This window comes from Polynucleobacter necessarius, assembly GCF_900096755.1.
Lineage (GTDB): Bacteria > Pseudomonadota > Gammaproteobacteria > Burkholderiales > Burkholderiaceae > Polynucleobacter > Polynucleobacter necessarius_K.
In genome coordinates this window covers 1-55,321 of sequence record NZ_LT615227.1, presented here as the reverse complement: position 1 = coordinate 55,321, position 55,321 = coordinate 1, and the positions used below count along the sequence as shown (strand labels likewise).

Below are 55,321 nucleotides of genomic sequence, written 5' to 3'. Positions count from 1 at the left end.
TGCCTAGTGATGGCAATTGCTGGTCTTTCCTATGCAGGTCGTGCTAGCCCATTCTCAAACCAATGAAGTAAGCCAAGAAAAGATCAAAACACTTATTTCTAAGTCCTTTGATCAGCCTAACTTAAAAGTTAAAACCAGTCCTATTGTGATTGAGGGCAAGGTTGCCATTGCGGATTGGACTCAATGCCAGAAGGGCGGTCGTGCACTGCTGCGTAGAAAGCATGGCGAGTGGGAAATCATTGCCTGTGGCGGTTCTGGCCTTAAAGATCCGGAGGGGATTGCCGCAATTGGTATCTCTAAGGAGATCGCGACCAATATCATCGCAAAACTCAAAGATGCTGAAGCCAAGCTTAGCCCCCAGCAAATAAAACAGTTTGATTCTTTTGATGGCGTTGTGAATATGGTTCACGATGCCAAACACTCGCCCAATACAAAACATTAATTCGGAATACGTATGAAACTCAAAAAAACTAAATTAGCTTTTGCCGCATCACTCTTGCTGGCAAGCCAAGCATATGCGCAAACGGTGCCTCACTTGGTTGTTACTGCCAAACCCGATATTGCTGAGATTGAAATTGATAAATTCTCAAGCACCTCAGCAGTCATTACCGACGAAACAATTCGCGATTTGCATGCAGCAGACTTAGCCTCAGCATTGCGTAATACCCCGGGAACTCAAATATCACGTTACAACCCAGTTGGCTCTTTTGGTGGAGCGGAAGGCGGGTCAGTATTTATTCGAGGTATGGGTCTGAGTCGTCCTGGTAGCGAGATAAAGACCTATATCGATAACGTTCCAGTGTATATGCCGATTTGGAATCATGCATTGCTTGATTTGCTGCCAGTCAACGGCATGAAAGACATCACAATCTATAAGAGCGCGTAGCCACAAGTAACGGGTAATAACTTCGCATCTATCAATATGAATACGAAGACAGCTGGCCCTGGGAACGGCGCATCAGGTAATGCCCGCGTTTCTTATGGTTCATATAATACCGTGATTGAACAGGTAGATATGGCCGGTCGTTATAACGATGTTGATTTCAATGTTGCCCAAGGTTTTTCTAAATCCAATGGCCAAAGAGCAAATGCTAGCGGCCAATTAAGCAACATCATGGGCGGCTTAGGATTTAAGTTAGATCAAAATTGGTCTGTTGGCGTAAGTGGTATGGCAATTAACAATACTGCCTCTGATCCTGGTAACAATACGCTTCCTACCCCTGAAATTGCGCCAACCTATGATTCTGCTGCGCAAATGGTCACTGCTTACCTTAAGCATCGCTACGACTTAGTCGAAGGTGAATTCCGTTTCTATAGCAATACTGGTAAAGGAAATATTAATAATGAGAATGGTCAAGGTGGTTGGGGTACAGAAAATAACCCATTCACCATGCAAGGCTTTCGCTGGAAAGAAAACATCGCCCCATGGTCTGGCGGTAATTTGGTGGCTGGATTGGATTACGACACTACCTACGGAAGCGTGACCCAGACTAGTCCAGCTGCAGGGTTTCCATTTTTCCCTGGCGATCCCACGCCAGTAAACCCGCCCACAGTTAAAACAAATCTTCCAACATTCAAACTAACTTCCCCTTACGTTGGCTTGAGTCATGGTTTTAGGATGGGTGATGCCTGGACTTTACAGCCATCAGCAGGCGTAAGAACCTACCAAAATAATTACTATGCCGCTAAGACCGCTCCATATGGCGGTATCTCATTAATTTCTGATACGGTAACTCTGTTTGCTAATGCCTCTAAAGGTATTAACTATCCCGGTTTAGAGGGTCCAGCCATGAATGCTGCCAATGCGGTCCGGGCAAAACGATTTGGCGCTACCGCTAACAACTCTTGGGCCAATCTCTCGCCTGAAGAAATGAACCACTTAGAAGTGGGTGATAAGTTTTACCCGGACAAGAAATCGAGGGTTGATATGAGTTTGTTTCAGGACACGATTTCTAATCGCTATACCTTTACTGAAACCGCTCCGATAGTGAATTGGGTAACTGTGGGTCAATACACCACCAAAGGTATCGAGCTCTCCGGTCAGTGTGAAATCATTCCTGAAGTCACTGGCTTCTTGGGTTGGACCTATCTCAACAACAACAGCACGACAAGCCTTCCTTACATGCCACAAAACGCATTTAATGCGGCGATTACTGGCTATGCGTATAAGTTCCGTGTTTCTGTGGATGCGCAGTATCAAAGTTCTTTCTATGCGCAAAACCTTAGTCGAAATGCAGCTTTTACCAACACCACCAGAATTGATGGCTTTGGTGTTGCGAATGCGAGGATTGCATATCCCATCCCAGAGTTAGACAAGAAGGGCGAGGTATTTGTGATGGTGGAAAACATCTTCAATCAGCAATACGGCTACCGCCAAGGTTACCCAATGCCAGGAACCTGGGGGTCAGTTGGTTTATCAGCTAGCTTTTGATGTATATCAAGAGATAAAGATTTAAAGTCACGAAAATTATTAACGTATTTATTTTTTTGGAGAAGTATATGTTCTTGAAGTCACTTAGAGTCGTATTCGTTGCAGCTTTGGCAAGTCTATCTTTATCAGCGCTAGCCGGCCCAAATGATCCTTTATTCATCAATCTCTCGACTGATGAAATGCATCGTGCAAGCATGGCAATTAATTTTGGTAAACATCACACTCGACAAACGGTCATCCATTAACTATTTTCTTGAATGACAAGGCTGTGATGTTAGGTGTAAAGGCTGGGCCTTCAAAATTTTCCGATCAACAGCAAGCGCTGTCTGAAGTGATTTCTAGTGGCGCTTTAGTCATCATGTGTCCAATGTGCTTAAAGCAAGCCGGTTTCACTGAGGCTGATTTGATCTCTGGCGTAAAACTGGGAAGTCCTAAAGTAACTGGCGATGCCTTGTTCAAAGACGGCACTAAGACAATGAGCTGGTAATTAAAAATAGTTTGATTTCTGAAAATGCATTTCATTAGGCACCGCAAGTTCGTTCACTGGATAGCTGCTTTAGCTATCTTGCTGAGTGCACTTGCGCCAGCCGTTTCACAGGCTTTATCTTTGGCTAGCAATGGCCAAGGCTTTGTGATTGAGATATGTTCTAGCAACGGCATCAAAATGACCCAGGTCATTGGGGGTGAAGATTCTTCTTCATCGCTCGCAATGGGCAGCCACTGCCCATACTGCGTAGTCCAGCCAACCTATTTATTGCCCAGTATTGGCGCATTTGAGTTTGCAGCACCACAACGCTATGTCACTCAATCGCTATCCACTTATCAAGCCCCTCAGATACTTTCTGCATGGGTCAGAATTCCTTCTAGAGCACCACCTACCGAATCCTAAATCACTGAGTTGACATGGCTTGGCTATGTCATTTGGCAAGAATGATTGCCGTTGATTTATGAGGAAGGTATTTATGTACGCCATTATTGAGCGGCCTGAAAATGGGGCCACAGCAAAACAGATTATTTCTAAGGTTTCACAGGAAGTGTTGCTGCCAGCGGAGCAGATAGAAGGCCACTATTGCGACAATCAGTTTCCGTCGCGTAAGCCTATTGATCGTTACTCTTGCGTAGAGTTAATTCGCTATATCTGGATCAACCAATCCTCTAGAAGGGCATTTGTTGTTAAGCTTCCCAAAGATTTACCTACGGATAATGCCTTTATTCAGAGCTTTGATGATCGCTATCTTGGATATGTCCCCCAAAAGCTGGGCAGGGGGCATTTAAAGGATTTGGCTATTCTGCATAAAAAGATTAATGACATTGAAAAATACAAGCGCCTGCTAGGCACAGGCATCTTTGCTTTGATGGGTACTGCTGGCATGAGTGCTTTTTCTAAAAGAGAGCTCAGCAGCTTATTGTCAGAGCAAGCTAAATCTCTCAGGCCGGTCTATGCCATGATTGATGAGCGCTTGGAGGTTTTAAAGGGTGAGCTAGCTAGCAAGAGAGGCATCTTTCAGCGCGGTAACTCTCATAGTTATTACGATAGACTGGCGGCATAAGCAGGCTGTTTTTCTAGGATCGAGTTAAAGTAGGGTAATAAGGTTTGGTTGAAAATTGAATTTAAATAGGAGGGGTAAGAATGAAAAGTAATACTTTATTAAAAGCATTGTTGATCACAGCAATTGGCTTTGGTTTTGGTGGTTTGGTAAATGCGCAAAACGCTAAAGTAGGTGGCGTGCAAATTGAGAATGCTTATACGCGAGCTACGGTTCCGGGGCAGCAGGTAGCAGGCGGCTTTATGAAGATCGAAAACAAAGGCGCTGCTGATCAATTGGTATCCGCAAGCTCACCGGTTGCTGGTGAGGTGCAGCTCCATGAAATGGCAATGGATGGCAATGTCATGAAAATGCGTCAGGTAAAAGATATCGCTGTGCCTGCTGGGGGCGCTGTGGAGTTGAAGCCAGGCGGCTTGCACCTCATGTTTATGAACATTAAGGCGCCATTAACGGCTGGTGAAACTGTTCCAGTCAAACTCAAATTTGCTAAAGCTGGCGAAGTAGAAGTAAAAATGCCTGTGAATGCGATGGGTAACCCAGGCGCTGGCCATGGTGGAGCGATGAAGCATTAAGATTTGTTGGCAATGCTGAAGTAATAAAAAAGCCCCTAGTTTTTGCTAGGGGCTTTTTCTTGGGCGAAACAGTTTAGATTTTTAAATCTAAATCAGTTACCGCGCCTTTACTAGCACTACTTGCAAGGCTTGCATATTTTGCTAGCAGACCACGGGTATAGCGTGGCTTGGGTTGCTTCCAGGCTGCGCGACGTTTTGCAATTTCCGCTTCGTCTACGTTCAGCTGAATGAGTAGCTTATGCGCATCGATCGTGACTGAGTCGCCTTCATTAATGAGAGCGATTGTGCCGCCGACATAAGCTTCTGGAGCTACGTGACCAACAACCATGCCCCAGGTGCCACCAGAGAAGCGACCATCGGTAATGAGGCCTACAGACTCTCCTAAACCTTGGCCAACCAGGGCAGATGTAGGGGCAAGCATCTCACGCATACCAGGACCGCCTTTAGGGCCTTCATAGCGAATGACCACGATGTCACCATCTTTAATCTTTTGCGCCATGATTGCTGCCATTGCATCATCTTCAGAATCAAAGACGCGTGCTGGGCCAGTAATGGATGGGTTCTTGAGGCCAGTAATCTTGGCAACACAACCCTCAGGAGAGATGTTGCCTTTGAGAATGGCCAAGTGACCTTGCTTATACAAAGGATTGTCTAAAGTGCGAATGACTTTCTGGTCTGCGCGTGGCACAGATGGAACATCTTTCAATACTTCAGCAATGGTTTTGCCGGTGATAGTCATGCAATCGCCGTGGAGCAATCCGCCGTCAAGCAAAACCCTCATCACCTGTGGGATGCCGCCAGCTTGATGTAAATCGGTAGCCAGATATGTGCCAGATGGTTTCATATCCACGATGACAGGAACGCGCTTACGAATACGTTCAAAGTCATCAATCGTCCAATCGATTTCAGCGGCGCTAGTAATCGCCAAGAGGTGCAACACAGCGTTTGTAGAGCCACCAACCGCCATGATGACGCTCACTGCGTTCTCAATAGACTTTTTGGTGATGATGTCGCATGGACGTAGATTCTTTTTAATTGCCTCAACTAATACGATTGCAGAATCATGTGCGCTAGCTACTTTTTCTGCATCTTCATTAGCCATCGTAGAAGAATAGGGAAGGCTCATGCCTAGGGCTTCAAAGGCTGAACTCATGGTGTTGGCTGTGTACATGCCACCACAGGATCCGCTACCTGGACACGCATGCTGCTCAACGCCTTTAAGATCTTCTTCGCTCATGCGACCAGAAGTAAATTCGCCAACCGCTTCAAATGCAGAAACAATATTGAGAGCTTTTCCTTTGAAATGACCCGGCTTAATTGTGCCGCCGTATACATAGATGCCAGGTACGTTAGTGCGCGCCAAAGCCATCATGCCGCCTGGCATATTTTTATCGCAACCACCAATCACCACAACGCCGTCTTGCCACAAGCCATTCACACAAGTTTCAATACTGTCAGCAATCACTTCGCGTGACACGAGGGAATACTTCATGCCTTCGGTGCCCATGCCGATGCCATCGGAAACAGTTGGCGTACCAAACATCTGTGCTTTTGCGCCAGCACCCTCGAGTGCGGAAACAGCAGCATCTGCTAATTTTTGTAGGCCGCTATTGCAAGGAGTAATGGTTGAATGGCCGTTAGCCACGCCAACCATTGGCTTTACGAAATCCTTTTCTTCGTAACCCATTGCGTAATACATTGAACGGTTAGGTGCGCGTGCAACTCCTTCGGTGACCATGCGCGAGCGTTCATTGAGACGTTTCATGCTTATTACTCCAGAAAAGGTTTATTTTTGACAGGCTCTATTGTGCCGTGAGATGCCTATTGCATGGCATCTTGAATTGGAAGGGTGAGCGGGTGTTTAATGTTGCGGTGCAATACAAAATAGTGATGAATTTGTTGATTTAAGTAGTAATTATTAGCTACGTAGCTAATAGCTTGTAGAAACGTCTTACAGTACATTAGCTCATCGAACACTTTTTCCTTTGAATTCAATGACTAAAGTCGGCCACATATACCTAATTGATGATGATGAGTCCATGCGCATTTCCCTATCCAGGATGTTGCGTGAACTCGGCTATTTAGTCGAGGATTACGCCTCAGCAACGATTTTTCTGGAGAAATCGGTCCCAGTCTCCCCGTCGGTGATCCTTTTGGATATGCAAATGCCGGATATGACCGGCTTGGATCTGCAGGAAAAACTCCTAAAACTCGGTCGCAAGACTCCCATTATTTTCGTCAGTGGCCAAAGTCACCCCCATCAGATCGTTCAGGGCCTGAAGAAGGGGGCGGTAGATTTCTTATTCAAACCCTTCAACCTGGAAGAGCTATTAAAAGCAGTTGCTGATGCAATTGACTTTGATAGCCGTCAGTTAAAGCGTGTCTCCCTGGATGTGGAGGCCAAAAAGGATTACGAAAGCCTGACCCCAAGAGAGCGTGAAGTGTGCGGCTAGTTGGTCAAGGGGCTCTTAAATAAAGATATTGCTGTCAAATTGGGTACTACTGACGCTACTATTAAGGTTCACAAGGCTAGGGTGATGGACAAAATGCATGCTGACTCAGTGCAAGTATTGATGAAGAAGTGCCTCGAGTCAGACTTAGAAAGTCACCCTTTAAATCATTAGCCGCAACGCGAATTACTCACGTACCATTTTGGGATTACTATCACTTATGTTATTTCAACCTGAGACCATAGCTGCTTCGTGAATAAGCCAGTCAAACTTCCTGAGATTCGTAAAGAAGTCTTTACTAAGGCAAGAGAGGATCTTGGGCTAAGCACCAAAGATTTGTCTGGCATGGCCTGTCTATCCGTTCGCCAAATAGAGCAGATTGAGAATGGCGAAAGCAGTAGTTTTTATGGTGCCCAAGTTAAAGTGACTGCGGCCAAAAAAGTTGCCGGCTTACTGAAGTTAAAAGAAGAAGATGTTTTTGATTTTGGTGAAGTCATTCCAGCCCCAAAAAGCGCACCAGAAAAAGTAAACGATTCTGAAAAAACAAAGAATCCTGAAGTGAGCAAAGAAGTAGCCCCAGAAAAAAAGCGAAGCCATCAAAGGCGGGGGAGACAAAAAAAAGTAGAGAGTCAGCCAGAGCAAGTTGCCCTAATGAAAACTCTCGAGCCTATCGGTTCCCTCGATAGCTCAAGGACAACAAAGCGTGCAGACCCTAAGAAGAAGCTCTTGCTTATTTTGGGTATTGCTGCAGCGCTAGTATTCTCAGTAGTCAATTTACGTCCACTGTTTTTCCCTGAGCCGCCTAAAGAAGAAATCGTGGTTGTGGAGGAAGTGATCAAAGAACCTGAGCCCGAAGCGAAGCCTGAAGCGGCAACGCCGCCAAGCCCAGCTCCAGTAGCGGCTCCGGTGGCCGCAGCCCCTGCTGCCGTATCAACTGAGTGCCCAGCTGCGGATTCTTCAGCGATTAGTTACAAGCCAGATGCGCCCAAGAAAGCGGGTGACATGGTGTTCTTACAATCCAAGACCGCTCAAACGGTTTGCGTAGTGGATGCGACAGGTAAGACTCAAACAAAACAATTAGAGCCTGGTGTTGATATTAGTGTTTACGGTAAGCCACCTCTCAAGGTTTTAACTGGTGGCTTAAATCAAGTCGACTTGTTTTATCAGGGAGCTAAGGTTCGCCTTGGAAACACTGGCGGCAAAACTATTGTTCTGGAGCCAGCTGAAATCGCTCAGCCTGCTGCCCCAGCATCTTCAGATTCTCAACTGCGTTAACCCAAATAAAAACAGCGGCCTTTAAGCCGCTGCGTTTTCTTGGTGCGTTAAATCAGTTATTACACTGCTGCGTTATCAGTTTCGCCTGTGCGAATACGAATGACTTGCTCAACTGCCGTAACGAAAATTTTTCCGTCACCAATTTTCCCTGTGCGAGCAGCTTTAGTAATGGCTTCAATAGCCGCTTCTACACGGTCATCCGCCACAACAGCTTCCACTTTTACTTTAGGTAAAAAGTCGACTACGTATTCAGCGCCACGATAGAGCTCGGTATGCCCCTTTTGACGGCCAAAACCCTTTACTTCAGTAACGGTAAGGCCGGTAACGCCAACTTCTGCCAGTGATTCACGGACTTCATCGAGTTTGAACGGCTTAATGATGGATGTAATTAATTTCATTTATTCCCCCTAATGCAGTAATCATACCTAGAACTGGCAAGAACCGCCAAATTTGGCCTTCCAAACAGTCTAAGCTCTAAATTGTGACGTAATTGGATAGCGCCAGTCTCGGCCAAAGGCTCGGGTAGTCACGCGGACGCCCGGAGGGGCCTGACGACGCTTGTATTCATTTAGCTTAATGAGTCGAGTTACTTTTTCTACGCTTTCAGAATCAAAGCCTGCGGCAATAATCTGGGCGATCGATTGGTTTTGCTCCATGTAACGCTCGACAATGCCATCCAACACTTCGTAAGAAGGCAGGCTGTCTTGGTCTTTTTGGTCTGGGCGTAATTCTGCGGAAGGTGCGCGAGTCAAGATGCGCTCCGGTATTACTGCCTGAATACTATTGCGATAAGCGCATAAGCGATACACCAAAGTCTTGGCAATATCCTTAATCACCGCAAAGCCGCCCGCCATATCACCATACAAGGTGCAGTAACCCACCGCCATTTCACTCTTATTACCGGTAGTTAAAACCAGACGACCTGTTTTATTGGAGAGGGCCATCAGCAGGGTGCCACGCACGCGTGCCTGAATATTCTCTTCGGTAGCATCTACTTTTAAACCGGCAAATTGTTCGGCCAAAGAAGCTTCTAATGCATCGACTGGTCCACTGATCGGAATCTCGTCGTATTGCACGCCTAAATTTTGGGCCATCTCACGCGCATCGATCCAGGAGATATCTGCGGTATAACGCGAGGCCATCATGATGGCGCGAACTTTGTCGGCGCCTAAAGCGTCTACAGCAATTGCAAGAACCAGCGCAGAATCTACGCCCCCGGATAAGCCAATGATCACGCCAGGGAAGCGGTTCTTGTTGACATAGTCGCGTACACCCAAAACCAGAGCTTGGTAGGCCTGTGCTTCAACCGATTGGGGTGGGGTGATTAATCCCTTTTCCAGCTCACCCGATGGGGATATGGCAACCATGCCTAAGCCAGTTTCAAACTGAGGCATGGCCATCACCACCTCACCTTTGCTATTTAAAGCAAATGAGCCGCCATCAAAAACTAATTCATCCTGACCGCCAACCGCATTCACATAAACCAATGGCATCTTTGTTTTTGCAATATGACCGCGCAGCACTTCAATGCGAAGAGCTTCTTTTTTCAGGTGGTAGGGTGAGGCGTTTGGAACGAGCAATACTTGTGCGCCTGCTGCATGAGCTTGCATGGCCGGACCAGGATGCCATGCATCCTCACACAAAATTAATCCGTAGCGAATACCTTCACACTCAAACACACAGGCTTGATTGCCAGGGACGAAGTAACGCACTTCGTCAAATAACTCATGATTAGGTAACTCTTGTTTTGCATAGCCTGCAATCACCTTGCCGTTTTGTAAAACGGATGCGTAGTTTTGCAGGCCCTGCGATGTTTGTTTGGGATGGCCAACGATGACCGTCAGATCAGAATGCTGCGCCAGCTCTTTCATTAGAAGTTCAAGCTGCAGCTGCGCCGCTTCAATAAAAGCAGGGCAGAGTAATAAGTCTTCTGGGGGATAGCCTGTGAGCGAAAGCTCAGGGGTTACTACGAGTTTGGCGCCTTGATTAAAGGCATCCAGAGCGGCTTTGTGAATGAGTTGCGCGTTGCCAGCCAGATCACCCAATAAAGGGTTGATTTGGGCTAGGGCAATTTTCTGTGCGCTCACTCCGATTCACAAAGCCTTATCAATAATTTAAAAAATTACTTATTCTCTTTGTTGTAGCGATCGATGCCTTCAAGAATTTCTTGATGGGCTTCAGCAACACCGCCCCAACCTTTAACTTTTACCCATTTACCTGGCTCGAGATCTTTGTAGTGCTCGAAGAAGTGTTGGATTTGATTTAAACGCAATGGGTTGATGTCTTCTGGTTTCTGCCAGTGTGTATAGATCGGCAAAATTTTGTCTTCAGGCACAGCCAACAATTTAGCGTCTTGACCGCCTTCATCTTCCATTTGCAAAACACCAATAGCGCGGCAACTTACAACAACGCCTGGAATGAGTGGGAATGGAGTAATCACGAGAACGTCAACAGGGTCGCCATCACCGGCGATCGTTTTATTGATGTAGCCATAGTTACATGGATAGTGCATTGCAGTACCCATAAAACGGTCAACGAAAATTGCGCCACTCTCTTTGTCCACTTCATACTTGATTGGATCCGCGTTCATAGGGATTTCAATAATGACGTTGAAGCTTTCAGGGATCTTTTTACCTGGCTTGACTTTGTCGAGACTCATAAATACTCCGAATAATGATTAGTAAATACCGTGATCCTTAATAGGGGGTGCAGGGGTGTTTCTGTTACATACTGGTGCAGCTTAAAGACCATATAGTTTAAAGCTTTCGGGAACCGGGTCTACCTAAGTGCAGGATATGCAATTCAATAAAGATTAATAAATGATTAACTTTGGGGAGTTCAAGCATGAGTAGTGTCACTTTAGGCTTGTATTTTGCCTTGGCGTGCGGTGTCATAGCCGTAATTTACGGTTTTGTGATGCGTGGCTGGATCTTGAAGCAAAGCACGGGCAATGCCAAGATGCAAGAAATTGCCGAGGCAATTCAGCAGGGTGCGGCAGCATATTTGTCGCGCCAATATAAAACGATTGCTGTGGTTGGGGTAGTTCTGACCATTCTCATGGCGCTCTTCCTTGATTTTGCAACTGCCATTGGATTTGTGATTGGCGCCGTTCTATCTGGTGCTTGTGGTTTCATCGGTATGAATGTTTCAGTGCGCGCAAACGTGCGTACAGCTGAAGCAGCAACCAAGGAAAGGTGGCGCCATTACCGGTATGTTGGTAGTTGGACTTGGCCTCCTGGGTGTTGGTTTGTTCTTTATGTTTCTCGTATCCATTGGAGCAGGACAGGGCCTCTCCTCTGTATTGCATCCATTAATTGGTTTGGCATTCGGATCTTCATTGATTTCGATCTTCGCTCGATTGGGCGGCGGCATCTTCACTAAGGGTGCTGACGTTGGCGCTGACTTGGTCGGTAAGGTCGAAGCAGGCATTCCGGAAGATGACCCACGCAACCCTGCTGTGATTGCAGATAACGTCGGTGATAACGTTGGTGACTGCGCAGGTATGGCAGCAGACTTATTTGAAACATATGCGGTGACACTTATTGCAACCATGGTCTTAGGATCTTTAATGGTGGCTGGTGCGCCAGTAGCTGCAATCATCTATCCATTGGTTCTCGGTGGTGTTTCTATCATTGCCTCGATCATTGGCTGTTCATTTGTTAAGGTAACACCTGGTATGAGAAACGTGATGCCTGCTTTGTATAAAGGTTTGATCATTGCTGGTGGCTTGTCACTTGTAGCCTTCTACTTTGTAACCAACTTCATCATGCCTGATGATGCTTTGGGTATCCCTGGTAGCCAATGGCGTTTGTTTGGATCAACAGTGGTAGGTTTATTGCTCACAGCAGGTTTGGTGTGGATTACCGAGTACTACACCGGTACCCAGTTCAAACCAGTGCAACACATTGCTGAAGCATCTACTAAAGGTCACGGCACAAACATCATTGCTGGCTTAGGCATTTCAATGAAGTCCACTGCCTATTCAGTTCTGTTTGTATGTGCAGCGATTTTTGCTGCGTGTTAGCTGGTTTGTATGGCATTGCAATTGCAGCAACAGCAATGTTGTCAATGGCAGGTATCGTCGTTGCGCTGGATGCCTATGGCCCAATTACAGATAACGCCGGTGGTATTGCAGAGATGGCTGGCTTGCCACAATCTGTACGCGACATTACCGATCCATTAGATGCGGTTGGCAACACTACAAAAGCAGTAACCAAAGGCTATGCCATTGGCTCAGCTGGTTTGGCATCTCTCGTACTCTTTGCTGACTACACGCACGCTTTAGAGAGTATTGGCCAGCAAGTGTCGTTTGACTTATCTAACCATATGGTGATTATTGGTCTCTTTATTGGCGGCATGATTCCTTACTTGTTTGGCGCGATGGCGATGGAAGCGGTTGGTCGTTGTGCTGGTGCGGTAGTGGAGGAGGTTCGTCGCCAGTTCCGTGATATTCCCGGAATTATGGAGGGCACTTCCAAGCCTGAGTACGGCAAAGCAGTGGATATGCTGACTTCTGCAGCAATCAAAGAGATGATTGTTCCTTTACTCTTGCCAGTAGTTGCACCAATCATTGTTGGCCTCTTGCTTGGACCTGCTGCTTTGGGTGGCTTGCTGATGGGCACGATCGTGACTGGTTTATTTGTGGCGATCTCGATGTGTACTGGCGGCGGTGCTTGGGATAATGCGAAGAAATATATCGAAGAAGGTAACTTCGGTGGCAAAGGTTCTGAAGCGCATAAAGCTGCAGTAACTGGCGACACTGTAGGTGACCCTTACAAAGATACTGCTGGTCCTGCAGTAAACCCACTGATTAAGATCATCAACATCGTGGCATTGCTCATCGTGCCACTCTTGCCAGTGATCTCACGTTAAGTAATAAAACCGCAACAAACAAAAACGCCTAGCATTGCTAGGCGTTTTTAATTTTGAAATCGCTTGACTATAGTAGGCCAATGGCCTACTATAGGGTTAATGGATTTTGAATGGGATTTGGCTAAAAGTAACTCAGGCCAGACCTCTCGAAATTTTGATTTTGCATATGTGATATCAATTTTTAAAGATCCTGCGATAGTTATTGAGCATGACCAAAGATGGGATTACGGGGAAGAGCGTTATCGCGCAATAGGAGCAATTGATAAAAGGGTCTTCGTAGTTGTGTTCACTAGAAGAGTTAAGGCCATCAGAATTATTTCAGCAAGGAAAGCTAACAACAGGGAGGTCAAGCGATATGAAAAAAATAGTACGAGTTAGCGTTGATCTAAATAACCCTAAAAGCTTCCCCAAGGGGGTTGTAAATAAGAAGCTATTAGATGCAACTTCTGAGCGTCTCATAAAGCTACACCAACAGCAAGACGATGACGAGGCCATGCAAGATGCCGCAAAATATGCAAAGCGAGTTCGTGAACGGAGTGGCTTATCTCAACAAGAGTTCTCAAATCGCATAGAAGTTTCCTTGGAAACTATTCGAAATTGGGAGCAGGGAAAAAGAAGTCCAACAGGCGCAGCAAAAGCGCTGCTAAAAATATTGGATCGTGCGCCTGAGGTAGCTTTACTGGCCCTAAGCGTATAAGAAACCTCAGAAACCTCAAATAAAAAGAAAGCAAATGAGCTTGCAAAACTTATTCCAGAGTTTCCAAGTAACGCTGTGCATCTAATGCAGCCATACAGCCTGTGCCGGCACTAGTAATGGCTTGACGGTAGATGTGGTCTTGTACGTCGCCAGCAGCAAACACGCCAGGGATGTTGGTGGCGGTAGCATTGCCTTCAAGGCCAGAATGGGTCTTGAGGTAGCCGTTACTCATGTCAAGCTGACCAACAAAGAGTTCGGTGTTCGGCTTGTGGCCAATCGCAATGAAGGCGCCAGTGACAGCTAGATCTTCGGTGCTGCCATCTTGTTTCTTGATACGCACACCAGTAACGCCTGTTTCATCGCCGAGAACTTCATCTAAAGTGGAGTTCAGTTTGAGCTCCACTTTGCCTTCAGCTACTTTAGCCATTAAGCGGTCATTGAGAATTGGCTCTGCACGGAATTTATCGCGACGATGAATCACGGTAACTTTTTTGGCGATACCGGTGAGGTAAAGCGCTTCTTCAACAGCAGTGTTGCCGCCACCAACTACGCAGACGTCTTGATTGCGGTAGAAGAAACCATCACAAGTTGCGCAACCAGAAACACCGCGACCCATAAATGCTTCTTCGCTTGGTAGACCAATGTATTGAGCGGAGGCACCAATACAAATAATTAATGCATCGCAGGTGTAAGTACCAGAGTCGCCAACTAAGCGAATTGGTTTTTCTTTTAAGGCTGCAGTATGAATGTGGTCAAAAATGATTTCAGTATTAAAGCGCTCAGCATGCTTTAAAAAGCGGTCCATGAGTTCTGGGCCTTGAACGCCATCCGCATCTGCAGGCCAGTTTTCCACGTCAGTGGTGGTCATCAATTGACCGCCTTGAGCCAGTCCCGTAATGAGGGTAGGGTTTAAATTGGCACGGGCAGCGTAGACAGCTGCTGTATAGCCAGCAGGGCCAGATCCGAGGATTAGAACTTTGGAGTGTTTTGGGGTATTTGTAGTCATAAGCAAATTATAGAATTTTGCTTGTTTACAATCGGTAGAACATGGCTAGAACCGCATACCCGAAGTCCAAGACTCCAATGAGTCCCGAGCCCCCCGATAACAGCGGGCAGGGCAGAATGCCCCGTTTGCTTCTGGAGGCCCGCTGGTTCATCTCCCTAGGCCTTTGCCTGGGCTTATTTGCCATCTTGCTGACCTATACCAAGGCCGATCCAGCCTGGTCAAACGCCAGTTTTGAGGCCCCAAAGAACTTGGGTGGCCGTTTTGGAGCTTATTTAGCCGATTTAATGCTCTATATCTTCGGAATATCTGCCTTTTGGTGGGTGGTTCTATTTGGGTGCCGTGTCCTCGATGGCTGGAAGGAGCTTTGGAGTATTCCATTGCCCCCAGAACCGGACGCTAAGCCTGATTCCTTATTAATGCGCTGGTTAGGCTTTGGCCTGACACTGGTCTGCAGTATGGGTATTGAGTCCATTCGGATGCATTCGTTGTCCTGGCAGCTTCCTAGGCCTCCTGGAGGCATTCTGGGTGAGTTGATTGGCGATCCCTTGCAAATGTCCCTCGGTTTTACTGGGGCAACCTTAGTTCTCCTATTTGGCCTATGTGCTGGCTTATCCCTCTTTTTGCATTTTTCTTGGCTCGATGTTGCTGAGAAAGTAGGTCGATTCTTGGAGGTGACTTATCACCGTATTCGCGAACGTCGCGATGTCGAAGAAGATCGCAAGTTGGGTGAAGCTGCTGCGGAAGAGCGTGAAGAGTTTGTGGAAGAGTTCCACGGTCGTGTTGAAGTTGCCGCTCCTGTACAAATTGTGCGCGCACCAGTGGAGATTCCTACGAGTGCTCGCGTTGAACGTGAAAAGCAGCAACCGTTATTTGTGGATATTCCGGATTCAGAATTGCCGCCACTCGCATTGCTCGATCCAGTGCCTGAAGCAAAAGAAACGATCTCTGCCGATGTATTGGAATTTACTTCGCGCTTAATTGAGCGTAAGTTGGCAGAATTTAATGTTCAGGTAACTGTGATTGCTGCATACCCTGGTCCAGTGGTTACTCGTTATGAGATTGACCCAGCAGTGGGCGTGAAGGGTAGTCAGATTGTGAATCTCTCACGCGACTTAGCGCGTTCGCTGGGCGTAGTGAGTATGCGTGTTGTTGAAACGATTCCCGGCAAGACCTGCATGGCTCTGGAATTACCAAACCCAACACGTCAATCGGTTTACCTGTCGGAGATCCTGACGTCACAGGTCTACAACGACAATCACTCATTATTGACTCTGGCTCTAGGTAAAGACATCTCCGGTAGCCCGATGGTGGCTGACTTAGCCAAGATGCCTCACTGCTTGGTTGCGGGTACCACTGGTGCTGGTAAGTCCGTTGGTATTAATGCCATGATCCTGTCTTTGCTCTTTAAGGCGAAGCCTGACGAAGTGCGCCTGATCATGATTGATCCGAAGATGCTCGAGATGGCAATCTACGACAAAATTCCACACTTGTTATGTCCAGTAGTGACTGACATGAAGCAAGCTTACAACGCCCTTAACTGGGCGGTAAATGAGATGGAGCGTCGCTACAAACTCATGAGTAAGTTTGGAGTGCGTAACTTAGCTGGCTTTAACAAGAAGATTGCAGAAGCAGAAGAAAAAGGTGAGAAGCTCACCAATCCATTTAGCTTGACTCCGGATGATCCAGAGCCAATCTATAAAGCACCAGTGATCGTCATCGTGATCGATGAGTTAGCTGACTTGATGATGGTTTCTGGCAAGAAGATCGAAGAGTTGATTGCGCGTATTGCACAAAAGGCTCGTGCTGCAGGCATTCATTTGGTATTGGCAACACAGCGTCCAAGCGTGGACGTCATTACTGGCTTGATCAAAGCAAACGTACCAACCCGTATTTCATTCCAAGTGAGCTCTAAGATCGACAGTCGTACGATTTTGGATCAGCAGGGCGCGGAAGCGCTGCTGGGTATGGGCGATATGCTTTATATGGCACCAGGTACCGGCTTACCAGTTCGTGTGCATGGCGCATTCGTATCCGATGATGAAGTGCATCGCGTTGTGGAGTGGCTCAAAGAGAAGGGCGAAGCCAATTACATCGATGGTGTATTAGAAGGTGCTGATGAATCTAATGTTGATGCCTTAACTGGCGAGAGCGGCGGTGAAGCTGATCCACTCTATGACCAGGCTGTTGCCATTGTTTTGGAAAACAAGCGCCCATCCATCTCATTAGTGCAGCGTCACTTGCGCATTGGCTATAACCGCGCAGCACGCTTATTAGAGGATATGGAAAAGGCTGGTCTCGTATCGAAGATGGGTAATGGCGGCAATCGCGAGATTTTGCATCGCCCTTCGGAGTAAGGTTCCATGCCAAGAGTTCTCATAGCAGCAATCCTCAGTATTGTCAGCATCTTATTTTCAAATGCCGCTCTATCTCAAACGGAGGGTGGTTCAGAGCAATTGCATCAGTTCGTACGCAGCTCAAAAACAGCTGAAGGCGATTTTGTGCAGCAGCAGTTACGCGCACCTAAAGCAAATGAGCCGCAAGATAAAGGTTTAAAAGTAGTGCGCCAAACCCAAGGTCATTTTGTGTTTCAGCGTCCCGGCCATTTTATTTGGGATACGCAAAAACCATTTGAGCAAAAGCTCATCGCTGATGGCAAACAACTCATTCTGTGGGATAAGGATTTAAATCAAGCAACCTTTCGTCCAGCTGGACAAGCATTGGCATCAACTCCAGCAGCAATTCTCTTTGGTGAGAGTTCGTTAGATCAGCACTTCGATCTGGTGGATGGGGAAGAGCGATTGGGTATGAAGTGGGTAGCTCTAACGCCTAAAAAAGACCCTAATGCCAAAGGTAAAAATGATTTACCGTACACCAAGATTTCGATTGGCATGGCCAACGGTTTGCCTAAAGCCCTTGAACTTACCGATGGATTGGGTAGTGTAGTGCTTGTTACCCTAGATAAGATCCAGCTCAATGTGAATTTGCCTGCCAATCGCTTTACTTTCAATCCGCCCGCCGGGGCAGAAGTCTTGCGCTTAAACTAGAGCCCATATACCTAACCAAAGCTACATATGATTGATCCGCAATTACTCCGTAAAGATATCGCTGCAGTTGCTGCACGTTTAGCTACTCGTAAATTCCAGCTTGATGTTGAGAAATTCAATACATTAGAAGCTGAGCGCAAATCACTGCAAACCCGCACCGAAGAATTGCAAGCAAAACGCAATCAGTTGTCTAAAGCCATTGGTATGAAAAAAGACAAGGGCGAAGATGCTTCTGCCGAGATGGCTGAGGTTGCGCAAGTAAATGCGGATATGGAATCTGGTGCAGCAAGACTAAGCACCCTTCAAGCAGAGATTTCTGATTTCTTAATGGGTATCCCCAATCTTCCGGATGAATCTGTGCCAGCAGGTAAAGATGAAACCGAGAACAAAGAAGTAAAGCGTTGGGGTGAGCAACCTATTTTTGATTTTGAGATCAAAGATCACGTTGACCTTGGCAGTCCATTAGGGCTCGACTTTGAAGTGGCGGCAAAGATTAGCGGCTCACGCTTTGTAGTGCTTAAGGGACCAATCGCAAGATTGCACCGCGCCTTGGCGCAGTTCATGATCGATACCCATGCCACAAAGCATGACTATCAAGAGGTCTATGCGCCTTATATGGTGAACGCTGCCTCAATGCGTGGCACTGGCCAATTACCGAAGTTTGAAGAAGACTTATTCAAAGTTCCGCGTCAGATGGGTGGTGAAGACGAGGGTGGCGAAGCAAAAACTGAAAACTTCTACCTGATTCCAACAGCAGAAGTGCCGGTAACCAATTTGGTTCGCGATGAAATCGTGAATGCTGATAGCTTGCCAATGAAATTTGTAGCTCATACACCATGCTTCCGCTCAGAAGCGGGTAGCTATGGCCGTGATGTACGCGGCATGATTCGTCAACACCAGTTCGACAAAGTGGAGTTAGTTCAAATCACTAAACCAGAACACTCCATGCAAGCGCTGGAAGAGTTAACCGGTCATGCAGAACGTATTTTGGAATTGCTCGAGTTGCCATATAGAAAAGTATTGCTCTGCACTGGTGATATGGGTTTTGGTAGCACCAAGACCTACGACTTAGAAGTGTGGGTGCCATCACAGCATGCTTACCGAGAAATTAGCTCTTGCTCAAGCATGGGTGATTTCCAGGCAAGAAGAATGCAAGCAAGATTCAAAGCTGGGCAAGGTAAACCAGAATTGGTTCACACCTTAAATGGCTCAGGTCTTGCGGTGGGTAGAGCATTGGTTGCATTGCTTGAAAACAAGCAGCAAGTAGATGGCAGCATTGCTATTCCTAAAGCATTGCAACCCTATTTGGGTGGCTTAGCAGTGCTAAAGCCAATTTAATCTCTTGGTAAGTGAAAAGCAGATTTACTCAAATGAATAAGCTTTCATTATTCTTAATCTTGATTTGCTCGGCATCAATTTCTCCAGGTGCTTTTGCTACTGAAAAAACCTATCGATGCGTGGTGCTGAGCTCACCATTGCTCAAGATAGTCCTAGGGTGGGTCAAGAGTTTGCGGTAGTCAAGAAAACCGGAGAAGTGATTGGGGATGTGATGGACTCCTTGGGGAAGCCAATGGTCATAGCCTCTGGAGGTGAGAGTAATCCTTATAAAGTCATTTGGAAGAAAAATGCCGCAGGTAAGAATGGCGCATTTGTAGACTATTTGAGTATTGAGGGTTTTGCAAAAGACGGTAAGAAGCCTTTTGGATTCTTCTCTGGCTCGCTGCTGATGACAGGCGTTTGCGATCAATAGATAGAAGATCTTTAAGCAGGATCAATATTTAAGTTTTATCCTAGATACACCGGAGAGGTGGCAGAGTGGTCGAATGTACCGCACTCGAAATGCGGCGTAGGGTCAAACCTACCGTGGGTTCGAATCCCACCCTCTCCGCCAATTCAATAGTCTGATTGAGAAAACCACTTTCATTGGATCAAGATGCATTTGAGAATTCAGCATGCGCTAGGGTTAGTGCTCTTAAGCACCTTTTTGTTTGCGTGCTCAAGCAAGAAGTCCGATCGTGAAGATGTTATTCAGGTTCCAAATGAAGTTTGGTGGAATACGGCCGCAAAGCAAGAAACCGGAAGGCCAATCTCAAGTGGCTCATTGAATGGGATTGACCCAAGCGCTTAGCGAAATTTGGCGGTCATACGAGGAAAAATTGCCAAAGTAAGCCCAGTTAAATTTGTTGTGGGCTTTTCAGAGAGTGATGATATTAATGCTTTTGCAAGCCTGCAAAATGGGCAATATTGCATTGTGTTTACCAATGGATTTATGCGCCAATTTGGCGATGATCCCGATGTGATTGCCGCAGTTTTTGGCCATGAGTTGGGACATCATCATTTGGGTCATACCCAACCGGATTGCGCCAAAAATAGGGATGTTGCTATTGGAGTGGCCAGTCAGGCTTTGGGGGCAATTTCTAGCTATTTCATCCCCTTTAGCGGGCTCCTGGTGGGAAATGCGGTTAAGGGTGCAGGGCTGTCCTATAGCAGGGATGATGAGCGTGATGCTGATAAATTTGGCATGAGGCTGGCTTTAAAGGCAGGCTATTCCCCCTGTGGAAGCTATCGATTTGCAGAAAAAATGAATGCCTTAGGGCAAGGCCCGGCATTAGCTTTCCTTTCAACCCACCCCGGAAATGATGAAAGACTCAAAAATTCACAAGATTTTAGTCAAGCCGAGGCAAATTCTTCATGCGTCCAATAAAACCACCATTTAGGCTGTCATAAAAGTGTCATATTCCCCACGTATCGTCTAAATATCGTATTTTTGCGATGATTATTGAGGATAGATACATGAGATCTCTTTTGAAAACAGCGTTACTGAATGGCGCCATTTCGATTGCAGTTGTAGCTTCAAGTAGTGGCGTATTTGGTATTTGCTGCCGACATGACTGGTGCCGGCGCCACATTTCCTTACCCTGTATATGCAAAGTGGGCAGAAGCCTATAAAGCGAAAACTGGCTCTAACTTAAATTACCAATCCATTGGATCTTCCGGTGGCATTAAACAGATCAAAGCTAAAACAGTTGATTTTGGTGCTACTGATAATCCGGTGAAGTTTGACGACCTAGAAAAGGACGGCTTGGTTCAGTTCCCAGCAATTATTGGGGGTGTGGTTCCAGTGATTAACGTTGAAGGTGTGAAGCCAGGTGAGATTAATTAAGTTAGATGGGCCAACATTGGCTGATATTTTCCAGGGTGTTATTTCTGATTGGGGCGACAAGCGTATCGCAATCATGAATCCTGGTGTAAAGATTCCTAGTAGCCCAATTACCGTAGTAGTGCGCGCTGATGGTTCTGGCACAACAGTGATCTTTGCGGACTATTTGGCGAAGACAAGCTCGATGTTTAAAGACTCTGTGGGCTCTGGTGCTTCAGTCAAGTGGCCAGCGGCTTCTACAGTAGGGGGCAAAGGCAATGAGGGTGTAGCTGCTAACGTTTCACGGGTCAAAAACTCTGTTGGCTATGTTGAGTACGCTTATGCCAAGAAAAACAAAATGACTTTTATTTCTTTGAAAAACAAAGATGGTCAGTTTGTTGCTCCCGACGATCTTACTTTTGCAGCCGCTGCTGCCGGTACAGATTGGTCTAAAGTCCCAGGCATGGGTACCTTTATCACGAATGCATCCGGTGCAAAGTCATGGCCTATCACTGGCGCATCTTTCATCTTGATGTACAAAGATCCGGACAACAAGGCAAATGCAGCTGAAGTATTGAAATTCTTCGACTTTGCCTTTAAGGATGGCAAGAAGATGGCCGAAGATCTCGATTACGTGCCAATGCCAGATTCAACTACTGACTACATTCGCAAGAATGTATGGTCAAAGATTAAGGCTAAGTAAGTCGATATGTCTGAAGCAGTTAACGTCTCTGCAAACGCTGTTTCCCCGCAGGCACTTCGAGTAGCCAGGGTTCAGCGTTTTCAGGACATGCTCTTTCATAGAGCAACCCAATTCTTCGCATTGTCGGTTCTGATCGTATTGCTTGGCATCATTGCGTCTCTGCTTATTAATGCATGGCCAGCCCTGCATGAGTTTGGACCAGCATTTTTCATTTCAGAAGAGTGGGATGTAGTGAATGGTCAGTTTGGCGGCCTGATTGCCATCTATGGAACCTTGGTCACCTCTGTTATCGCGTTAGTGATTGCTGTGCCCCTTAGTTTTGGCATTGCTGTATTTTTAACGGAGCTCTGTCCGGGCTATTTGCGCCGTCCTCTTGGTACGGCAATTGAGCTCTTGGCAGCAGTCCCATCGATTATTTATGGAATGTTTGGTTTATTTATCTTTGCACCGCTATTTGCGGAGTACATTGAGCCCGCTTTAGCCGCCACTCTTGGGCAAATTCCATTATTTGGTCTTTTGTTCCGAGGCGCCTTTAATGGCATTGGCATTCTTTGTGCTGAATTGATATTGGCAATGATGATTTTGCCGTTTATCGCTTCCGTTATGCGCGATGTATTCGAGATAGTGCCTCCCGTGCTTAAAGAGTCTGCATATGGTATTGGGTGCATAACATGGGAAGTGGTGCGCAATATTGTTTTGCCTTACACCCGAGCAGGTGTAATTGGTGGCGTGATGTTGGGTTTAGGTAGGGCGCTTGGTGAAACCATGGCGGTTACCTTTGTCATTGGTAATGCACACAGACTGTCTTCCTCCTTATTTTCTCCAGGCAACTCTATTGCCTCTACCTTGGCCAATGAGTTTGGAGGGGCGGAAGTAGGGCCGCATTTCTCCTCATTGTTTGCATTAGCGCTTGCACTCTTCATGATCACGTTCATTGTTCTTGCGGTTGCCAAGTGGATGTTATTGCGCATGGAGAAGCGGGAAGGTCTGAAATCATGAGTGACCCAATCTTCGCAAGACGAAAGCGTGTAAATGCAATTAGCCTGGCGCTATCAGTGGGTGCCATGAGCCTTGGGATGATTTTTTTTGCTCTGGATCTTAGGCGTTTTGTTGTACAAAGGCTTTTCCTCGATTCATTTATCGATGTTTCTAGAGAGCACGCCTGCGCCAGGTTCTGACGGCGGCGGCCTAGCGAATGCGATCGTTGGCAGCTTAATGCTTGTAGGATGCTGCACCTTAATTAGCGCCCCCGTTGGAGTAATGGCAGGCATTTATTTATCTGAGTACGGCAATAAGAGTAAGGTTGCATCAGTTACTCGATTTGTGACGGACATTATGTTGTCTGCCCCATCGGATTGTGATTGGCCTCTTTGTTTATGCATTATTGGCCGCACAGGTAAAGCATTTTTCTGGCTGGGCTGGAACCATCGCGCTATCGCTGTTCCGGTTATTGTTAGAACAACTGAGAATATGTTGCGTTTGGTGCCTGGAAGTTTGCGTGAGGCCGCTTATGCATTGGGTGCACCAAAATGGAAAGTGGCTTTAAGATTACCCTACGCGCAGCGCAAAGTGGCGTAATGACCGGAATACTGCTGTCATTGGCTCGAGTGAGTGGTGAGACAGCCCCTTTATTGTTCACAGCCTTAAATAATCAATTCTTCTCTACCAATATGAATGCTCCCATGGCTAATTTGCCAGTGGTGATATTCCAGTTCGCCATGAGCCCATACGATAAATGGGTCAATTTGGCCTGGGGCGGGGCTTTATTAATTACTTTTGCGGTTCTAGGTCTCAATATTGTGGCCAGAGTCGTTTTCCGTGACAAAGTGCAGGGTTAATTTATGAATGCAATTGAGATTCGTCATTTAAATTTCTACTACGGTAGTTATCAGGGGTTGAAAAATATCAATCTGGATATTGAAGAGAAAAAAGTGACCGCTTTTATTGGACCATCTGGTTGCGGTAAGTCCACTTTATTGCGCTCCTTAAACCGTATGTACGATCTCTATCCTGGCCAAAGAGCTGAGGGTGAAATTAACTTCTACGGCGAGAATATTCTGGACTCTAATCGCGATCTGAATTTATTGAGATCTAGAATCGGCATGGTTTTTCAGAAACCAACGCCATTTCCGATGTCGATCTGCGAAAACATTGCATTTGGTGTGCGCCTATACGAAAAGCTCTCTCGTGCAGAAATGGATGAGAGGGTAGAGTGGGCCCTCAATAAAGCAGTTCTTTGGGGTGAAGTTAAGGATAAGCTCAATCAAAGCGGCCTATCTCTATCTGGCGGACAGCAACAGCGCCTATGCATTGCCAGGGGTGTAGCGGTTAAGCCTTCAGTGTTGCTTTTGGATGAACCTACCTCGGCATTGGATCCTATTTCTACGGCCAAGATTGAAGAGCTTATTAATGAGCTCAAAAACGATTACACCATTGTGATTGTGACCCACAATATGCAACAAGCTGCACGTGTCTCGGATTACACAGCATTCATGTATTTGGGAAGTCTTATTGAGTTTGGTAAAACAGATGAGATCTTCATTAAACCAAAGCGTAAAGAAACCGAGGATTACATTACAGGCCGTTTCGGCTAAAAGGAAAATCATGCCTGATAAACACTTATCTTCACAGTTTGACACCGACCTTAATGGCTTATGCAGCAAGTTGCTGGAAATGGGCGGATTGGTCGAGTCCCAAATTTCAAATGCTATGAGAGCATTTTCGGAAATGAACTTAGAACTTTGCAATCAAGTCATCCAGTCGGAAAAGCTAGTAAATGATTATGAGGTTCAGATTGACCTTACTTGTACAGAATTTATTGCACGTAGACAGCCTACTGCAAGAGATCTTCGTTTGGTCATGGCGATTTCTAAGGCAATCACGAATTTAGAGCGTGCGGGTGATGAGGCAGAACGGGTGGCCAAGAGAACCAAGCGTTTAATTGAATCTAATATCCAAACCGAGATTAATGCTGTTGAAATCAAACTTTCTGGGCAAATGGCGATTTCTTTATTGTGCCGTAGTTTTTTGGATGCTTTTGCTCGCTTAGATACGATTGCTGCCGTTGAAGTGGTTCAGGAAGACCGTCAAATTGATGAGGAATTTAGAGCATTTGTGCGAAAGTTAATCTCTTATATGATGGAGGACCCAAAGACAATTACTGCGGGTCTTGATATACTTTCCATTGCAAAAGCGATTGAGCGTATCGGAGACCACGTCAAAAATATCGCAGAGTTTGTGATTTATATTGCTAAGGGCTCTGACGTGCGGCATGTGCCCCACGAGGAGTTGGTGAGAGAAGCGACTAAATAGGATTAGCGGCTTACATGGTTCAGCGAATACTGATTATTGAGGATGAGCCTTCTATTGCAGAGCTTATAGCCGTTAACGTCGCTCACGCTGGATTTGAGTCTCAAAGGGCTATGCAAGCAGATGAAGCTGTAATGTGCTCATGGCCGAATCATTGCCAGACCTGATTATTTTAGATTGGATGCTTCCTGGAAAGTCGGGCGTTCAATTTGCGAAGGATCTCCGTGCTGATTTGCGAACTAGCGCTATTCCGATTCTGATGTTGACTGCCAAGGGTGAAGAACTAGATAAGGTTGCAGGCTTAGATGCTGGTGCTGATGACTACGTAACTAAGCCCTTTTCGCCAAAAGAGCTAGTTGCTAGAGTCAGGGCTCTATTAAGACGCTATGAAGGCGCCACAAATGAAAAGCCAATTACCATTGGCCCACTCTCATTAGACCAATCTGCTCATAGAGTATATTTTTCGGATGGTGATGTTAAGCCTATAGAAATTCCCTTAGGACCAACAGAATTTCGTCTCCTGACCTACCTGATGACCAATCCTGAGCGCGTCCATTCCAGAGAAAATCTACTGGATCATGTTTGGGGTAATGAATCCTACATAGAAGAAAGAACAGTTGATGTTCACATTAAACGCCTGAGAGATGCCTTGGCTCTCAAGGACTGCGATAGCATGATTGAAACTGTTCGGGGCAGTGGTTATCGCTTTTCTAAAGTCTGGCGGCATGAGTCATAGCAAGTCTTAGTCTAAGATAGCTTATGTTTTCAATTATTAGTCGCTTCCTGGTTATTGTTAGCCTAGCTTCAGTGGGTTCTTGGCTTGCCTATGGGCAATGGGGGATTTTGCCAGCCTTCTTGGCGGACTTTGGGTTGCTAAGCATTCCTTTGGCTTACTCCTATTTCAATTTAATGCGCTTGGAGAAGTTCATTCTGATTGATCGCGTGGAAAGCATGCCTGCCGCTAGCGGACTCTGGGGCGAGGTTTTTTCCCGTCTAGAGCGATTGATTCGTGGAATGAAAGGTTGGGTGCGTGCGATCGAGAAGCAGCACGAGCGATTTATTGATGCGTTTCAAGCCTCACCCAATGGCATCATCATGTTAGATGATGTCGATCAAATTGAATGGTGTAACGCCATTGCTGGGCGATTCTTTGGCATTTTATTCAAGCGAGATGCTTAGAAAGAATTAATTATTTGATTCGCCGTCCTGAGTTTGTTCGTTACTTGAACGATCGTTTGTTTGATGAGCCATTATTAATTGAGCAGATGGGGTCGAACTCGAACTTAAGTTTAATGATCCAGGTGTTCCCATTTTCCGAGAATCGCCGTCTGCTTTTGGCTCAAGACGTTACTGATCTACGCAAGGCTGAAGCGATGCGTAGGGATTTCGTTGCTAACGTTTCTCATGAGATGCGCACACCATTGACAGTCATGACGGGTTTTCTGGAGGCCGTGCAGACCTTGGATCTCGAGCCTGCAAAGAAGGAAGAGTACTTAGAGCTCATGATGGTGCAGGGCAAGAGAATGAAGAGCTTAGTAGAGGATTTGTTAACGCTGGCCAATCTCGAAGCAAATACACAGCCTGCGCCTCAATCCAAAGTCTCCATGCAGACCATCTTGGCAATGCTAAAGAATGAGGCCGAAGCGCTATCTCATGGCAGGCATGTTATTTCAATCGAGGGTGACGCAAATTATTCCTTGTTGGGGGATGAGCGAGAGTTAATCTCCGCTTTTAGTAACCTTGTCTCGAATGCCGTCAGATATACGCCGGATGGGGGTAATATTCAGATTGCATGGAGCGCGACCCCTAAGAATGATGCTGAATTTTCAGTTCGCGATTCTGGTCCTGGTATTCCTTCTGAACATCTTCCTAGATTGACTGAGCGTTTTTATCGCGTAGATAGAAGCCGTTCCCGGGAAACGGGTGGCACAGGCCTCGGCCTCGCTATTATTGTTAAGCACGTCGCCACTCGCCACCAAGCTCAGTTATTGATTGAAAGTGCACCTGGAGAGGGCAGTAGATTTGCAATTGAGTTCCCATCCGCGCGCGTCGTTTCTATATAACTTGTTTGGCGATTAAGACAAATAATCGCTGTGGACTAGAATGGTGTTTCACTTCTAACCGCTAGATTTCATGAAAATCATCCATCTTACCTTGCTATTTTGCCTTGGGTCTATATGTGTAGCCTGCTCAACCCCGCCAAGTAGGTTTGGCGTCTATCAACAATCTGACGGTACGATTGGGGTGCATACTCCAAAGGATGCAAAAGAACTAGAAGCTCAAGAAGTGGCCGTTGCTGAGTGTAATAAGCTTGGAAAGCGAACTGCATCAATTGTGGATAGCAGGAAAACGGTCAATGACCGTTTTCCTATGACTTACATCTATGTTTGTAGATAAATCGCTACAGATATGAGCTGCTAATTAGCTTAGCAACCATTTCTTAATCGACTTATTGACACACATTGCATCTAAAGCAAGGCCGAAGAACTCGGATCCATTAGTAACCATACTTTTGATTGCTTCTACCTTACCGGCCTTGATGCCGCGCAAATAGGTTGCAGCACGATAGCGTAAGAAATGCTCGATTTCACCTTCTTTGTTATCGGTAGTGCATAGCTCTAGGCTGCCATAGCGGGTTTCTGGGTTGATATTCAGAATCGCCAAGCCCAATGCGCCAATCAATTTCTCTGGGACGGGGATCGGTACATAAGAGTAGAGCGATACCAGCATCTCTTCTTCATCAACTTCAATGATGTGATCAATATCTAAGACATCTTTTTCGGTCAATTCTGTTTCGCCAGAGTCGCCGCCACCAAAAGTAGATTCAAACTGCAGCATTGCAGTATTGCTTCCTTTGGAGATTTCGATCATGTCAGGGTAGCCGAGTAGGCCTTTCCACCAGTACATGAGAGAGAAGGTGCAGGGCTTAACTTCTACCAGACCTTTTTTAGTGGACTTGGCAAAGTACAAGCCGTAGAACTCATCATCCTGCTCTAGACCATATTGATCTACCTTAGGAGATTTTGCTGAGGCATTTTTAACGGCCTTCTTCGCCACTTTCTTAGCGGCAGGCTTAGTCACTGGCTTCTTGGTCGCCACTTTTTTAGCAGCAGGTTTTTTTGCGGCAACTTTCTTTGCCGCTGGTTTTTTCACTACCTTCTTCGCTGTCTTTTTGGTCGCCACTTTCTTTGCGGCAACTTTTTTGACGGCTTTCTTAACAGGGGCTTTTGTTACCACCTTGGTAGCTACTTTCTTTTTTACTGGAGACTTCTTTGTAGCCATGGTTTATTACCCTTCTCTGGTAGTTATTGTGCTTACTGCACATGATGATATTACTGCAATTTCCGTAGGGAAATAACCATTTCTATATGGGGTTTGTCTGCCTCATTTCAAGGGTTGCGGAGGAGATATATTTACGTGATCGACCATTGTTCTAGGGTCGCGTCCTTGCTACACTGGAGTCGAGTAGTTTTGAATAACCTTTTATATAAAGAGAATCTATGTTCCCTGAATATCGCGAATTAATCACTAAGCTCAAAACTTCAGACCGCCATTTCTCGCATTTATTTGATAAACACAATAATTTGGATCAAAAGATTCAGCGGATGGAGGCCCATACTGAACCATCCACTCCGGAAGAGATTGAAACGTTGAAAAAAGAAAAGTTACTACTAAAAGACCAGCTCTATGCAGTATTGAAAAAGGCGAGCGCCTAAAACGCTCGCTAGCTATTAAGCCTTTTTCAGGAAGCAGGCTTTAAGCAACATATTGCCTGCTTCTGTTTTGCAATCCACCTCATGGTCCCCAGAGACCAGGCGAATTCCCTTGATCTTGGTACCTACTTTTAAAGTGGTCGACGATCCTTTTACCTTCAGATCCTTAATTAAGGTTACCGTATCACCATCCGCCAACAGATTGCCATTGGCATCTTTAACGATTAAGCCGGCTTCAGCCTCTTCAGCGGGTCCGCTCATTGGCCATTCATGTCCGCATTGGGCGCAAACAAAGTTTTCGCCATCTGGATAAGTAAGTCATGTCTTCCTGGCAAGCAGGGCATTTTGGGAGGTTATCTGTACTCATGGCTCTATTTTAGTCCACCCCTTTAGAATGCTTAAATCATGAAAAAAACGATCAAGCTCATTTTGGGTATATCTGCTGCCCTTGCTTTATTGGGGGCGGGCTTGTGGTACGGATCTTCATTGGTCAATCCAGCGCAATTAACCAAATTACTGAGTAGCTCAGTAAAAGATGCAACTGGTCGAGATCTCAAAATCTCAGGGCCTGTTAGCCTGAAGATATTCCCCTCTATTGGAGTTACTGCAGAGCAAGTCTCATTAAGTAATGCATCTTGGGCTAGTGATGCGCAAATGCTGACCTTGAAATACATTGAGATGAATATCAAATTGCTGCCTTTGCTGACTGGCAATGTTGAAATTAGCAGTATGAATTTGAAGGGGCTTGATGCTCACCTACAAACCAATAAAGCTGGGGTAGGTAACTGGGATATGACTTCTTCAGTAAGCACTCCCAATACTTCTTCAGGCAATTCTGCTAACCAATCAACGTCTGATGACAGTGCATTTGTGGCGATTGAAACTGTCAATATTTCTGATGCGAAAATTAGTTACCAAGAGGCAAATGGCTCGACCAAGATCTTTTTACTCCCTAAATTTGCTTTGGATAAGAGCGGGTCAAAAACGTCCGTTATTGTGGATGCCCAGCACGCTAACTACACGCTTGGTCTAAAAGGAAAAGTGAGCTCGTTACGCACGGCGATGATGGATTGGGATCAGTCTCCCGTAAAGATGGATATTGATTTGGTGCTCACCTTAAATGGCAAGACTCTCGACATTCAGGGCAAGATCAATAAGGCACCAAAAGTATTGCCTAGGTTCGATATTTCGCTAAATTCCAAATCGTTTGACTTGGTTCCGCTTGCAGGTTCAGCAGTCATTGCTGCGAATGGCGCAAAGGTGAAGTCTATAAGCGCTCCCCCCAAGGCTCAGGAAAAATATTTCTTTAGTGCTGACATGCTTCCATTCGATTTAATCCCAGAGGCTACTGGCAAGATTGCTCTCAATATTGATAAGCTGGGCGTTCCTGATCAAGCCCCATTTACCAATGTGAAGGCCAATCTCTTATTTAAAGGTCAGGATCTAGAAATCAACGATTTGAATTTTGCCGTAGGCAAGGGTGAGGCGCAGGCGCAAATTAAGCTCTCTCAATTTCATGGTCCAAGCCCTATGCTGGTGGCAAAAGGTATCGCCAAGGATTTCTCATTGGAGCAAATTGTAGTGACCGCAGATCCCAATGCGCGGGTAAGCGGCGGCAACACTGAACTTGCCTTTAACATCAGCAGTCGAGGGAAAAGCTTGCACCAGATAGCTGCTTCGGCAAACGGTACGGTCCAGGTTTATATTGGCAATGCAGTGTTGGACTCCGCTTTAATGAATAAGGGCGGTGATTTTGTCGTCACAGTATTGGATGCAGTCAATCCAATGCGCAAGAAAACCAAAAAAACTATTTTAGAGTGCGCAGTTGCCTATTTGCCAATTGCTAATGGCATTATCACTGCGAAGGATTCTGTTGGCGCAGTTACCGATCGCTTGGATATTCTGTTGGCTGGTACGGTCAACCTCAATACCGAAGCTATCAATATCAAAATTAATCCCAATGAAAAGTCTGGCCTAACAACTGGCCTCGATCTTGGCAGTTTGGTGATGCTGCAAGGTACATTGCAAAATCCCAGCGCAGGGATTCATAAGGAGGGGGTAGTTAATAGTGCTGTCACTATTGGTCTAGGCATCCTCACGGGCGGAATCAGTATTGCCGCTGAAAATGCTAAATCGCTGGTTACGAAATCCTATTCTTGCAATTCAGCGCTGCGACCTTGGTCAGATATTTATCCTGGGTCTAAATAGACCCAGGTAATTCACTCTTAAAATACGAGTCCGCTCACAAAGAGACTGAACAAAGAAATAAAGATGCTGGCGAAGAAGGCTGTCCAGAAGCTAGAGATCGTAAAGCCGCTCACCACTGCAGACACCAGCATCAATACCAATGCATTGATCACCAGTAAAAACAGCCCCATGGTCACTACTGTTAGTGGAAGTGTGAACAAAATCAATAGCGGCTTCACAATGGCATTCGCAAAGCCAAGCAATAGAGCGGCAATCAATAACGAGCCGCCATCAGCAAAGCGTAAGCCACTAAAAATATAGCTAGCCACCCATAGGAATAAAGAAGTTAAGCCCCACTGGACTATAAATAGCGTTAAGTTACTCATGATTTTGCTCCTGCGGAGTGGTTAATCTTATTAATACTTATGAAGATATTAGCAGTAAGTTAATAGTGTGGAGGGATTTCATCTTTGAGGCTACCGCCTCCACCGCCACTGCTAGCTTGCTCTTTAATGGCCTTCAGTTCCCGATAAAGAAATTCAATCTGCTGCTGTTGCTTATAGACAGTCTCGTTGAGTTTCTCAATCAAGTCCTCGGTAAAGCTGAGCTTGATTTCTAGATTCGTGATTCGATCTTCAGTCATTTGATATCTTTCTTATTGATTGCGCAATGAGTTCAAAGCGACCATCTTCCATCTCCGCTTGGGGCCTTATCCAAAAGTCGTGAGATTGCATGGATTCATAAACGTAAGCTGGCTCCAGTGTGGCCTCTTGGTTGGCTAGTAACTAGAAGCCGCCTGTTTTAACGTGCCGTAATTTACTGCCAGGCTTAAAGAGCCCTTCATCAGGGGCTGCCATTTTTGGTTTGCTCATGTCAATAACGTACTTTCTCAGTATGATCTGGTAATGGCTAATCCCATTCCATACTCCATTCTAGATATATCTCCCATTCCTCAGGGATTTACTGCTGGTGATGCGCTTCGTAATTCATTGGATGTGGCGCAACATGCAGAAAAATGGGGCTACACCCGTTACTGGGTGGCAGAGCATCACAATATGACTGGAAATGCCAGTTCTGCAACTGCAGTGCTAGTGGGCTACATCGCTGCAGGTACATCACATATCCGGGTAGGTTCTGGCGGGGTCATGTTGCCAAACCATGCGCCACTCGTCATCGCAGAACAATTTGGCACTTTGGAATCTATCTATCCAGGTCGTATTGAGCTGGGGTTAGGGCGCGCACCTGGAACTGACCAAATGACGGCAAGGGCGCTACGACGTGATTTATTAGGAAGTGATGATCGCTTTCCGCAAGACGTTCGTGAGCTTCAACATTACTTTGGCCCTATTCAGGAAGGGCGGTCTGTTAAGGCGATACCTGGCGCCAATACGAACGTGCCGATTTGGATCTTGGGCTCTAGCCTGTATGGCGCGCAGCTGGCTGCACATTTTGGTTTGCCGTATACATTTGCCTCGCACTTTGCACCAGAACAGCTATTGGAAGCAATGAAGATTTACCGTGATTTATTTAAGTCATCTGTACAACTTGCATCACCATACTCAGCATTTGTTATGAATGTCGTAGCTGCAGATACGGATGAAGAGGCGCAACATCTCTTTACCACCTTGCAGCAGAATGTTGTCAGAATGCGGCGCAATACGCGCGGACAACTGCCGCCACCGATTGAAAGTCTGGATGATTTTTGTGAGCCCCATGAGCAAGATGCTGCCGCTCATGCTCTGCAATGCTCAGTGGTCGGTTCTTTGGAGACTGTTAAAAAGGGAATGCGCCAGTGGCTGGATAAAACGGGCGCAAATGAATTGATATTTACTGGCCAGATATTTGATCATCAAGCTAGACTCAAATCCTTCGAGATAGCAGCGCAGGCCGCCCAAAGTCTATAGAGCTTGAGTGTAGTCTGCTGTAATAAGAACTTGTTCTGTGGCAGCCCTGCTTATAAACCTTAAGACCTCATTATCTTTACTCACCAAAGTGCAGGGTTTATGCGTAAAAGCCAAATCTAGGAAGACTTGATCGTCTGGGTCTTGACATTGCCAGGGAGATTTTTGAAGATCTTCATCGCCCACACTCTTTGCTAGAGAACTCCACTGCAGCAAGATTTTCTCTTGAGCTGTTTTGTCTAAAGAAAACAGCGGACGAGAAATCACATCAGCAAATTCTTCTAGTGTTTTAGGGGTAGCAAGAGCGCTAATGTGGCCGGCAAGCAAGGCCTCCTTTAAATGAAGCGCTCTAAAGTCATTAAAGACAAAGAGATCGAGCAAAACATTGGTGTCGAGAATGACGACACGCATATCAGCAATCCACTTTTATCCTGGTTGTTTATCTTGGGGGGTTAGTCTTGATTTTTGCGCCAGATCTCTGGGGTAATAGTGACTTGGCCCTTATCGGAAGAAACGTAGACTTCACCATCTTGCATATTGACGTGAATCACCATGCTGCGCTCAACCAACTTATTTAATTCATTTACTTGTTCTGCTGGAATGGATACGACTTGAAGATTGCGCGCTCTAGTGAGCTTATTGGCGATACCGTCCCACCAGATTTTGCTTGTGTGCCCTCCATAGCAATAAACGATCACTTGATCTGACCGGCCGCACGCCTTCAGAATTCTGCGCTCATCTGGCTGCCCAATTTCAATCCACAGCTGAATGGCATCCGTGAGATCCTTAATCCAAAGATCCGGCTCATCGGTGTCGCTTAAACCTTTAGTAAAGACCAGGTCTTCGCTCGCCTGTAAAGCAAAGGCAATGATTCTGACCATCATCCGCTCTTCAGTTTCCGAGGGGTGTTTGGCGATCGTAAGGGAGTGACTGCCGTAATAGTGGCGGTCGGAGTCTGTGACGTGGAGGTCGGCTTTGTGGATTGTTGCGCGTAGGGCCATGCCGCATTATCGCCTTTATGCGCTAGTACTTCGGTTGAAGGGCTCTATAACCAGTATTATTTACATAAAGAGGCGCAAAAACCCTCAAATTACTGTGTATTGTTGAGCTCCATGATCCGTATTACTGAACTGCGTTTGCCAATCGACCATGCCCCAGAAGCCCTGGAGTTAGCGATTCTGAAGCGCCTGAATTTATCCCAAAAAGACTTAATTCAATTTGAGGTCTTTAAGCGCAGTTATGATGCCCGTAAAAACGTCGCACTGTCATTTATCTATACCGTTGATCTCTCGCTGAAAGATGAAGAAAGTATTCTTCAGAAATTTTCAGGCGATATTCATGTAAGACCATCGCCAGATACGAGTTATCACTTTGTTGCTAAGGCTCCTGAGTCTATAGCTAATGGGAAGGCATTACGTCCTGTAGTCATCGGTTTTGGCCCTTGTGGAATATTTGCTGCTTTAGTACTTGCGCAGATGGGCTTCAAGCCTATCGTCTTGGAGCGCGGGAAAAAAGTTCGTGAGCGTACTCAAGATACTTGGGGCTTATGGCGCAAGAATGTTCTTAATCCAGAATCCAATGTGCAGTTTGGTGAGGGTGGGGCAGGAACCTTTTCGGATGGCAAGCTCTACAGTCAAATCAAAGACCCTAAATTTTATGGTCGCAAGGTAATCAATGAGTTTGTTAAGGCCGGCGCCCCAGAAGAAATTCAGTATGTAGCAAAACCCCACATAGGCACCTTCCGTTTGGTGGGTATGGTCGAAAAAATCCGCCAAGAGATTATTGATCTGGGCGGAGAGATTCGTTTTTCCCAAAAAGTGATTGGTTTTGATATTCAAGATCAGCAAATTACTGGAGTAAAAATTGAGGGGCACGACGACTTGCCTGCAAATCATGTGGTGCTGGCATTAGGACATAGCGCACGCGATACCTTTGAGGCTCTTCATCATGCCGGCGTGTTTATGGAGGCCAAGCCCTTTTCAGTTGGCTTTCGAATTGAACATCCACAATCACTCATTGATAAAGCGCGCCTGGGTCCCCATGCAGGCAATGAGCTTATCGGTGTCGCTGACTACAAATTAGTCCATCACGCCAAGAATGGCCGCGCTGTATACAGTTTTTGTATGTGTCCTGGCGGTACCGTGGTGGCTGCAGCCTCTGAGCCAAATTGTGTGGTTACTAATGGTATGAGTCAGTACTCGCGTAATGAGCGCAATGCCAATGCAGGCATCGTTGTTGGTATCACCCCAGAAGATTACCCTAGTGGGCCACTCGCAGGCATTGAGTTTCAACGTGCAATTGAATCCAAGGCATTTGAATTGGGTGGCGGAACATACGAAGCTCCGGGCCAATTGGTTGGGGATTTCTTGGAAGGTAAGGCATCTACACAATTTGGAAGCGTAATACCTTCTTACAAACCTGGCGTACATTTAACTGACTTAGCCGAAAGTTTGCCTGCATATGCGATTGAGGCAATTCGGGAAGCGCTACCTGCCTTTGAGAAGCAAATCAAAGGTTTTTCAATGAAGGATGCTGTTTTAACCGGAGTTGAGACGCGCACATCATCGCCTTTGCGCATCACGCGCGGACCCAACTTCCAAAGCCTGAATATCAAAGGACTCTATCCGGCAGGAGAGGGTGCGGGCTATGCTGGCGGCATTCTATCTGCGGGAGTAGATGGTATTAAGGTGGCAGAGGCGGTTGCCTTGGATTATCTGGCAAGCTAATACCCAGGATTACAATTGCCCTATGAGCTCAGTGGCAAACAATCAGATTGCAGATGAAAAAGAAGTTTTATTTCATCCGGAGTTATCGCAAAAGTTTGATATCAATGGGCCTCGCTACACCTCCTATCCAAGCGCAGATCGCTTTCATAATGCATTTTGTGAAGCAGATTATTTAGGCGCCCTTGAGAGGGTAGCCAAAACCAACGAGCCTCTATCCCTATATTTCCATTTACCCTTCTGTCCTAACATTTGCTATTACTGCGGATGTAATAAGATCATCACCAAGGATCATGGTCGCAGTGCAAAGTACATCAAGTATTTGGCAAAAGAAATGGCGATGGTCTGTTCCGCCATGGGCGCCCAGAAGAAAATACCAGTGACGCAGTTACATTGGGGTGGCGGTACTCCGACATTTTTATCTCATTTATCTCATGAGGAGATGACGGAGTTAATGCATCACACTCGCGAGCATTTTGAATTACTGCCTGGTGGTGAGTATTCAATAGAGATTGATCCACGTCGTGTAACAGAGCAAGACATTGCACTGCTTGCTGAGCTGGGCTTTAACCGTATTAGCCTGGGTGTTCAGGACTTTAATCTGGCCGTGCAAGAAGCGGTACACCGTGTGCAAACCATTGAAGAAACTCAAGCGGTGATGGATTGGTCCAGAAAGTATGGTTTTAAATCCAGAAGCGTTGATTTGATCTACGGCCTGCCAAAACAAACCCCGGAAACCTTTAAAGAAACGGTGGATGTGGTGTTGGCCATGAATCCAGATCGCCTCTCGGTATATATAACTACGCGCATTTGCCACACATCTTTAAGCCGCAGCGTCGTATTGCTGAAGCCGATCTTCCTCCTGCAGCAGATAAGTTAGATATTTTGTCTAATACGATTAGTCGACTAGGTGAAGCAGGTTATGTCTTCATCGGCATGGACCATTTTGCAAAGCCAGACGATGAATTGGCGATTGCCCAAAAAGAAGGGAAGTTGCATCGTAATTTCCAGGGTTATTCAACGCAAGCCGAGTGTGACTTACTCGCATTTGGTATTTCGTCGATTGGAAAAGTGGATGATTGCTATTCTCAAAACGTACGTACGCTAGATGAGTATTACGAAGCCTTAGATAAAGGCCATCTACCAGTTCTCAGAGGGCTGCAGTTGGATAAAGATGATCTCTTGTGTCGCGAGCTCATTGGCGAACTCATGTGTCAATTTGCATTAGATACAGATCGGTTTGCACAGTCCCATGGAATTGATTTTCCGGCTTACTTTGGACGAGAGATTGAAGAGCTCAAGAGTCTAGAAGAATCTGGCTTACTGGAATGGCATGGTCAGAGCATGCTGGTTCCGATTAAGGGCCGCCTATTACTGCAACAATGGGTACCCCCGTATTGAGGTTGCTTATTTTGACCAAATGCGTGAAGGCTTGGATCTCAATGCATCGCTTGAGGATTACATCAGCCCTGGTAGTGAATGGATAGAAATCAATGGCAATAAGAAGCACGTTAAGAGTTATTTAAGCGATTTCTTATTCGCACCAGAGCGAACCAATTCGCCCGTAAGTACTTTATCTGGCGGCGAGCGTAATCGCTTGCTGCTAGCGCGTTTATTTGCAAGACCGGCAAACGTCTTGGTTTTAGATGAGCCAACCAACGATTTGGATATTGATACTCTGGACTTGCTCAAACAACTTTTGCAGGACTATAAAGGCACAGTCTTCTTAGTCAGTCATGATCGTTATTTCTTGGATAACGTCGTCACTAGCATCATTGCGAATGAGGGTGATGGCTTCTGGCGTGAGTATGAGGGCGGCTACGAAGACTGGAAGATCCAAAAAGCACGCTCTGACAAAATTCGCGCATCCAATGCGAGCACAAAATCTTCCGATAAAGCCGAAGCAAAAGTTGAAGTCAAAGCTGAAAAAGCAGAGCCTAAGCCGGCGGCTAAAAGTGGTGTATCAAAACTCAACGGCAAAGAACACCAAGAGTTAGAGTCGCTGCCTTTGCTTATTGAGGAGTTAGAAACAGAGCAGGCCGATATTGCTATGAGCAATCCGGATCTTTATAAGAATGAGCCAGAGTTAGCCGCCAGCATGCAGGCGCGCTTAAGCGAGATCACCGCTGACTTGGATCAAAAGCTGCAGCGTTGGGAGCAAGCTTTTGAGTCGTTCAGAGTCTTAGTGCTAGATTAATTCTCGCGCGGCAAGCGAGCCCGAAGCTGCGCTATTTCTTCTAGCAAATCCAATGCTAGAGCAACACCAGGAACATTCAGTTCTAAATCGTGGGTTAGGTGAGCGGCTGTTTTTGCTCTTCTTAAAGAGTCGCCACCAAAGCGCCAGTCTTCTGGTGATGAGCCGCTAGGGCTGAGAACGCCTTCGGATACCCAAGTCATGATGAGTTCTTCTGGAGTGCGTGAGGCATGAGAGAGTTCAACAATCGTCATGTGAACTTCGTTCTCAACAACAGCGCCTTCAATCCAGGTGATATTTGTTTGTGTCATATTCATCATCCCTTCAGGTGAGTTCTGGGGTTGAAATCAAATGCTTTTTCAAAGGCTTGATAGGCCTCTTTGTGTGCATCAGTATCGGCAGGGGGTAGGGCAATTGTTGGTACGACGTAGAGATCGCCGGGTTCTGCACTCGGAATGCCTTTGCCTTTGAGGCGCATCTTACGTCCAGCTACTGTGCCTGCAGGAATCTTGAGTTCTAAAGTTGTGCCTGCTGGAGTGGGAACCTTAACGGTCGTGCCTAACGCAGCTTCCCATGGCGCTAATGGAATATCGATCAATACATCCTTGCCGTCTATGCGATAAATCGCATTGGGATGAAAATCAATTTCTAAATAGAGGTCGCCCGCAGGTCCTTCACCCATGCCGGGGCCACCCTGACCTGAAAGGCGGAGATTCTGTCCGGCTTTAATACCTTTTGGAATGCTGACGTCGAGCTTGCGCTCTTGAGTAGTGACATGACCGCTCGCATCTTGTGTCGGCATATGCAAAGCAATCGTGCGCTTGGCACCGTTATAAGCATCGGCTAAATCAATGAAAACTTTGGCATGATGATCTTGGCCTTTGAAATTCATGCCCTGGCGTGATTGACCTCCGCGGCCACCTTGGCGATGTTTGCCTCTGCCAAAAAGGGATTCAAAGAATTCGCTTTGATCGTCTTCGAATCCGCCACCATAGCCCGGGTGTCCACCACCAAACCCAGCATCTGAATACTCAAAGCCTTCATTCCAGTTTGGTGGGGGAGTAAAGTCCTGGCCATTTTTCCAGTTTTCACCAAAGCGATCGTAGGCTGAGCGTTTCTCGGTATCTTTTAAAACGGCATAAGCCTCACCAATTTGCTTGAACTGTTCTTCGGCTTCAGCATCTTTATTAACGTCCGGATGATATTTGCGAGCCAGCTTGCGATACGCTGACTTGATTTCTGCTTCGGTGGCAGAGCGTGCCACGCCAAGAGTCTCGTAGTAATCCTTAAATTTCATAAGCCTAATTAAATCCTTATTGAGCTAATGATGAATTCTATAGTCCTATTAGCTCATTACGCCAATTTGCCAAGGCACAAATTCATAATCTCCCAGGCCCAAAAGTTCGCTCTTGGAAGCTTCGCCCGAGGCTGTTCTGAGGAATAGATCGAATATTCGCTGACCCATCTCTTGGACGGAAATGGTCCCGTCTAAGATTTCTCCGCAGTTAATGTCCATGTCTTCTGTAAGTCGTTGATACATCTGGGTATTGGTGGCGAGTTTGATGCAGGGTGCAGGTTTTGATCCAAACATGGAGCCACGACCCGTTGTAAATGCAATGAGATTGGCGCCGCCAGCAATTTGACCTGTGGCTGAGACTGGGTCAAATCCAGGAGTATCCATAAATACAAATCCTTTGGCAGTAACTGGTTCGGCGTATTTATAAACTTCCATCAATGGACCTGTACCGCCTTTCATGGACGAACCTAGAGACTTCTCAAAAATATTCGCAAGGCCACCGATCTGATTGCCTGGACTGACTTGACCGTTAATTTGTACATCTCTACCAACGGAATACTCATCTTTCCACCAGCGGATTCTCTTAATGAGCTTTTCTCCAATCGCTTGGCTTGCAGCGCGACGGGTGAGGGTATGTTCAACACCATAGATCTCTGGAGTTTCCGAAAGAATGCCGGTACCTCCATGGCGAGACAAGATATCAATAGCCGCGCCCAAGATAGGGTTCGCAGTGATAGATGAAAAACCATCTGAACCACCACATTGCAAACCGACGCAGAGGTGACTTGCGGAAACAGTTTCTCTCTTAGCCTTATTTGCCTCCGGAAGTAGGGCTTTCACCGCCTCAATTGTTTTGCGTGTTCCACCAGTTTCTTGCATGATGAAGGTATGCAGGTTGGTGCCAGCAGTTAAATCCTCTTGCTCCATTAGCCCCTTGAGCTGATTGCGTTCACAACCCAAGCCAACAATCAATGCAGCAGTGAGGTTGGGGTGACGTGCGTATCCTGCCATAGTGCGGCGAAGCAGCTCCATCGGTTCGCCACTCATCTCCACGCCACAACCAATGTTGTGGCTAAAGGCAACAACGCCATCTACATTTGGATAGTCTTTTAATCTTTCAGGGGTAAACCAATCGGCAATTTTATTGACAACAGTCGCAGAGTAATTAACGGTCGATAAGATGCCAATAAAGTTGCGCGTCCCCACTTTGCCATTTGGTCGAACATAGCCCTGAAAAGTTGCCCGGTCTGCTTCAGGCAACATCTGTGTGGGCTTGAACTCACTTGCATAAGCATAGTCACGATCAAATTCACGAAATTCTGTGTTGTGGCTGTGGACCATCGTTCCCGCTTCGATATCGGTATTAGCAAATCCAACAGTCACGTTGTACTTAAGGATTGGTTCACCCTTAGATATTTTTTTGCAGCAATCTTATATCCGGCTGGAACTTGACTGCGACTCGTGAAGTTTTCGCTGGGAACTTCTGTGCCGATACCAATATCAATTCGTGCAACAACAATATTGTCGTTTGGATGCAAGCGAATAATAGGGCCGACTAATTTTTTTTCAGATGTTTCAATCATGATCTTATGGGTTCATTGTGATAGGTTTATCCTAGCCCCTGAGTCCGGATTATTTAATGACTCAAGTCAAAGATCAGCACTTCAGCATCAATCCCGCCTTCAATATTTAGGGTGGATTCATTCTCAATCAGCAATGCATCCCCAGCATTTAGCTGCTGGCCATTAATTTTTAGCTCACCGCGTATGAGGTGGGCATAGGCCTTGCGATTTTTATCCAATGCAAAACTGGCTGATTGTGAACCATTAAATAGGCCTGCGTAGACATTGGCATCAGCATGAATTTTTACGGAATTATCTCTGCCGTCTGGAGAGGCAACAAGCCGCAGCTTTCCTTCTTTTTCAACTTGAGGAACGCTAACTTGTTCATAGCTGGGTTCAATCTCTAACAAATTGGGTTCTATCCAGATTTGCAAGAAGTGGGTTGTTTGATCTTTAGCATGATTAAATTCGCTGTGAGTCACTCCTGTGCCGGCGCTCATGCGCTGAATATCGCCCGGAGGAATGCCTTTAACGTTACCCATACTGTCCTCATGTGCCAATTCGCCCGAAAGAACGTAGCTGATGATCTCCATATTGCGGTGGCCATGCTTTCCAAACCCCATGCCAGCGGCAACCCGGTCTTCATTAATAACTCTTAGGTTGCCCCAGCCCATAAATTTGGGGTCATGGTAGCCCGCAAAAGAGAAGGAGTGGAAGCTTTTCAGCCAGCCGTGGTCTGCGTAGCCTCTATCTTGGGATTTTCTAAGGAACATCATGGTTTGGGGCCGTCTGAATACAGGTTGAGAAAATGACAATAAGCACATTATCATTAGCTTTTGCCATATTTGCTGATCGGTAATGCATGGGAAGCTTTAAACAAGACCTTCAAGAAACCTACCTTGGCCTCAGAGAGGCTGCTGAGGAGAAGTGGGGCGACTTTACCCAGTTCATGCAAGAGGCATGGCCACTCTTGGCTTTATTGTTGACGATTCTTGTTGGCATTTGTTGGCTGTATGCAGATCCTCCGCCTCCAAGGCACGTGATGATCGCTACAGGATCTCCCGGTGGATCCTATGAGGCCCTCGGAAAAAAATACGCAGAATTCTTTAAAGAAAAAGGTGTCACCCTAGAGATTGTCCCGACCATGGGTGCGTAAGAAAATTTCTGCTGGTGTTGAGGGAAGTGGTACACATGCTCAGGCGACCAAGATCTTGAAAGAGTCTGGTTATGTGGGTGGGGTGGATTTACGCAACCTTCCTGGTAGCGAGGCAGTTAAGGCGCTTCAACTTGGTGAGATCGATGGTGCATTCATTGTGGATGGCTATGAAGCTCCGAATGTTCAGACGCTACTAAACGATCCAATGATGCACCTCGTAACCTTTAAGCGGGCAGAGGCTTATGCCAAGCTCATTCCTTATCTGCATATTTTGGAGGTTCCACAAGGCGCATTTAGCTTGCCAAGAAACTTTCCGTCTATGGATATGAAGTTGCTTGCAACAACAACCAATATCTTGATTGATGACCGCATGCATCCAGCGATTCAGTTTTTATTCTTAGAGGCTGCTAGATCGATCAATGGTAAAGGCTCATTTTTTGCAGAGCGGGGAGAGTTCCCATCCTTCAAAGATTCAATCATGACTGAGAGCCCTGTTGCAGTTCATTACGAGAAGAATAATTATCCGTTGTTGGCTGCCTATTTCCCTTTTTGGATTGCTGAATTAATTAGCCGTCTGATATTTATTTTGCTGCCGTTTTGTGTGCTTGCCTACCCGATCTTGCAAGCACTTCCAGGATTCCGTGCCAAGCGGATGCAGAACAAGATCAATCGACTCTATGGTGAATTAAAAAGGTTTGAGCAAGAGCTGCTGCTCAATTTCAACCCAGAGCAGCGTAATGAGTATCTAAAGAAATTGGATTTACTAGAGTACCAAGCGCTAAACGTGAAGGTCTCTAAGCGTCTATCGGGTGATTACTATGCTCTGCGAACTAGTATTGACTATGTCCGCAACTGTTTAAATAGAGGGCAACACCCTTACCAGTTTGACGAGGGTGTTGATCCAGATCTATAGGGCTTTATTCGTTGTCGCCCGCTCTGCTGGGGTATTTGAATGAGGCATAACGCACGACTGCATTGGCCAAAGCAAGGATCAGAATGGTAATGCCCATGAATAAGATGGCTAAATCTGCTTCATGCTTGGTGTTGACTAGGTCAATGATGAGTCGTGTTACGGCTGTGATGGCAACGTAGATCAAGAAGCGCACAGGCATGTGGTTGGTTTTGAAGTAGATGCCAACCATTGCACCAATCTCAAGATAGATAAATAGCAAAAGCAAGTCTTCAATAGATGCAGAACCTTTGCCTACCATTCCCAGGAAGGCAACTGCAGCTGACCATACGGTTGCTGCCCCAATTCCAAAAAGAGCAATACGATGGAAAAGGGAGACAAATAGGTTGCCAATAGGTACCGTCCATTTTTCAATGGCATCTTCCAACTTAGATGCGCCCTTGGGGGATGTTGGGGTCATATTCATGAGGTCTCCAGTTTTCTAATGTATTTGACTCAGTATAGGTATCTATCCGCTCATGTAAACAAAAAAGAGGCGCTATGGCCTCTTTTTTTGGGAAGAATTGACTTAGGTCAACCTAGGCTGTCTGCCCAGATATTGTGAGCCCAACCCCATGCATAGACCCCTTCCAGTGTGGATGGTGCCGGCGAGAGGCCGCCAGATCCAGGAACCGATTTAAAGGTTTTCTCAGCAGCGTTGTATTGGTGAACGCTGGCCACATGAACTACTTCCTTGTCATTGACAAAGCTGTAGCAGGTATTGGTCAGCACGGGAGCTGGATTAATTTCCCAACCAATGAGTTCCGCCGCAATGGCCGCCGCGGCTACTTTTGCATGTTGATTTGCCATGTGTCCAGACTTGGGCATCGCAGGTGCAATTTGAATGGAATCGCCAAGCACGTGAATATCTTTCTGTGCTGTGGATTCAAAATTGAGGAAGTTCACATTGACCCAGCGACCATTAGCATTTGCTAAACCGGTTTTAACGGCAATTTCTCCGGCGCTCATTGCAGGCAATAAATTTAAAACATCTGCTTTGATGTCATCTTGTACTTCAAACTTAACCGTTTTGGTCTTTGCATCAACCGCAGTGACGTTGTACTTAGGTAAGTACTCAATCATTCCTGCGTATTGCTCGGCCCAGACTTTTTTGAAAAGAGCGCCTTTAGATGTGACGTCCTGGTTATCATCCAAAATCAATACCTTAGATTTGGGCTTGTTTTGCTTTAGGTAGTTGGCAACCTGGCAAGCACGCTCATACGGTCCAGGAGGGCAGCGATAGGGTGCCTCTGGAATGCTAATGGCAAAGGTCCCGCCATCGCGCATAGATGCTAATTGCTTGTGTAGCGCCACAGTTTCAGGTCCTGCTTTCCAAGCCTGCAAAGTAACGCCTGCTTTATTTGCTTGCGCCAAACCTTCGATGCTATTCATCATTAAGGTAACGCCAGGAGAAACAACAGCCTTGTCGTAACGTAAAGTTTTTCCAGATGCTAGCTTGACAGTTTTTTTGTCTGTATCAATGCTGGCAACGCTATCTTGAATAATCTTGACGCCATGTCGCTTGCTGAGATTATCGTAAGGTGAGGTAATTTCAGAAAGCTTGCGTGAGCCGCCAACTACTAAATTCGAGAGTGGGCAAGACACAAAAGATGCGTTTGGCTCAATCAGCGTGACTTTGGCGGTGTTGTTGGAAAAGAGGCGTAGATACTTAGCGGCAGTTGCACCACCGTAACCACCGCCAATAACAAGAATTTCTGCTTTTTGTAAATTGGCACGAGCTTGGCCTGAGAAGCCAGCCAGTAAGCCCAGCCCAGCCGCGCTATTTCCAATAAAGTGTCGACGATCCATGATGTGTTCCTTTATTATTTTTTGCCAAGTTGATTGGCGATGATTTCAAGTTGCTCGTCAGAGTAGCCTTTGGCTAGCTGCGGCATGATGGTTCCTTCACGGGCACCAGATTTGAATGCTTTGAGCTGGGTAAGCATTTGCTCGCTTGTGAGACCGTTGATCAATGGCATGCCGCCATCGACTACGCCCTTACCATCCGTTCCATGGCAATTGGCGCAGGTAGCAGCAAGCCCGCGTTTGTATAAGTTACTTGCGTCCGCATTTTGCGCAAGGGCAAATGTGCTCCACTGGCTTAAACCGATATAAATCGTCGCTAGGATTGCGGGTTTTAAATACTTTGCTCGCATAAAGTCTATCTCCGTTGGAAATATTTCTGGGTAATGGGACTACATTCTTCTATATCAACATCTTAATCAAAATCTTCCTGAAAAGTGACGCTTCTTACAGATTCATTTTTTATAAGCTCACTAGAAAAAGTGGGTGAATTCAGTTTTATTGGAACTTCTTGTAAGCCCTATAAACTATAGGCATGCGAGCTTCATTTTCATACCGTTCCGCCTTATTCATACTGCTTTTAGGTGTATTTACCTACCTATACGGCCTGGATAGTCGATTTGCCCCTAAAAATGGCGATGAGTATCCGTATATGCACATTGTTCGCATGACGGCGGATGCTGGAAATTGGTTGCCGCTCCAGTCTGAAATGGACGGCATTAAAAACACCAAGCCACCAATCATTTTTTGGCAGGGTATTGCGAGCACCGGCTGGGCGAGTGAATGGACCTTGGCAAATCTTCGTTGGCCTAGCATTCTCTATACAGGCCTCACCGCATTTTTCTTGTTCCTGGCCGTGCGTCGATTTAGCGGCAAGACGCAAACTGGAATTCTGGCTGGCTTAATTTGGCTATCTTTTTTTGCGACCTATCGTTATGGCCGCCCGTTCTTAACTGACCCTCCTGAAGTGTTTTGGATTACGCTGCCATTCTTCGCACTTTTATATTGGGGTAGAAGTGCGTTTGAATCAAAACTCTTTTTTCCTATTTTTGCTGGTATCTGTTTTGGCTTGGTTTTATTAGCCAAGTCTTTTGCTTATATTGCGCCCGCATCATTTGCTTTGGGTTTGTATTACTGGCGTTGGCAAGCGTGGAGCATCTCTAAAGTTTTGGTCCGAGATCTCTATAAAGTTATTCTTGTATGTGTGTTGGCCTTAGGAGTTTTTGCGCTGTGGTTTGTCTTGGACCCCTATCCAGAGGCTATCTGGAGTGAATTCATTCTAGGTGAAAACGCCGGCAAGTTTGCCGCTCGTCAGTCAAACTATTTAATGGATTTCATTCGCGGTGGTGACAGCATCTGGTTATTGCTCATCACCACGATTGCAAATGCAGGTCTATTTAGTTTTGTATTGATATCAACATTAGTGCAATGCTGGCGTGGCCGACGTTTTTTATCATTTGAAGAAGTACTCTTGTTGTTATTGGCAGGTGCATTCTTATTGGTATTTAGTTTGCCAAGTCAACGTTCTGGTCGATACCTATTACCGGTAATGCCAGCACTAGCAGCATTGATTGCCTTGCGTTGGGAAAAGCTGCCTTTATGGAGCTTCCGGATTGCTCTGGCATTGCAATTACTAGTGCTCTCACTACTTCTCTGGATTGGCATCAATCTACAGTTCGCGCCACTGATAGAGGGTGCTGGCGCTTGGGCCTACTCGTATTGTCATTGGATCCTCATGGCTGCAGGTTTGCTGATTGCCATTGCGGGATTGGTAAAGTCAGGCCTCACAAAGAGCTTTGCATTGGCAGGGTGTTTTGTAGTGTATTGCGCATTAACCAGTAGCTTAGCGCCGCTAGAGGGGCGTTTAGGGCGCTATTCTTCAGCATCCATTGCGCAGCTCCAGGGTAAGGATGTTTGGATTCCCTGCGACTATCGCGCTAAAGACGAAGAGTACAGATTGCTGATGCCTGGGGCAAAGTTGCATGGGTATCTAGCTAAAGATGCTGGCGATATCAACGGACTCACAACCGCCTACCCTCTTGTAGCAGTGCAGACCCCCTTAGGAGCTGCGCCAGAATTATGTGAATCTTGCCAGATCGTCGGCCAAAGAATAGAGATGCGGGCTCGCCACTCCAATGAAGAGATTGTAGAAATGCTCAAAGGGAAAATAGGAAAACATTTATTTGTGACTGAGTACCTGATTTCTACCCCAGCAAGTAGTCCAGAGCTTTCCAATATTAAGGATGTTTGTAGATGAGTCGTGTCATAGCCTTTTGTTTTTTATTGCTAGCGAGTGTGATCGGTTTCTTGCATATTGATAGTCGTCCAGTCTGGGCGCCATTTGCTATTAACGCAGGCAATCCGATTGAAGAAGAGGCTGACCAAGTCTTATCACCAAAAGCAAAGGTAGCAAGTAAGTCAAGTGTTGCCAATCCGATAGCAACATGGTTGCCAGATACTGGCGCTGCATCTGTTCATGCTGCCTCACTGATCCCCCTGAAAGATGGTGCGATTCGTGCTTTTTGGTTTGCTGGCAGTCGTGAAGGCGCTGCCGATGTGTCTATCTATAGCGCTGTTTTTGACCCAAGAGCCAACCAATGGAGTGCGCCTACTGTGGTCATGGATCGCATTGGCACAGAAAAAGGTTTGTCGCGTTATATCGCCAAATTGGGCAACCCTGTGCCCAGCAGACTTGCTGATGGACGCTTGCAACTTTTTTTTGTCACTGTCTCTATTGGTGGATGGGCTGGAAGTTCAATTTCTTCAATCACTTCTGATGACGAAGGGTTGACCTGGAGCAATCCCCAAAGATTGATTAGCTCCCCATTAATTAATTTAAGTACGCTGGTTAAATCACCAGCAGTGCAATTTTCTGATGGCCGCCTTGGTCTGCCTGCATATCACGAGTGGGTAGGGCGCTTTGGGGAATTCTTGAGAATTGATGCCGGCCAAGTGATTGATAAGCGTCGCATGAGCTCCGGGCGCAGTGCGATTCAGCCATTACTTTTTGTGAATGATCCTCAAGATGCAACTGCGGTATTTCGGCAAACACGCAGTTCTGGAAAGCCCAAACAGATTCCGGTGAGCTACACCCAGAACTCAGGTCAATCCTGGCAAGTTTCAGAGGATTTGCCAATTGCCAATCCAAATTCTGCGGTGACAGGGCTGACTCTCAATAATGGCGCTCGCTTGCTGGTGCTTAATAATATTGAAGCCGGTCGCTATCGTTTGGTGCTTTTAATTAGCGATGCTAAGTCTGACCGTTGGCAAACGATTGAGGTGCTCGAGGACGATGGCGCCTTAGCTGATGACCAGCGCAAAGAGTTTTCCTATCCGTATTTAATTACCGTCGATGGCAATGATGCGCATTTGGTATATACCTGGGATCGCAAAAAGATTCGGCATCGCTATTTCTCTGGCGCATGGTTAAAGCGCACCTTTAATCAATTTGCAGCTGGCGAACCAGATGCCAATGCTAGCGCCGTGAAGGAGGCGAACTAATGAATACCTTCATGCAAACCATTGCCTTGTTAGAGATGTCGCTCACTTGTGCTGTTCTGATGATTTGGTTACTGCAAAAATTCTCCCCAAAAGAGTGGCCTTTTATTGCTAAGGTGATTTTGGCGCTGGGTCTAGTAAATCTATTTTTCTGGCCACTCGGACTTTCACTTGAGTTGCCTATTACTGCATATGTACGTGGTGTAGTTGGAGATCTCAGCGTCGTAACCATGCTCTTGCTTTGGAGTACCTTGTTGCCAAAGAATAAGCCAACGCCAATTGGCTTTCAATTTGTCATCGCCCTGATTGCATTGATTTTTTATCCTTTAGCATTGGGTCTTGGCATGCTTGACCCATATGCATGGGGCTACGGCTCTATTGCTTTCTTCATTGCCGTGATTTTGGTGGCAGTGGTTTGTGGGTTTGCTGGATGGAGCAAGGGTGTTTGGATTATTTCTGTAGCCATTCTTGCCTGGGCGGCTCACTGGCATGAGTCTGCAAATTTATGGGACTACTTGCTGGATCCATTTTTAGCAGTTTGGGCGCTAGTTGCTTTCATAGGCGCCATGTATAGAAGGCGACGTGATAAGGCTCGTTCTGGCTATCTATTTAGACCGGGTTAATGCTCAGCAAGCGTAAAGTAGTAAATTGAGATAAATCTAGTGAGCTATTTAAATAGATCAAGATAAGTAGATCAAGACTGAGGCAGATATGAAACAGACAGGCCAACCGAGTATTTCTGCATTGAGTAAGAAGCTGGGGTCGCTAACGCTAGTAACACTTGCTGTTGGATCACTACTCAATGGTTGCGTGATGAATCCTGGCCCATATCAGGCTAATGGGAATTATTACCCTCAGGGCTATAGCGAGGATTCGAGCTATAACGCCAGCCCACAAATGATTTCTTCGCAGCAATTGCAGTCATTGGTTTCGCCAGTAGCACTCTATCCAGATTCTTTGCTCTCGCTGATGCTTCTAGCTTCTACTTACCCGCTAGAAGTGGCTGAGGCCTATAACTGGCGAAATAGCAATGCTTCATTAAAGGGTGATGATCTGCAAAATGCACTGAAGGCGCAATCCTGGAACGACAGTGTGAAATCACTAATGTCATTTCCAAGCGCATTCAATATGATGGGAAGCAAATTACAGTGGACCCAGAATCTAGGCAATGCTTATAAGCTCCAGGCCGCAGATACCATGAAGGCGGTGCAAGCCCTCAGAAAAATGGCAATCAAAGCTGGCACCCTGAAGTCGAATAAGCAAATTACTGTTACTACCGACGCAAGCGGAAACATCTTAATTAGTCCGGCTAATACAAAAGTGGTTTACATCCCGACGAGCTATAACCCTACGGTTGTTTATGGGCCATGGCCTTATTCAGATTATCCGCCATACCCTATCTATGACCCTGCTTGGGGGTTAATGACTTTTGGCCTAGGCTTCATGATTGGTGATAGTTTTTGGACCCATCCCAATTGGAATAGCGGCACGATTAACTCAACGACCATCAACTCTTCTGGGCGCGTACCGTCTCGTCCAATTATTGGGCCAGCCAATATCGCTAACCAGCAACGTTTGCTAAATGATTGGAAAAATAATGCCACCCCAGGGGAGAGGCAGGCTGCCAGAATGGATGGTCAACGAGCCAATAATGCATTCCAGAAAGACGCAACCCCTCAAGAGCGGAATCAAGCGGACCGACTAAATCAAGAAGCCCGCAATGACGCCCAGATGGATAGATCCGATCCCAATGCTTATCGTGAGGCCGCTCAAGAAAACGCTCTGCGTGATCAAGCTTGCTTTGATGGAAATCAAGATCGCTCCAGCAGCTATGGTGGCGGTCACATGGGCGGCTTTGGCGGCGGTGGGTATCGTGGCGGTAGCAGTCGCATGAGTGGATTTAATGGCGGCGGCGCTGGCCGCATGGGTGGATTTGGCGGGGGCCATATGGGTGGCTTTAGACGTTAACTATTATTTAGAGAAGAGAACCATGAAAACATTAACAGCAACATTCATACTCACGGCATCCATTCTTTCCTTTGTGCCAAGCGCTTTTGCGCAGAAGGATCTCCCGGCGGACGATGCGAGCACCGCTGCATTTGTTGAGCTCTGCAAAAATCCTGATGAACAAGGCCGCAGTTTCTGTTTTGGTTTTGGAGAGGGTGTGTATCAGGGGTACTTAGCAAACCGTCGTCAGGACGCGAAGCCAGCCATCTGCTTTGGAGAAAGAAGCGAGACTCGCAATGAGATCCTACAAAAGTTTTTGGCGTGGTCCAAGGCTAATCCTCAGTTCAATAATGAGAAAGCAGCAAAAACCTTAATGCGCTTTTTTACGGTTAATTACCCTTGTAAATAACAGCACTGAATAACAAAAAAGCCAGCTAAGTTAGCTGGCTTTTTCTTTGGAGAAACTACGCTTAGTCCGGAATATTGGACTTACGGATAATTGGACCCCATTTATTGATTTCGGCTTCAAGATGAGACTTGAGGCCAGTAGGAGTCATTTTGTCTTGAGAGACGATATCGATATTGGCATCCTCTAAACGTTTTTTAACATCAGGAGAATTGAGTGCTTTTTTCAAAGCGGCATTCAATTTATCCAAGATTGGTTTTGGAACGCCTTTTGGTGTGTACATGCCGTGCCAAACTTTGACTTCAAAGCCTTTTAAGCCCTGCTCATCCAAAGTAGGTACATTTGGAATGGCTGGCAAGCGTTTTAAAGTAGTTGTACCGAAGGCTTTCACACGACCATCCTTAATATAAGGAATGGTTTGAGTGGTTTGGTCGCACAGCAAATCAACCTGACCGCCCAATAAGTCTGTAAGAGCAGGGCCAGTTCCTTCGTAAGGGATATTGGTTAGCTTGACGCCCATGCGACTCTGAAAGAGTAAGCCGCAAAGTTTTGAAACAGCGCCAGGGCCAGGGCCAGGGCCAGCATTAGCCATTGTTACTTTAGAGCCATTTGCTTTGATATAGGCTTCGAGCTCTTTGAAGTTATTTGCTGGCAAATCTTTTTTACCCAAAAGTACCATTGGCACATCAGCAACTTGTCCAATGTATTCAAAGTTGCTCAATAATGGATCGTATGGGAGCTTGTCATAAAGTGCATTAGCAGTTGCCATGCCCATATGATGCAAATAGATTGTGTAGCCATCTGGTGCTGCACGTGCAACTTTAGTACTAGCAATTGTTCCGCCAGCACCATTCACGTTTTCAACAACAACAGTTTGTCCAAGGGCTTGACCCATTGGCAATGCAATTAAGCGTGCAACAGAGTCAGTTGGTCCGCCGGCTGCAAAAGGAACAATCAGGGTGATCGATTTAGTCGGCCAATCTTTTTGCGCATGTGCGCTAGTGCTTAGGAGTGCGCCGGCAGTGAGTGCTGCGACTAATCCAGAGGATAAAAATTTCTTAATTTTCAATTTGGTCTCCATATTGTTTTTATGTAGACCAATTTTGCCAGTTTTGTTGCTTATTTGTCTTGCAAAAACCCTAGTGTTTACCAGTAATTGCCAGGGTTCTTTGAGCAAGCAGTACTACTGGGCGATCGATCATGCGGCCATCCAGCTTCACTGCGCCCCCTTTGGACGCCTTATCGGCCTCAATAACCCGCGCAGCCCATGCTAGCTCTTCCTCTGTTGGGGTAAAGGCTTTAACAACAATGCTGACTTGCTTTGGGTGGATGCATAACTTGCCGCCAAAGCCCATGCGCTTGGCGCGCTCAATATCATCGGTAGATGGTGTAACCCCATCAATAGGAGGGGCAATTTGTGCAAGACGGGATGCCAGCACGATTTGATAGCGCGCAGTTTGTAATTCTGTTTCTTGGCGGTCGCACACCATTCCAAGATCAGCTTGTAAATCTAAATTTCCTATAGCAAGGCGAATCACCTGGTTGGAGTTTGCAATTTCTTTCAGTTGGTCTAAGCCAATCGCTGTTTCTATCATCGGAATGATGGCGGTATCAGGCAATATCAAAGCGGCGCCATTAATTTGATCGCGTGATTCACTTTTGGGAATCAGTAAGCAGCCAACCTGCAGTTCTTGCGCCAAGATTAAGTCGGCTGAGTAGAACTTGCTACCAGGAGAGTTTGTGCGAATGACTAGGCGTTTCTTTTGTTCAGAGGTAAAACTTGGCCATGCAGCGCGAATAGCATTGCGTGCAGATTCTTTATCTTCTTCTGCCACTGCGTCCTCTAGATCCAATACGACGCCACTAGCGCCACTATCTAAGGCCTTGGCAAAGCGCTCTGGGCGAGTCCCAGGCACAAACAGAAAATTGGCGCTAAAGCCCAATGGCGTATCAAGTGGATTCATATGAAAGTCGCTGACTTAGTTAGAGGGGAGTAAAAAGCCTATCTTGGCTTGTTTGCGGATATTCCACAAGAGATCAATTGCTTTGCTCATTTCTGCTGGGGTAGCACCATTGCTAAAGGCAGCAAGACGCATCGCCTTATCGGTAATTTCTGCGCGAGAGAGGGTATTGCCAGGATCGCCTTTGGGTTCATCAACGCGGCCATCCAAAATCTGGCCATTGTTTAAATGCACCTTTACTTTGCCTATCCAGCGCCGTGGGTAAGCGCCATCTACTTCGGGATCTAGTGTCATGGATACCCGTTCGCGGAAACTGCAGATCTCATCATCGTGGAAGTGCTGATCAAATTCTTGCAGGCCAGCAAATTGATAGTGAGCCACCAGGGCTAGTACGGTACCCATCGAGAACTTTGATTGATGTACGGTGGCTGGATCGGTCACTGGGCCTAAAACATCTATAGCACCTTGATGAACTAGCGTTTCCACCTTAGCAATATCGCTAGGGGCGAGTTTGTTTGCCAGCATGACTTGCAATAAAGCATCTGCTGCAGGATGGGTGTGACGGCAAGAGGCGTTGTACTTAAAGATGGTTTCCGCTAACGCCCAACGGCTTCCCAAACGATCGATCAATTTACTTGGATCGCTATCGCTAGACATGCCTGCTGCCAAACCTTGCTTGCCCTCTAATATATGTTGGGCACCAGTAAAGCCTGCTTGAGCAATATAGGCAGACATCAATCCAGTTGAGGCTGCATGTGCAGTATGAAGTTGCTTAGAGTCCGCAGCATCACGCAAGAATTCCCAAAGGCCAGCTGATTGAGTGCCTGCAGAACCAAAAGCGTTGAGCATTTGTTCTGGGGTGAGCTTAAGCAGTCTGCCAACCGCTGCGGCAGCCGCTAGCGTGCCAGCAGTGCCGGTGGTGTGAAAGACTTTGTAGTGAGAGCGACCTAAGAATTCTCCAACCCGAATACCGACTTCATAACCGGCGATGGCAGCAACCAATAGATCTTCGCCGGAAGCGCCAACAGCTTGCGCACAAGCAAGAACAGGTGGAAACACCACCGTGGCTGGATGAAAGACTGAGCCGTTATGAACATCATCTTGTTCTGCGACATGCGATGCGGCTGCATTAGCCATTGCCGCCAAGAATGGGCTGGAAGTTTTGCGGGTTACTAATACTTCTGATGGGCCGGTATGCATTGCATCAAAGCCGCTCATGTTTTGTGCAAATTGGGTAATGAGTTCAACAGGGCGAGAGCCTTTACCAGCAATCGCCGAGCCAAACCAATCAACCAATAAATCTTCAGCGCGGTTCATTACCTCATTGGGAATATCTTTGGCCTGAAGCTTGGCTGCAAAGCTGGCTAATTCACGAGATAAGTGGTCAGTAGTCATAAAAAATCTTTTGTGAATTACGCCAAAACTGCAGTGGCTTGCATCGTGAGCCAGCCTTCGTGATCTTGCGCCCAAATGGAAATGGTTTTTCCGCTCGGATCCCTTTCTAAATCAGGCTTTGCATTGACTTTGAAAATATTGATATTAAAAGTAGGGCGAATGGCGCGGAACTCAAAGTTTTTGAGTTTGCAGCCTGCAATGCTTTGGCGCACGAGATCAACTAGCATCGTAGCAATTAACGGGCCGTGCACGATTAAGCCTGGATAGCCTTCAACTTCAGTAACGTATTTACGATCGTAATGAATACGGTGACCATTAAAGGTGAGCGCTGAATAGCGAAACAGCAGCACATCATCCGGGGTAATTGTTTTGCTCCATTTGGCATCGATGGGTGCTGGAGTGGGCGCTACGGGTCTGTCATCAGGACCTGGCGCATCGCGATACACGATGTCATGCTCTTCAATAATGGCGAGACCATTTTGGTTGGAGATCTGATGATTGACCACTACAAAAATCAAATCACCAGTGCGACCTGCTTTATGAGCCACCGATTTAATCGTGGAGACGCGTTCAATCTCGTCACCTACGGTGAGTGGTTGTAACCATTCAATACGGCTGCCTGCCCACATGCGACGAGGGAGTGGAACTGGCGGCAGAAATCCACCACGCTTTGGATGGCCGTCAGGACCAATCTCGGATTCGCGAGCGTGAGGCAAGAAATACAGCCAATGCCATAACTCAGGAAGGAAAGAACCCTTCTGAGGTGAGGGGTCATCACGATCTAAGGTTGCCGAGAGGGCGCGCACTGGGGCGGCTGTGACGGTGTCTTGAAAAGACTCGGTTTTACCAAGCCATTCTTGTAGGTGGGTAATGGTTTGAGGTTCGATTCGCATACATTCCATTATGCCAATCTTGTGGAAAAACTCACCCCATCAAAACAGAGATGCAATAAAAGAGCAATCCGGCCAAGGCTGATCCACCCAATACCAAAAGAACGCCTTTTTGAAACTTAAATAAGGCTAAACCAGCCAAAGCGCAGATCAGAATCGATATCCATGAGATTGAGCCGCCAAAGCCTCTAGGTAAAAACACGTGATACGCAAAAAATAACCCTAAGTTGGCAATTACGCCAACTACTGCAGCAGTGATGGCGGTAAGTGGTGCAGTAAATCCAAGCTTGCCATGAGTCGACTCAATTAAGGGTCCGCCCACTAAGATAAAAAAGAAAGAGGGTAAGAAAGTAAACCAAGTAGCAACGCGGGCGCCAATTACACCAAACCAAAATGGATTGCTATTTTCAATGAGGTATTGAATATGTCCAGCGAGGTAGCCAACAAAAGCCACCACCATGATGAGTGGTCCTGGTGTAGTTTCTCCAAGCGCTAATAATCCATCAATCATTTGATTGGCACTTATCCAGTGGAAATGATCAACTGCGCCTTGATAAACATAAGGAAGCACGGCATAAGCACCACCAAAGGTCAGTAAGGCTGCTTTTGTAAAGAACCATGCAATATTGGGGAATAAAGTTTTCCAACCAAAGATGCTAATTAAGGCGCCAATTGGAAGTAACCAGCATGCAAA

General features: G+C 46.3%; 61 protein-coding genes, 1 tRNA gene and 6 pseudogenes. 45 read left to right on the top strand and 23 right to left on the bottom strand.

Going from position 1 to position 55,321, the window contains the following annotated elements:
* The first annotated feature begins 31 nt into the window (after nt 1-31).
* The 8 genes from DXE27_RS00310 (at nt 32) to DXE27_RS00285 (ending at nt 4,550) form a co-directional block, all read left to right on the top strand.
* Complete coding sequence (locus DXE27_RS00310; RefSeq protein WP_128112460.1) at nt 32-442, top strand: copper uptake system-associated protein; 411 nt, start codon at nt 32-34, stop codon at nt 440-442.
* A 12-nt stretch (nt 443-454) separates the two neighbouring features.
* The gene (locus tag DXE27_RS09435) at nt 455-886 is read left to right on the top strand and encodes a TonB-dependent receptor (protein ID WP_231969575.1); all 432 of its coding nucleotides are present in this window, start codon (nt 455-457) and stop codon (nt 884-886) included.
* 36 nt (nt 887-922) lie between these two features.
* Nucleotides 923-2,431, top strand: a complete 1,509-nt coding sequence (locus DXE27_RS00305) for a TonB-dependent receptor (RefSeq protein ID WP_231969574.1) — start codon at nt 923-925, stop codon at nt 2,429-2,431.
* A gap of 68 nt (nt 2,432-2,499) precedes the next feature.
* A complete protein-coding gene (locus DXE27_RS08885) occupies nt 2,500-2,676 on the top strand; it encodes a hypothetical protein (protein WP_172457086.1) in 177 nt (58 codons plus the stop codon).
* An 8-nt stretch (nt 2,677-2,684) separates the two neighbouring features.
* Nucleotides 2,685-2,918, top strand: coding sequence for a hypothetical protein (locus tag DXE27_RS00300; RefSeq protein WP_128112459.1), 234 nt, complete (start codon nt 2,685-2,687; stop codon nt 2,916-2,918).
* 24 nt (nt 2,919-2,942) lie between these two features.
* Nucleotides 2,943-3,320, top strand: a complete 378-nt coding sequence (locus DXE27_RS00295; protein ID WP_128112458.1) for a DUF2946 family protein — start codon at nt 2,943-2,945, stop codon at nt 3,318-3,320.
* A gap of 73 nt (nt 3,321-3,393) precedes the next feature.
* Nucleotides 3,394-3,981, top strand: coding sequence for a hypothetical protein (locus DXE27_RS00290; protein ID WP_128112457.1), 588 nt, complete (start codon nt 3,394-3,396; stop codon nt 3,979-3,981).
* Between the two features lie 80 nt (nt 3,982-4,061).
* The gene (locus tag DXE27_RS00285) at nt 4,062-4,550 is read left to right on the top strand and encodes a copper chaperone PCu(A)C (protein ID WP_128112456.1); all 489 of its coding nucleotides are present in this window, start codon (nt 4,062-4,064) and stop codon (nt 4,548-4,550) included.
* A 73-nt stretch (nt 4,551-4,623) separates the two neighbouring features.
* Here the strand turns inward: DXE27_RS00285 and ilvD are convergent, their stop codons facing one another.
* Nucleotides 4,624-6,315: a dihydroxy-acid dehydratase gene (ilvD, locus tag DXE27_RS00280; RefSeq protein ID WP_128112455.1), complete on the bottom strand. Its 1,692-nt coding sequence runs from the start codon at nt 6,313-6,315 to the stop codon at nt 4,624-4,626.
* A gap of 229 nt (nt 6,316-6,544) precedes the next feature.
* Here ilvD and DXE27_RS00275 point away from each other — a divergent pair, with 229 nt between their 5' ends.
* The 3 genes from DXE27_RS00275 to DXE27_RS00270 all read left to right on the top strand — a co-directional run bounded on the left by DXE27_RS00275 (nt 6,545) and on the right by DXE27_RS00270 (nt 8,275).
* On the top strand, nt 6,545-7,003 hold the full coding sequence (locus tag DXE27_RS00275; RefSeq protein WP_197712266.1) for a response regulator transcription factor: 459 nt from the start codon (nt 6,545-6,547) through the stop codon (nt 7,001-7,003).
* On the top strand, nt 7,004-7,174 hold the full coding sequence (locus tag DXE27_RS10195; RefSeq protein ID WP_331852043.1) for a LuxR C-terminal-related transcriptional regulator: 171 nt from the start codon (nt 7,004-7,006) through the stop codon (nt 7,172-7,174).
* Nucleotides 7,175-7,252: 78 nt separating this feature from the next.
* Nucleotides 7,253-8,275: a helix-turn-helix domain-containing protein gene (locus tag DXE27_RS00270; protein WP_128112454.1), complete on the top strand. Its 1,023-nt coding sequence runs from the start codon at nt 7,253-7,255 to the stop codon at nt 8,273-8,275.
* 59 nt (nt 8,276-8,334) lie between these two features.
* Here DXE27_RS00270 and glnK read toward each other — a convergent pair whose 3' ends face one another.
* The 3 genes from glnK to ppa all read right to left on the bottom strand — a co-directional run bounded on the left by glnK (nt 8,335) and on the right by ppa (nt 10,934).
* Nucleotides 8,335-8,673 (bottom strand): P-II family nitrogen regulator, encoded by a 339-nt coding sequence (glnK, locus tag DXE27_RS00265; protein WP_068323619.1) that lies wholly within the window; start codon nt 8,671-8,673, stop codon nt 8,335-8,337.
* 69 nt (nt 8,674-8,742) lie between these two features.
* Nucleotides 8,743-10,362, bottom strand: coding sequence for an NAD+ synthase (locus DXE27_RS00260; protein WP_128112453.1), 1,620 nt, complete (start codon nt 10,360-10,362; stop codon nt 8,743-8,745).
* A gap of 35 nt (nt 10,363-10,397) precedes the next feature.
* Nucleotides 10,398-10,934: an inorganic diphosphatase gene (gene ppa, locus DXE27_RS00255; protein ID WP_068323609.1), complete on the bottom strand. Its 537-nt coding sequence runs from the start codon at nt 10,932-10,934 to the stop codon at nt 10,398-10,400.
* A 185-nt stretch (nt 10,935-11,119) separates the two neighbouring features.
* Here ppa and DXE27_RS00250 point away from each other — a divergent pair.
* The 3 genes and pseudogenes from DXE27_RS00250 to DXE27_RS00240 all read left to right on the top strand — a co-directional run bounded on the left by DXE27_RS00250 (nt 11,120) and on the right by DXE27_RS00240 (nt 13,844).
* Nucleotides 11,120-13,147: pseudogene (locus DXE27_RS00250) on the top strand (sodium-translocating pyrophosphatase).
* A gap of 99 nt (nt 13,148-13,246) precedes the next feature.
* Nucleotides 13,247-13,525, top strand: coding sequence for a BrnT family toxin (locus DXE27_RS00245; RefSeq protein WP_128112452.1), 279 nt, complete (start codon nt 13,247-13,249; stop codon nt 13,523-13,525).
* A complete protein-coding gene (locus DXE27_RS00240; RefSeq protein ID WP_128112451.1) occupies nt 13,503-13,844 on the top strand; it encodes a helix-turn-helix domain-containing protein in 342 nt (113 codons plus the stop codon). The genes DXE27_RS00245 and DXE27_RS00240 overlap by 23 nt, the downstream gene beginning before the upstream one ends.
* A gap of 49 nt (nt 13,845-13,893) precedes the next feature.
* Here DXE27_RS00240 and trxB read toward each other — a convergent pair whose 3' ends face one another.
* Nucleotides 13,894-14,850: a thioredoxin-disulfide reductase gene (gene trxB / locus DXE27_RS00235; RefSeq protein WP_128112450.1), complete on the bottom strand. Its 957-nt coding sequence runs from the start codon at nt 14,848-14,850 to the stop codon at nt 13,894-13,896.
* A 41-nt stretch (nt 14,851-14,891) separates the two neighbouring features.
* On the opposite strand from trxB, the gene DXE27_RS00230 reads away from it, so the two are divergent.
* The 17 genes and pseudogenes from DXE27_RS00230 to DXE27_RS00160 all read left to right on the top strand — a co-directional run bounded on the left by DXE27_RS00230 (nt 14,892) and on the right by DXE27_RS00160 (nt 27,442).
* On the top strand, nt 14,892-17,204 hold the full coding sequence (locus tag DXE27_RS00230) for a DNA translocase FtsK (RefSeq protein ID WP_128112449.1): 2,313 nt from the start codon (nt 14,892-14,894) through the stop codon (nt 17,202-17,204).
* Nucleotides 17,205-17,210: 6 nt separating this feature from the next.
* Entirely contained in the window at nt 17,211-17,894 is a 684-nt protein-coding gene (locus DXE27_RS00225; protein WP_128112448.1) for an outer membrane lipoprotein carrier protein LolA, read from the top strand.
* A 27-nt stretch (nt 17,895-17,921) separates the two neighbouring features.
* On the top strand, nt 17,922-19,232 hold the full coding sequence (gene serS, locus DXE27_RS00220; RefSeq protein ID WP_128112447.1) for a serine--tRNA ligase: 1,311 nt from the start codon (nt 17,922-17,924) through the stop codon (nt 19,230-19,232).
* Between the two features lie 115 nt (nt 19,233-19,347).
* Nucleotides 19,348-19,644: a hypothetical protein gene (locus DXE27_RS00215; RefSeq protein WP_128112446.1), complete on the top strand. Its 297-nt coding sequence runs from the start codon at nt 19,348-19,350 to the stop codon at nt 19,642-19,644.
* Between the two features lie 51 nt (nt 19,645-19,695).
* Nucleotides 19,696-19,785 (top strand) — tRNA-Ser (locus DXE27_RS00210).
* Between the two features lie 93 nt (nt 19,786-19,878).
* Nucleotides 19,879-20,022, top strand: a complete 144-nt coding sequence (locus DXE27_RS00205) for a hypothetical protein (protein WP_172457084.1) — start codon at nt 19,879-19,881, stop codon at nt 20,020-20,022.
* Between the two features lie 6 nt (nt 20,023-20,028).
* Nucleotides 20,029-20,598, top strand: coding sequence for a M48 family metalloprotease (locus DXE27_RS00200; protein ID WP_128112444.1), 570 nt, complete (start codon nt 20,029-20,031; stop codon nt 20,596-20,598).
* Nucleotides 20,599-20,781: 183 nt separating this feature from the next.
* Nucleotides 20,782-21,736 (top strand): annotated as a pseudogene (gene pstS, locus DXE27_RS00195) (phosphate ABC transporter substrate-binding protein PstS).
* Between the two features lie 6 nt (nt 21,737-21,742).
* Nucleotides 21,743-22,735 (top strand): phosphate ABC transporter permease subunit PstC, encoded by a 993-nt coding sequence (gene pstC, locus DXE27_RS00190; RefSeq protein WP_128112443.1) that lies wholly within the window; start codon nt 21,743-21,745, stop codon nt 22,733-22,735.
* A gap of 111 nt (nt 22,736-22,846) precedes the next feature.
* Complete coding sequence (locus DXE27_RS09430; protein ID WP_231969573.1) at nt 22,847-23,314, top strand: ABC transporter permease subunit; 468 nt, start codon at nt 22,847-22,849, stop codon at nt 23,312-23,314.
* Entirely contained in the window at nt 23,314-23,574 is a 261-nt protein-coding gene (locus DXE27_RS09425) for an ABC transporter permease family protein (protein WP_231969572.1), read from the top strand. The genes DXE27_RS09430 and DXE27_RS09425 overlap by 1 nt, the downstream gene beginning before the upstream one ends.
* A gap of 3 nt (nt 23,575-23,577) precedes the next feature.
* A complete protein-coding gene (pstB, locus tag DXE27_RS00180) occupies nt 23,578-24,330 on the top strand; it encodes a phosphate ABC transporter ATP-binding protein PstB (RefSeq protein WP_128112442.1) in 753 nt (250 codons plus the stop codon).
* A 10-nt stretch (nt 24,331-24,340) separates the two neighbouring features.
* Nucleotides 24,341-25,048 (top strand): phosphate signaling complex protein PhoU, encoded by a 708-nt coding sequence (gene phoU, locus DXE27_RS00175; RefSeq protein ID WP_128112441.1) that lies wholly within the window; start codon nt 24,341-24,343, stop codon nt 25,046-25,048.
* Nucleotides 25,049-25,062: 14 nt separating this feature from the next.
* A pseudogene (phoB, locus tag DXE27_RS00170) lies at nt 25,063-25,781 on the top strand (phosphate regulon transcriptional regulator PhoB).
* Between the two features lie 23 nt (nt 25,782-25,804).
* Nucleotides 25,805-26,224 carry a DUF3329 domain-containing protein gene (locus tag DXE27_RS09420; protein WP_231969571.1) on the top strand — a complete coding sequence of 140 codons (420 nt, stop codon included), beginning with the start codon at nt 25,805-25,807 and terminating at the stop codon, nt 26,222-26,224.
* Nucleotides 26,225-26,238: 14 nt separating this feature from the next.
* Entirely contained in the window at nt 26,239-27,108 is an 870-nt protein-coding gene (gene phoR, locus DXE27_RS00165) for a phosphate regulon sensor histidine kinase PhoR (protein WP_231969570.1), read from the top strand.
* 70 nt (nt 27,109-27,178) lie between these two features.
* Entirely contained in the window at nt 27,179-27,442 is a 264-nt protein-coding gene (locus DXE27_RS00160; RefSeq protein WP_128112440.1) for a hypothetical protein, read from the top strand.
* A gap of 24 nt (nt 27,443-27,466) precedes the next feature.
* Here the strand turns inward: DXE27_RS00160 and DXE27_RS00155 are convergent, their stop codons facing one another.
* The gene (locus tag DXE27_RS00155) at nt 27,467-28,327 is read right to left on the bottom strand and encodes a hypothetical protein (RefSeq protein ID WP_128112439.1); all 861 of its coding nucleotides are present in this window, start codon (nt 28,325-28,327) and stop codon (nt 27,467-27,469) included.
* Nucleotides 28,328-28,545: 218 nt separating this feature from the next.
* Here DXE27_RS00155 and DXE27_RS00150 point away from each other — a divergent pair, with 218 nt between their 5' ends.
* On the top strand, nt 28,546-28,761 hold the full coding sequence (locus tag DXE27_RS00150) for a YdcH family protein (protein WP_128112438.1): 216 nt from the start codon (nt 28,546-28,548) through the stop codon (nt 28,759-28,761).
* A gap of 15 nt (nt 28,762-28,776) precedes the next feature.
* Here the strand turns inward: DXE27_RS00150 and DXE27_RS00145 are convergent.
* Nucleotides 28,777-29,125, bottom strand: a pseudogene (locus DXE27_RS00145) (zinc ribbon domain-containing protein YjdM).
* Nucleotides 29,126-29,163: 38 nt separating this feature from the next.
* Here DXE27_RS00145 and DXE27_RS00140 point away from each other — a divergent pair.
* Complete coding sequence (locus DXE27_RS00140; RefSeq protein ID WP_128112437.1) at nt 29,164-30,966, top strand: AsmA family protein; 1,803 nt, start codon at nt 29,164-29,166, stop codon at nt 30,964-30,966.
* Nucleotides 30,967-30,983: 17 nt separating this feature from the next.
* Here DXE27_RS00140 and DXE27_RS00135 read toward each other — a convergent pair whose 3' ends face one another.
* Together DXE27_RS00135 and DXE27_RS00130 are read right to left on the bottom strand one after the other, a co-directional pair.
* Nucleotides 30,984-31,334 (bottom strand): phage holin family protein, encoded by a 351-nt coding sequence (locus DXE27_RS00135; RefSeq protein ID WP_128112436.1) that lies wholly within the window; start codon nt 31,332-31,334, stop codon nt 30,984-30,986.
* A 56-nt stretch (nt 31,335-31,390) separates the two neighbouring features.
* Nucleotides 31,391-31,588: a SlyX family protein gene (locus DXE27_RS00130; protein ID WP_128112435.1), complete on the bottom strand. Its 198-nt coding sequence runs from the start codon at nt 31,586-31,588 to the stop codon at nt 31,391-31,393.
* 262 nt (nt 31,589-31,850) lie between these two features.
* Here DXE27_RS00130 and DXE27_RS00120 point away from each other — a divergent pair, with 262 nt between their 5' ends.
* Nucleotides 31,851-32,849: an LLM class flavin-dependent oxidoreductase gene (locus DXE27_RS00120; RefSeq protein ID WP_128112434.1), complete on the top strand. Its 999-nt coding sequence runs from the start codon at nt 31,851-31,853 to the stop codon at nt 32,847-32,849.
* On the opposite strand, the gene DXE27_RS00115 is transcribed toward DXE27_RS00120, so the two are convergent.
* Together DXE27_RS00115 and DXE27_RS00110 are read right to left on the bottom strand one after the other, a co-directional pair.
* Nucleotides 32,844-33,257 carry a putative toxin-antitoxin system toxin component, PIN family gene (locus DXE27_RS00115; RefSeq protein WP_128112433.1) on the bottom strand — a complete coding sequence of 138 codons (414 nt, stop codon included), beginning with the start codon at nt 33,255-33,257 and terminating at the stop codon, nt 32,844-32,846. The genes DXE27_RS00120 and DXE27_RS00115 overlap by 6 nt on opposite strands.
* A 41-nt stretch (nt 33,258-33,298) precedes the next feature.
* Complete coding sequence (locus DXE27_RS00110; protein WP_128112432.1) at nt 33,299-33,847, bottom strand: YaeQ family protein; 549 nt, start codon at nt 33,845-33,847, stop codon at nt 33,299-33,301.
* Nucleotides 33,848-33,958: 111 nt separating this feature from the next.
* Between DXE27_RS00110 and DXE27_RS00105 the strand changes: the two genes are divergently transcribed.
* The 4 genes and pseudogenes from DXE27_RS00105 to DXE27_RS00095 all read left to right on the top strand — a co-directional run.
* On the top strand, nt 33,959-35,572 hold the full coding sequence (locus DXE27_RS00105) for an NAD(P)/FAD-dependent oxidoreductase (RefSeq protein ID WP_128112431.1): 1,614 nt from the start codon (nt 33,959-33,961) through the stop codon (nt 35,570-35,572).
* A gap of 22 nt (nt 35,573-35,594) precedes the next feature.
* Nucleotides 35,595-36,449: a radical SAM protein gene (locus tag DXE27_RS09415; protein ID WP_231969569.1), complete on the top strand. Its 855-nt coding sequence runs from the start codon at nt 35,595-35,597 to the stop codon at nt 36,447-36,449.
* Nucleotides 36,450-36,505: 56 nt separating this feature from the next.
* Nucleotides 36,506-36,970: an oxygen-independent coproporphyrinogen III oxidase gene (locus DXE27_RS10190; protein ID WP_415064453.1), complete on the top strand. Its 465-nt coding sequence runs from the start codon at nt 36,506-36,508 to the stop codon at nt 36,968-36,970.
* Nucleotides 36,963-37,755 (top strand): annotated as a pseudogene (locus tag DXE27_RS00095) (ATP-binding cassette domain-containing protein); the annotation flags it as partial. The gene DXE27_RS10190 and the pseudogene DXE27_RS00095, both read left to right, overlap by 8 nt.
* 7 nt (nt 37,756-37,762) lie before the next feature.
* On the opposite strand, the gene DXE27_RS00090 reads toward DXE27_RS00095, so the two are convergent.
* From DXE27_RS00090 to DXE27_RS00075, 4 genes and pseudogenes are all read right to left on the bottom strand, one after another.
* The gene (locus tag DXE27_RS00090; RefSeq protein WP_128112429.1) at nt 37,763-38,074 is read right to left on the bottom strand and encodes a chaperone modulator CbpM; all 312 of its coding nucleotides are present in this window, start codon (nt 38,072-38,074) and stop codon (nt 37,763-37,765) included.
* A 5-nt stretch (nt 38,075-38,079) separates the two neighbouring features.
* Nucleotides 38,080-39,060, bottom strand: a complete 981-nt coding sequence (locus tag DXE27_RS00085) for a DnaJ C-terminal domain-containing protein (RefSeq protein ID WP_128112428.1) — start codon at nt 39,058-39,060, stop codon at nt 38,080-38,082.
* A 48-nt stretch (nt 39,061-39,108) separates the two neighbouring features.
* Nucleotides 39,109-40,643, bottom strand: a pseudogene (locus tag DXE27_RS00080) (UxaA family hydrolase).
* Between the two features lie 53 nt (nt 40,644-40,696).
* Nucleotides 40,697-41,398 (bottom strand): pirin family protein, encoded by a 702-nt coding sequence (locus DXE27_RS00075; protein WP_128112427.1) that lies wholly within the window; start codon nt 41,396-41,398, stop codon nt 40,697-40,699.
* An 86-nt stretch (nt 41,399-41,484) separates the two neighbouring features.
* On the opposite strand from DXE27_RS00075, the gene DXE27_RS08990 reads away from it, so the two are divergent.
* Nucleotides 41,485-41,778 (top strand): hypothetical protein, encoded by a 294-nt coding sequence (locus DXE27_RS08990; RefSeq protein ID WP_197712264.1) that lies wholly within the window; start codon nt 41,485-41,487, stop codon nt 41,776-41,778.
* A complete protein-coding gene (locus DXE27_RS00070; protein ID WP_197712263.1) occupies nt 41,771-42,691 on the top strand; it encodes a TAXI family TRAP transporter solute-binding subunit in 921 nt (306 codons plus the stop codon). The genes DXE27_RS08990 and DXE27_RS00070 overlap by 8 nt, the downstream gene beginning before the upstream one ends.
* Before the next feature lie 4 nt (nt 42,692-42,695).
* Here DXE27_RS00070 and DXE27_RS00065 read toward each other — a convergent pair whose 3' ends face one another.
* The 3 genes from DXE27_RS00065 to DXE27_RS00055 form a co-directional block, all read right to left on the bottom strand.
* Nucleotides 42,696-43,154 (bottom strand): phosphate-starvation-inducible protein PsiE, encoded by a 459-nt coding sequence (locus DXE27_RS00065; RefSeq protein WP_128112426.1) that lies wholly within the window; start codon nt 43,152-43,154, stop codon nt 42,696-42,698.
* Nucleotides 43,155-43,261: 107 nt separating this feature from the next.
* Nucleotides 43,262-44,536: an NAD(P)/FAD-dependent oxidoreductase gene (locus DXE27_RS00060; protein ID WP_128112425.1), complete on the bottom strand. Its 1,275-nt coding sequence runs from the start codon at nt 44,534-44,536 to the stop codon at nt 43,262-43,264.
* Nucleotides 44,537-44,550: 14 nt separating this feature from the next.
* Nucleotides 44,551-44,883, bottom strand: coding sequence for a c-type cytochrome (locus DXE27_RS00055; RefSeq protein WP_128112424.1), 333 nt, complete (start codon nt 44,881-44,883; stop codon nt 44,551-44,553).
* A gap of 182 nt (nt 44,884-45,065) precedes the next feature.
* Between DXE27_RS00055 and DXE27_RS00050 the strand changes: the two genes are divergently transcribed.
* The 5 genes from DXE27_RS00050 (at nt 45,066) to DXE27_RS00030 (ending at nt 50,384) form a co-directional block, all read left to right on the top strand.
* Nucleotides 45,066-46,787 carry an ArnT family glycosyltransferase gene (locus DXE27_RS00050; protein WP_128112423.1) on the top strand — a complete coding sequence of 574 codons (1,722 nt, stop codon included), beginning with the start codon at nt 45,066-45,068 and terminating at the stop codon, nt 46,785-46,787.
* Nucleotides 46,784-48,031 (top strand): sialidase family protein, encoded by a 1,248-nt coding sequence (locus DXE27_RS00045; RefSeq protein WP_128112422.1) that lies wholly within the window; start codon nt 46,784-46,786, stop codon nt 48,029-48,031. Before DXE27_RS00050 ends, DXE27_RS00045 begins: the two co-directional genes overlap by 4 nt.
* Entirely contained in the window at nt 48,031-48,651 is a 621-nt protein-coding gene (locus tag DXE27_RS00040; RefSeq protein WP_128112421.1) for a hypothetical protein, read from the top strand. Before DXE27_RS00045 ends, DXE27_RS00040 begins: the two co-directional genes overlap by 1 nt.
* Before the next feature lie 88 nt (nt 48,652-48,739).
* Nucleotides 48,740-49,996, top strand: coding sequence for a DUF3300 domain-containing protein (locus tag DXE27_RS00035; protein ID WP_128112420.1), 1,257 nt, complete (start codon nt 48,740-48,742; stop codon nt 49,994-49,996).
* Between the two features lie 22 nt (nt 49,997-50,018).
* A complete protein-coding gene (locus tag DXE27_RS00030; RefSeq protein WP_128112419.1) occupies nt 50,019-50,384 on the top strand; it encodes a Rap1a/Tai family immunity protein in 366 nt (121 codons plus the stop codon).
* A 61-nt stretch (nt 50,385-50,445) separates the two neighbouring features.
* Here the strand turns inward: DXE27_RS00030 and DXE27_RS00025 are convergent, their stop codons facing one another.
* The 5 genes from DXE27_RS00025 to DXE27_RS00005 all read right to left on the bottom strand — a co-directional run.
* A complete protein-coding gene (locus DXE27_RS00025; protein WP_128112418.1) occupies nt 50,446-51,462 on the bottom strand; it encodes a tripartite tricarboxylate transporter substrate-binding protein in 1,017 nt (338 codons plus the stop codon).
* Between the two features lie 58 nt (nt 51,463-51,520).
* The gene (locus DXE27_RS00020; RefSeq protein ID WP_128112417.1) at nt 51,521-52,345 is read right to left on the bottom strand and encodes an HpcH/HpaI aldolase/citrate lyase family protein; all 825 of its coding nucleotides are present in this window, start codon (nt 52,343-52,345) and stop codon (nt 51,521-51,523) included.
* A gap of 15 nt (nt 52,346-52,360) precedes the next feature.
* Nucleotides 52,361-53,737, bottom strand: a complete 1,377-nt coding sequence (locus tag DXE27_RS00015; protein ID WP_128112416.1) for an MmgE/PrpD family protein — start codon at nt 53,735-53,737, stop codon at nt 52,361-52,363.
* 17 nt (nt 53,738-53,754) lie between these two features.
* Nucleotides 53,755-54,639 (bottom strand): HTD2 family dehydratase, encoded by an 885-nt coding sequence (locus DXE27_RS00010; RefSeq protein WP_128112415.1) that lies wholly within the window; start codon nt 54,637-54,639, stop codon nt 53,755-53,757.
* 22 nt (nt 54,640-54,661) lie between these two features.
* On the bottom strand, nt 54,662-55,321 hold a 660-nt coding region (locus DXE27_RS00005; protein ID WP_145980540.1), incomplete at its 5' end, for a chromate transporter.

Coding starts and splice junctions, on each gene's coding strand:
- DXE27_RS00310 (WP_128112460.1), top strand. CDS start 32: ATGCAGGTCGTGCTAGCCCATTCTCAAACCAATGAAGTAAGCCAAGAA.
- DXE27_RS09435 (WP_231969575.1), top strand. CDS start 455: ATGAAACTCAAAAAAACTAAATTAGCTTTTGCCGCATCACTCTTGCTG.
- DXE27_RS00305 (WP_231969574.1), top strand. CDS start 923: ATGAATACGAAGACAGCTGGCCCTGGGAACGGCGCATCAGGTAATGCC.
- DXE27_RS08885 (WP_172457086.1), top strand. CDS start 2,500: ATGTTCTTGAAGTCACTTAGAGTCGTATTCGTTGCAGCTTTGGCAAGT.
- DXE27_RS00295 (WP_128112458.1), top strand. CDS start 2,943: ATGCATTTCATTAGGCACCGCAAGTTCGTTCACTGGATAGCTGCTTTA.
- DXE27_RS00290 (WP_128112457.1), top strand. CDS start 3,394: ATGTACGCCATTATTGAGCGGCCTGAAAATGGGGCCACAGCAAAACAG.
- DXE27_RS00285 (WP_128112456.1), top strand. CDS start 4,062: ATGAAAAGTAATACTTTATTAAAAGCATTGTTGATCACAGCAATTGGC.
- ilvD (WP_128112455.1), bottom strand. CDS start 6,315: ATGAAACGTCTCAATGAACGCTCGCGCATGGTCACCGAAGGAGTTGCA.
- DXE27_RS00275 (WP_197712266.1), top strand. CDS start 6,545: ATGACTAAAGTCGGCCACATATACCTAATTGATGATGATGAGTCCATG.
- glnK (WP_068323619.1), bottom strand. CDS start 8,673: ATGAAATTAATTACATCCATCATTAAGCCGTTCAAACTCGATGAAGTC.
- ppa (WP_068323609.1), bottom strand. CDS start 10,934: ATGAGTCTCGACAAAGTCAAGCCAGGTAAAAAGATCCCTGAAAGCTTC.
- DXE27_RS00245 (WP_128112452.1), top strand. CDS start 13,247: ATGGATTTTGAATGGGATTTGGCTAAAAGTAACTCAGGCCAGACCTCT.
- DXE27_RS00240 (WP_128112451.1), top strand. CDS start 13,503: ATGAAAAAAATAGTACGAGTTAGCGTTGATCTAAATAACCCTAAAAGC.
- trxB (WP_128112450.1), bottom strand. CDS start 14,850: ATGACTACAAATACCCCAAAACACTCCAAAGTTCTAATCCTCGGATCT.
- DXE27_RS00230 (WP_128112449.1), top strand. CDS start 14,892: ATGGCTAGAACCGCATACCCGAAGTCCAAGACTCCAATGAGTCCCGAG.
- DXE27_RS00225 (WP_128112448.1), top strand. CDS start 17,211: ATGCCAAGAGTTCTCATAGCAGCAATCCTCAGTATTGTCAGCATCTTA.
- serS (WP_128112447.1), top strand. CDS start 17,922: ATGATTGATCCGCAATTACTCCGTAAAGATATCGCTGCAGTTGCTGCA.
- DXE27_RS00215 (WP_128112446.1), top strand. CDS start 19,348: ATGCGTGGTGCTGAGCTCACCATTGCTCAAGATAGTCCTAGGGTGGGT.
- pstC (WP_128112443.1), top strand. CDS start 21,743: ATGTCTGAAGCAGTTAACGTCTCTGCAAACGCTGTTTCCCCGCAGGCA.
- DXE27_RS09425 (WP_231969572.1), top strand. CDS start 23,314: ATGACCGGAATACTGCTGTCATTGGCTCGAGTGAGTGGTGAGACAGCC.
- pstB (WP_128112442.1), top strand. CDS start 23,578: ATGAATGCAATTGAGATTCGTCATTTAAATTTCTACTACGGTAGTTAT.
- phoU (WP_128112441.1), top strand. CDS start 24,341: ATGCCTGATAAACACTTATCTTCACAGTTTGACACCGACCTTAATGGC.
- DXE27_RS09420 (WP_231969571.1), top strand. CDS start 25,805: ATGTTTTCAATTATTAGTCGCTTCCTGGTTATTGTTAGCCTAGCTTCA.
- DXE27_RS00160 (WP_128112440.1), top strand. CDS start 27,179: ATGAAAATCATCCATCTTACCTTGCTATTTTGCCTTGGGTCTATATGT.
- DXE27_RS00155 (WP_128112439.1), bottom strand. CDS start 28,327: ATGGCTACAAAGAAGTCTCCAGTAAAAAAGAAAGTAGCTACCAAGGTG.
- DXE27_RS00150 (WP_128112438.1), top strand. CDS start 28,546: ATGTTCCCTGAATATCGCGAATTAATCACTAAGCTCAAAACTTCAGAC.
- DXE27_RS00140 (WP_128112437.1), top strand. CDS start 29,164: ATGAAAAAAACGATCAAGCTCATTTTGGGTATATCTGCTGCCCTTGCT.
- DXE27_RS00130 (WP_128112435.1), bottom strand. CDS start 31,588: ATGACTGAAGATCGAATCACGAATCTAGAAATCAAGCTCAGCTTTACC.
- DXE27_RS00120 (WP_128112434.1), top strand. CDS start 31,851: ATGGCTAATCCCATTCCATACTCCATTCTAGATATATCTCCCATTCCT.
- DXE27_RS00115 (WP_128112433.1), bottom strand. CDS start 33,257: ATGCGTGTCGTCATTCTCGACACCAATGTTTTGCTCGATCTCTTTGTC.
- DXE27_RS00110 (WP_128112432.1), bottom strand. CDS start 33,847: ATGGCCCTACGCGCAACAATCCACAAAGCCGACCTCCACGTCACAGAC.
- DXE27_RS00105 (WP_128112431.1), top strand. CDS start 33,959: ATGATCCGTATTACTGAACTGCGTTTGCCAATCGACCATGCCCCAGAA.
- DXE27_RS09415 (WP_231969569.1), top strand. CDS start 35,595: ATGAGCTCAGTGGCAAACAATCAGATTGCAGATGAAAAAGAAGTTTTA.
- DXE27_RS10190 (WP_415064453.1), top strand. CDS start 36,506: ATGGACCATTTTGCAAAGCCAGACGATGAATTGGCGATTGCCCAAAAA.
- DXE27_RS00090 (WP_128112429.1), bottom strand. CDS start 38,074: ATGACACAAACAAATATCACCTGGATTGAAGGCGCTGTTGTTGAGAAC.
- DXE27_RS00085 (WP_128112428.1), bottom strand. CDS start 39,060: ATGAAATTTAAGGATTACTACGAGACTCTTGGCGTGGCACGCTCTGCC.
- DXE27_RS00075 (WP_128112427.1), bottom strand. CDS start 41,398: ATGATGTTCCTTAGAAAATCCCAAGATAGAGGCTACGCAGACCACGGC.
- DXE27_RS08990 (WP_197712264.1), top strand. CDS start 41,485: ATGGGAAGCTTTAAACAAGACCTTCAAGAAACCTACCTTGGCCTCAGA.
- DXE27_RS00065 (WP_128112426.1), bottom strand. CDS start 43,154: ATGAATATGACCCCAACATCCCCCAAGGGCGCATCTAAGTTGGAAGAT.
- DXE27_RS00060 (WP_128112425.1), bottom strand. CDS start 44,536: ATGGATCGTCGACACTTTATTGGAAATAGCGCGGCTGGGCTGGGCTTA.
- DXE27_RS00055 (WP_128112424.1), bottom strand. CDS start 44,883: ATGCGAGCAAAGTATTTAAAACCCGCAATCCTAGCGACGATTTATATC.
- DXE27_RS00050 (WP_128112423.1), top strand. CDS start 45,066: ATGCGAGCTTCATTTTCATACCGTTCCGCCTTATTCATACTGCTTTTA.
- DXE27_RS00045 (WP_128112422.1), top strand. CDS start 46,784: ATGAGTCGTGTCATAGCCTTTTGTTTTTTATTGCTAGCGAGTGTGATC.
- DXE27_RS00040 (WP_128112421.1), top strand. CDS start 48,031: ATGAATACCTTCATGCAAACCATTGCCTTGTTAGAGATGTCGCTCACT.
- DXE27_RS00035 (WP_128112420.1), top strand. CDS start 48,740: ATGAAACAGACAGGCCAACCGAGTATTTCTGCATTGAGTAAGAAGCTG.
- DXE27_RS00030 (WP_128112419.1), top strand. CDS start 50,019: ATGAAAACATTAACAGCAACATTCATACTCACGGCATCCATTCTTTCC.
- DXE27_RS00025 (WP_128112418.1), bottom strand. CDS start 51,462: ATGGAGACCAAATTGAAAATTAAGAAATTTTTATCCTCTGGATTAGTC.
- DXE27_RS00020 (WP_128112417.1), bottom strand. CDS start 52,345: ATGAATCCACTTGATACGCCATTGGGCTTTAGCGCCAATTTTCTGTTT.
- DXE27_RS00015 (WP_128112416.1), bottom strand. CDS start 53,737: ATGACTACTGACCACTTATCTCGTGAATTAGCCAGCTTTGCAGCCAAG.
- DXE27_RS00010 (WP_128112415.1), bottom strand. CDS start 54,639: ATGGAATGTATGCGAATCGAACCTCAAACCATTACCCACCTACAAGAA.